This is a genomic window from Gallibacterium genomosp. 3 (assembly GCF_001678475.1).
In the GTDB taxonomy this organism is placed as follows: Bacteria; Pseudomonadota; Gammaproteobacteria; order Enterobacterales; family Pasteurellaceae; genus Gallibacterium; species Gallibacterium faecale.
Window position 1 is genome coordinate 57,672 of sequence record NZ_JTJR01000009.1, and the last position, 53,908, is coordinate 111,579.

The following is a 53,908-nucleotide window of genomic DNA, read 5'->3' on the forward strand; positions in this document are numbered from 1 at the left end:
AACGTTGCGGGTATTACTGAACAAAATATAGATTATCTCTGTGAAAGTATTGTGAAAGTGCTATAACTACTAATATTACATACCTAACGGATTTTGAATCCGGTGGGTACGTTTAAATAAAAGATGTCGGATACAGTGTTATCCGACATTTTTGTTTGTTAACAATCTAAAATCTTCTTACTATCTAAAATTCATCTACCACAAATTCAAACCAATCGATCACATCTTCTTCATGAATACCATCACGAATAAATACGCCAGCTTGTTTCATTGCACTTTGATCACCTATAAGCAATGGATGCCAGTCTGGCAAAGGTTTCCCTTCATACAATAAACGATACGCACAAGTTTTTGGCAACCAAGAAAATTCAGGTAAATTTTTCTTGGTTAATTTGGTACAGTCAGGCATTAATTTAAACCGTTGCGGATAATTACGACACCGCCCTGTTTCTAAATCCAATAAATCACAGGCAATACGGGTAAAATAAAGCCGTTCTCGTTTACCACGCCCTTCAATAAACTTACGATAGCAACATTTACCACAACCATCACATAACGCTTCCCACTCTGCTTCATTCATCTCTTGTAGCGTTTTTTGCTGCCAAAACTTCTCTGTGATATTCATTTTTTCCAATAACTTTTACTCTATAATCTGATATCTATTTCACTGTTTAAGTATAATGAAGTGAAAGCCCTTTTTGCTAAAAATTTAAGCAATCCAAACTTAATTTTCTAAGATTTTTTCTAATTTATTACTTGCTTTTTTAATTTTTATCTAAACCAATAATTTTTTTATCAAATAAATTATTTGCTATTTGACGCAGATATAGGTTTTTGCTATATCTAATTCACTTGGAAGTGATTATAAGGAAAAAGTATGATTGAACAATACTCTGCAATGCGCAACAACATTAATATGCTTGGGCATCTTCTCGGCGAAACAATCAGTGATGCACAAGGCAGTGATATTTTACAACTTATTGAAAATATTCGTGTTTTATCCAAAAGCTCTCGTGCTGGCGATGATCAGGCTCGTCAACAACTATTAAAGACCTTACAAAATATCTCAACTGAAAATATTATCCCTGTCGCACGTGCTTTTAGCCAATTTTTAAATCTAACCAATATTGCAGAACAGTACCAAACTATCTCACGTCATCATACTGATGAAATGATGTCCGAACGTTCAATTTCTGCCCTATTGGCTCGCTTAAAGGCAGATTCCTCTATTTCCAAACAACAAATTATTGATGCAGTACAACAACTATTAATTGAATTAGTGCTTACTGCCCACCCAACGGAAGTAACACGTCGTTCTTTAGTCCATAAATATGTAGAAATTAATAATTGCTTAGAACGTCTAGAAAATGCTGACTTAACTGAAAAAGAACGTCATCAAATTCAACGTCGGTTATTACAATTAATCGCCCAAGCATGGCATACCAATGAAATTCGTACACAACGCCCTACTCCATTTGAAGAAGCAAAATGGGGCTTTGCTGTGATCGAAAATAGTTTATGGTCGGCAGTACCACAATTTTTACGCCAATTAAACGATGATTTAGAAGAACATTGTCAATTCCAACTACCTGTTGATTTAGCACCTGTGCGTTTCTCTTCTTGGATGGGTGGTGACCGTGATGGCAATCCATTTGTCACAGCTAAAGTTACTCAACAGGTATTATATCTAGCACGCTGGAAAGCAGCAGAACTGTTCTTAAATGATATCCAACAACTTTCATCTGAACTCTCTATGATTGAATGTTCTGCTGAATTTAGACAAAAATATGGTGATCACGCTGAACCTTATCGTGTGGTAGTCAAAGACCTCAGAACACGTTTAGCCAATACATTAAATTACTTTGATGATAAATTGGCTGATCGGACACCAATTATTGCGGAAAGTGAAATCATTACTGATGATGAACAATTATGGCAGCCGCTATTTGATTGCTACCAATCACTCTCTGCCTGTGGTATGCGGATTATTGCCAATGGATTATTGCTAGATTGCTTACGCCGCATTCGCTGTTTTGGAGTTACTTTATCACGCTTAGATATCCGCCAAGAAAGCACTCGTCACCAACAAGCCATTGCTGAAATTACCCGTTATATTGGTTTAGATGATTATGCACAATGGAGCGAGGAAGATAAACAAGCTTTCTTAATCCGTGAATTAAGCTCCCGCCGTCCATTAGTGCCTCAAGATTGGAATCCATCAGAGGAAACACGCGAAATTTTAGATACGTGCAAAGTAGTTGCTCAACAACCAGAAGGAATTATTTCTTGTTACATTATTTCAATGGCAAGAACTGCTTCTGATGTTTTAGCGGTACACCTATTACTCAAAGAAGCAGGGATTAAATATGCATTACCTGTTGTGCCGTTATTTGAAACTTTAGATGATTTAGATCATTCTCAATCTGTGATGCAACAACTGTTCGATATTGGCTGGTATCGCGGCATCATTAATAATAAGCAAATGATTATGATCGGTTATTCTGATTCAGCTAAAGATGCCGGTATGCTAGCTGCTTCCTGGGCGCAATATCGTGCACAAGAAGCTTTAGTTAAACTCTGTGAAGAACGTCATATCGAATTAACCTTATTCCATGGTCGTGGCGGTACTATCGGTCGTGGTGGCGCACCTGCACACGCTGCATTGCTCTCACAACCGCCTCGTTCATTAAAAAATGGATTACGGGTTACTGAACAAGGGGAGATGATCCGTTTTAAATTGGGATTACCTGATGTTGCCGTACAAAGTTTAGATCTTTATGCAAGTGCTGTATTAGAAGCAAATTTATTACCACCACCAAATCCAAAGCAAGATTGGCGTGCCATTATGGATGAATTATCGCAAGTTTCTTGTGCTATTTATCGTCAAGTTGTCCGGGGTAATGAAAATTTTGTACCTTATTTCCGTGCCGCCACACCAGAACAAGAACTTTCTCGTTTGCCATTAGGTTCTCGTCCAGCTAAACGCAATCCAAAAGGTGGGGTCGAAAGTTTACGTGCAATTCCTTGGATTTTCGCTTGGATGCAAAACCGTTTAATGTTGCCAGCTTGGTTAGGCGTTGGTGCCTCTTTGCGCACTCTATTTGAAGAAGGTAAACGTAATACTATTGAAGAAATGTGCAAATCTTGGCCTTTCTTCTCTACTCGTATCGGTATGATCGAAATGGTATTTAGTAAAACTGACCTTTGGTTAGCTGAATATTATGATCAGCGTTTAGTGCCGCAAACCTTATGGTCACTCGGTGAATCTTTACGTGAACAATTAAAAGATGATATTCAAACATTATTGTCTTTATCACATGAAGATCAGTTAATGGCTGATTTACCTTGGGTTGCTGAATCGATCAAACTACGGAATATCTATACTGATCCATTAAACCTACTACAAGTAGAACTATTACACCGTTTACGTAGTGGTGAAACAGATCCAGCTTTAGAGCAAGCCTTGATGATTACTATTACTGGAATTGCTGCTGGTATGCGTAATACAGGTTAATTTATCCCTTTACCCTACACCACTATTTTCAGGGTGTAGGGTAAATAATCAGCGAATCTTCTCTCTTTATTGCAAAATTCTACATAATCCTAATTAAATCCAGTAAAATAGCGTCTCCATTTTTTGCGTTATCAACATTATGGCATTATCACATACAATCTTATCGATTCTTGCTCATCAAGCTGCCACAGGGTATGACATTAGTAAAAAGTTTTCACAAACCTATGGGCTAATCTGGCAAGCGACACATCAGCAAGTCTATCGAGAACTCAATCAGCTGGAAAAACAGGGATTAATCTCTTTTTCACTACAATTCCAGCAAGGTAAACCTGATCGAAAACAGTATCAACTCACCGATCAAGGAGAACAACAGCTAAAAAAATGGTTATTAGAAAGTACCTTAACTCATGGTATTTTGCGTGATGAGTTTATCTCTCGTATCTTAGCCGCTTTAAAATGTCATCCCAAAATGGCGTTTACCGCTGTTAAGAAACGTGAGCAAGATCACCGACAAACTATCCATAAAATGCAACAATTAATGGCGCAATTAGATCATCTTGATAACAAAACCTATTATGATGAATTGATGATTTTATTATTAAAACGCAGTATTCGACACGAACAAGTCAGTCTGCAATGGTTAGAAGAGGATCTTCTGCCAATGTTACAACAAATGATTCAAGAATAATTTTTAAAAGGGAGAGCCTAAATGACAGCAACAGCAAAACTTGATCCTGATACGGCAATTGACATTGCTTATGATATTTTTCTAGAAATGGCGCCAGAAAATCTCGATCCTGCTGATATCTTATTATTTAACTTACAATTTGAAGATCGTGGTGCCGTCGAAATGGTTGAAACCAGCGATGACTGGGAAAATGAGATTGGTACTTTAATTGATCCTGATGCATTTGCTGAAGTGTGGATTGGTCTAATTAATGATAAAGATGAAATGGATGATGTCTTTGCTAAAGTCCTTATTTCTCATCAGGAAGAAGATCGCCAATATCATATTGTTTGGAAGGAGTAAAAAGCTCAATTATTTTTAACTGAGCTTTTTGATTGTATTAAGTCTTATTTCTTGACCTTATGCACGATATCAAAAAAGACTTTCTTGTTGTCTTTTTCTGGGTAAATACGATATGTATATTCATCAGATGTTACAGTTACATTTTCTACAACACGCACAAATAATACATCACCTTTGTCATTTTTAGCTGTTAAGGAGCGTGTCTTACCATCATCACTAAAAGACCAATCTCCATGTAATTTAGGTTTACCCTCAAAAGTTGTAATTTTGAAAGTTCCATCTGCATAATATTCAGCTAAACCAAAAAAATTTGCTACTTTTGTATCTTTAGCATCAATTTGCATTTTATTTTGGTCTAAAGCTTCTGTTGTTTCCCAAACTTTACCAACCATTAGCTGTTCATAGTTATTTAATCCGTTACCCATACTCTTTGCTGTGGCAGTAAAAGGAACGAACGTACTTACGACCAATAACATAAAGAAAATAAATTTATTTTGCATTTTTACCTCATAATGTTTACTAAAATTATTTGATATCAATTGAGAGCATCTAAAATGATGCAATAAAAATATAAAGCAAATTATTTTATTATGGAAACAATATATTAATCAACAATTACTATTTAATTAATAGATAAAATCTTTGTAATAAAATTTACTAAACTATTTATATGGATTAGATAACAAAAAAAAGAACACTACATTACTTTAATAGTGTTCTAATCAAGGGAGGTTTATTGAGCCATTTTCTTTGCAGTATGAAGAAAACCTGTTGCTGATGTATAAATTTCAGCTTTTCCTTGTGCAGCAAGGATTAAGTCAACGATTTCACGGAAAGCACCTTTTCCGCCTTGAGCTTGCGTAACATAATCGACTTTCGCTTTAATATATGTTTGTGCTTCAGCAACTGTTGCAGTCACCCCACAAACTGCAAATGCAGGTAAATCTACACTATCATCACCGATATATAACACTTCTTCTGGCGTTACGCCTGCTTGTTCAATTAAAGATAAACAAGCGCTCTCTTTTTCTAATTTACCAAGTAAAAATAGTGAAATACCTAAATCTTCAATCCGTTTACGTAACACTAATGAATCTCGGCCGGAAAGCACAGCTACTTGTACGCCACTCTCTAATAACATTCTTGTTCCTAAGCCATCACGTGCATTAAAGACTTTGAAAGCTTCACCATTTTCACCATAGTACAATGAACCATCAGTCAGCACACCATCAACATCGGTAATAACTAATTTAATCTTCGCTAATTTATCCTGCATATTCTGTTTTCCTCTTAATATTTAACTTGAAAATTCATATAGGCCAACCACTTGTTCCTGATCATCAACCACAACCAATGAATGAATTTTAAGTTGTCGCATATAATCTTCCGCTTGCCCCAGATAGCTATTCTGATTAATCGTTTTTGGATGCGTCGTCATAAAATCACAAGCTTGTTTCTGTAATACAGCTTCGCCATAACGGCTCATCGCACGACGAATATCTCCATCGGTAATAATGCCTTGTAATTTTCCTTGTTCCATAATGATAGCAACACCCATTCTTCCTTCATTCATTACAGTTAAACAATCAAGGAAAGGCGTGTTAGCAGCAGCAAGAGGCAATTTTGTTTGCATCTTATCCCGCACTTTACATAATAAGCGGCGTCCCAAACTACCGCCTGGATGAAATTTAGCAAAATCTTCTGCTTGGAAATTACGTGCTTTAATTAAAGATACCGCTAACGCATCACCTAAAGCCATCGTAACTAATACTGATGTGGTTGGGGCTAAATTATTAGGGCAAACCTCCCGCTCAACACTAATATCCATCACATAATCTGCGTGTTTAGCTAAGGTTGAATTAAGATTCCCTGTCATTGCAATAATTTTATTACCAAAATTTTTGAGACTTGGAATCAATTTATTCACATCATCTGTTTCACCACTATACGAAATCAATAATACGATATCGATTGGTTTTAACATTCCTAAGTCGCCATGAAAGGCTTCTGTTGGATGTAAAAAGAAACTTGGTGTTCCTGTTGAAGAAAAGGTCGCTACCATCTTTTTACCAACTAAACCAGATTTACCAATCCCACCAATCACTAAGCGACCTTCACAATATAAAATCAATTCAACAATTTCCGCAAAATTTGCTGGTAATTGCTGTTGTAAACGCCCTAATGCTTGTTGTTCTACGGCCAACGTTTCTTTTGCAATTTGTAGATAATCCATACGATATCCTTTACTCTGATTTTTCAAACAGGCTGTATTCTAATCATTAACGCTTAGAATTGCTAATTAAAAAGTTTCTACTATATTCTCGCGTAAAAATCCGTTATACTGCGCGCCGAGTTAGCCAGACAATCGCTGGTTTATTGAAGCCCTCAACCGTGTAAACGACCTAGGGGACAAGTAAACGAGAGGAAAGTCCGAGCTACACAGGGCAGAGTGCCGGATAACGTCCGGGAGGTGTAAGCCTACGACCAGTGCAACAGAGAGCAAACCGCCGATGGCTCATTGAGATCAGGTAAGGGTGAAAGGGTGCGGTAAGAGCGCACCGCATGACTGGTAACAGTTCATGGCACGGTAAACTCCACTCGTAGCAAGACCAAATAGGAATCCAATGTGTGGCCCGCACAGGATTCGGGTAGGTTGCTTGAGCATTTGTGTAAATAAATGCCTAGATGAATGATTGTCCACGACAGAACTCGGCTTATCGGCTAACTCGTTTTATTTCACTTCAATCTTATTTTCTTATCAATCTTGAATAAAATTCATACTTATCGCTGCTAAAACCAACAAATAAACGCTGAAATTTATATCTACATCACAAAAAAAACGGTCTATACCAAGATCTTTCGCTATTTTGCTTTATCATACTTACCCGCTTTCATTTTAAGGAGTAATTTATGACAGCACATAAACGGATTAAAGCAATTCAAACTGAATTGGCACAATGGGAAAATCAAAATTTAGCAAATGCGCTCTATCAACTCTTAGCACAACAGCATTTCGCTGGAAAGCTATCTGCTCAACAAGTAAATTCATTATGTAAAACCTTTCATTTCAGTGTAAATGAACTCGCACTCCAACTTCTCCCTGTTGCAGCTTGTTATGCAACTACTCCTGTTTCTGGATTTAATGTTGGTGCGATTGCCCATGGTTTAAGTGGTGCATTCTACTTTGGCGCAAACCAAGAGTTTTGCGATGTTGCTATGCAACAAACCATTCATGCTGAGCAAAGCGCCATTTCCCATGCTTGGATGATGAATGAAACGGCAATTAGTGCTGTTACAGTCAATTACACTCCTTGCGGGCACTGTCGTCAGTTTATGAATGAATTAAATAGTGCAGAACAACTCTATATTCATTTACCTCACGCACAAAATAACCGCTTGCATCAATACTTACCTGATGCTTTTGGTCCTAAAGATCTCGAAATTCGGGAATGTTTATTTGATCCACATAATAATAAATTACAAATTGATACAAATGATGCTCTAGCGCAACAAGCTTTACTTGCGGCAAATCGCTCACACGCCCCTTATAGCCAGGCTTATTGTGGTGTAGCTGTTTTATTAGAAGATGACAGTGTATTCGCTGGTCGTTATGTAGAAAATGCTGCATTTAATCCAAGTTTACCCGCATTACAAGTAGCGTTAAATGTTATCCGCTTATCAGGTTATCAAGATCAGGATGTGCTTAAAATAGCCATGGTAGAAGCTCCAACCAAAATGCAACAAAAAACAATGGCAGAACAATTACTGCAAGCACTTAATCCAAAAATTGAATTGCAGTATTATGTCGCTAAAACTAGCCATTAACTTTAATATTTTTAGATATTTTTGCGGTAATTAACATTTAGGTTTCGCCCTCAAGGGCGACCTCCTATTTTCTTCCCGCCCCTCCCTCACAATATTTCGAAACGAAACTTAAAAGTTTTCCTCTAGCATATTGTAAATAATTACAACTGAAATAAGCTTTTTTAGTAATTTTCCCTAGATTCACACTTTTTCCAAAATAAATTTTGTGACCTAAATCTCATTTTTTTATTTTATCCTCAAAAATTTTTATAAACTTTATCAAAAAATGTTATCTTTTACAGGTGATTTCTCACTCTACAACAAGGTTCATTATGAAAACTCTAGGTCAATTTATTGTTGAAAAACAAGCCGAATATCCTAATGCTAAAGGTGAGCTTAGTGGTATTCTTTCTTCTATCCGTTTAGTTGCAAAAATCATCCATCGTGACATTAACAAAGCTGGTTTAAACAACGATATTATCGGAAATTCTGGGATTGAAAATGTGCAAGGTGAAGCACAAATGAAGTTAGATGCGTTTGCACATGAAAAAATGAAAGCTGCATTAATTTCTCGTGATGAAGTTGCTGGTTTCGGTTCGGAAGAAGAGGAAAACTTTATTGCATTTAATACCGAACGTGGTCGTAACGCCAAATATATTATTCTTACAGATCCATTAGATGGTTCATCTAATATTGATGTCAATGTAGCCGTAGGTACAATTTTCTCTATCTATCGTCGTATTTCTCCTGTTGGTCAGCCTGTTACTATGGAAGACTTTTTACAACCAGGTAATCGTCAAGTTGCTGCGGGTTATATTGTTTATGGATCTTCTACTATGCTCGTTTATACGACTGGTAATGGGGTAAATGGTTTTACTTATGATCCATCCTTAGGGGTATTCATTCTTTCACATGAAAATATCAAAATCCCTCAAGATGGTTCTTGCTACTCTATTAATGAAGGTCACTATCTAAAATTCCCAATGGGTGTCAAAAAATACATTAAATATTGCCAAGAAGAAGATGATGCTACTAAACGCCCATATACTTCTCGCTATATTGGTTCATTAGTTTCTGACTTCCATCGTAATATGCTTAAAGGTGGGATCTATATTTATCCAACAACAACCCGTTATCCTAATGGTAAATTACGTTTGTTATACGAAGGTAACCCAATGGCGTTCCTTGCTGAACAAGCTGGTGGTTTAGCAACCGATGGTTATAGACGTATTTTAGATATTCAACCAACAGAGCTACACCAACGTACTCCGCTCTTTATCGGTTCAAAAAATATGGTGGAAAAAGCCCACGAATTTATGACTGAATTTAAAGAGTAATCCTTGATAAAAATATCGCCCTGCTAAGCAGGGCGATTTACTATTTAAATAATATTTAATACAAACTTTCCTCACCTTCAGGCCGCGTTTTAAAGCGACGGTGTAGCCACATATATAGCGAAGGATCTTTTCGAATTTCCGTCTCAATCGCTTGATTAACACGTGCTGCTATTTGTTCCTCATTTTCACAATCTTGTAGATCGATTGGTGCAGAAATGGATACGGTATAACCAGAATGATCGTGATGACGTAACGGTGCAAATGGAATAACTAAACTCTCTGGACTTGCTTTAGTCAAAAATGCAGTGCCTGTTGTTGTTGCTGCTTTTTCTACGGCAAAAAATGGTACAAACACAGCACTCTTACGTCCATAATCATGATCTGGAGCATACCAGATAGTTTCTCCTCGTTTTAAAGCTCGAATCATACCTCGTAAATTATGGCGATCTAGCATATCCTTATTAGAACGTAATCGTCCCTTAGTCTGAATCCAATCAAATAATGGGTTATCATTAGGACGATAAACACCAACACCTTGATGATGAATCCCTATAATTCTTGCCCCTAATTCCAAAGTTAAAAAATGAATACCAATTAGAATAATCCCTTTTTTGGGTGCAGTTGTCAGATATTCCAGCCCTTCCACTTTCGACCATTTTTTAATCCGACGATCCGACCAAAACCACGCCATTCCTGTTTCAATAATTGCCATACCGATAGCATCAATATTTTTTTGTAGTAAGTTTTCTTTCTCAGCTTCCGTATATTCAGGAAAACAAAGTTCAATATTACGGCGAGCAATCGCTAAACGGCGCTGGCCAAATTTAAATTTGACAAATAAGCGTCCCAGACCATGACCAATTTTGACTAGCCAACGATAAGGCAACAAGAGTAGCGCACGAAAAATGAGTAAACCTAACCAAAGTAACCAATATTTTGGCAATAAAAAGGAGAGCTTAAACGTTGGTAATTGTTTATTTTTCATTGATTACAACAGATAAATAATGAACAAAATGGCATTATTTTAGCGGAAAGCCAGAGAAATAGCATTAATCTTGGGGTGAGTATGGTAAAATCTGGCGCAAAATTTTCATTGGAGAAGCAAGATGATCGAATATTCAACTCAATTTACTCAAGCTAAAGTTTTAGTTTTAGGGGATGTTATGCTGGATCGTTACTGGTTTGGTGCCACTAATCGTATTTCCCCTGAAGCTCCAGTACCTGTCGTGAAAGTACAACAAAATGAAGAACGCGCTGGCGGTGCCGCTAACGTTGCAATGAATATTGCCAGCTTAAATGTGCCGATTAAATTATTAGGTATGATTGGGCAAGATGAAACTGGGCAAGCATTACAAAATCTATTAGCAAAAGATAAAATTGAGTGTGATTTTGTTGCCTTATCTTCTCATCCTACTATTACTAAATTACGTATTTTGTCACGTCATCAACAATTATTACGTTTAGATTTTGAAGAAAATTTTCATCATGTTGACTCTACTGAGTTGCTACAAAAACTTACACAGCATATTTCTCAATATGGGGCATTAGTCCTGTCTGATTATGGTAAAGGTACCTTGGCTGAAGTACAAAAAATGATCCAAATTGCGCGTCAAGCTACTGTTCCAGTCTTAATTGATCCGAAAGGTACTGATTTCGAACGTTACCGTGGTGCGACCTTACTCACACCAAATATGTCGGAGTTTGAAGCCGTAGTTGGTGTATGCCACAGTGAAGAAGAGATTGTGAATAAAGGACTAGCCTTAATTAAACAGCTTGATCTCAATGCGTTATTAGTTACTCGTTCTGAAAAAGGAATGACATTAATTCGTCCTAATCAGCCAGCATTCCATTTACCAACACAAGCACAAGAAGTCTTTGATGTAACCGGGGCTGGTGATACTGTGATTAGCGTATTAGCCACTGCCATTGCTGATGGACGAAGCCTTGAAGAAGCTTGTTACCTCTCAAATGTTGCAGCAGGTATTGTTGTCGGTAAGTTAGGTACTTCTACTGTATCAGAAGTAGAATTAGAGAATGCAATTCATCGTCGTACAGAACATGGTTTCGGTATTATGACCGAACAAGAATTAAAACAGGCTGTTGCTAAGGCAAAAGCACGTGGTGAAAAAATTGTGATGACTAATGGTTGCTTTGATATTTTACATCCTGGTCATGTTTCTTATTTAGCTAATGCAAGAAAACTTGGCGATCGGTTAATTGTTGCAGTGAATTCTGATGCTTCCGTTAAGCGATTAAAAGGCGATCAGCGTCCAATTAATGATTTAGCAACGAGAATGTCTGTATTAGCAGGTTTAGCCTCCGTTGACTGGTTGGTTGCATTTGAAGAAGAAACACCGCAACGCTTAATTGGCGAAATTTTACCTGATCTACTGGTCAAAGGTGGTGATTATAAACCTGAAGAAATTGCAGGCAGTAAGGAAGTTTGGGCAAATGGTGGTGATGTCAAAGTGCTTAACTTTGAAAATGGCTACTCTACCAGTAATATGATCAAAAAAATCCAATCTTTAAAATAACTTATTGAGGTGTTATGAAGTTTATTTCATTTAATATTAATGGGTTACGAGCAAGACCACATCAACTTCATCAATTAATCGAACAATATCAACCTGATGTACTTGGTTTACAAGAGATTAAGGTCGCGGACGAAGCTTTTCCGCATGAAATCGTTGCTGATCTGGGTTACCACGTTTTCTATCACGGACAAAAAAGTCATTATGGTGTGGCACTACTGACCAAACAAGAGCCTATTGCTATACGTAAAGGCTTCCCTACTGATGAGGCTGATGCCCAACGCCGCATTATTATGGCTGATTTAGCGACTCCTTTTGGACAATTAACTGTGATCAACGGTTATTTCCCACAAGGTGAAAATCGTGATCATGAGATAAAGTTTCCAGCTAAACAGAAGTTTTATCAAGATTTACACCATTATTTATTAAATGAACACAATCCAGACAATCCGATTGTGATTATGGGAGATATGAATATTAGTCCAACTGATTTAGATATTGGTATTGGCGAAGAAAATCGTAAACGTTGGCTACGAACTGGGAAATGTTCCTTTTTACCAGAAGAACGTGAGTGGTTAGAAAAGCTATATCAATATGGTCTAGTAGATACATTCCGTGCTTTACATCCAACTGTAAATGATCAATTTTCGTGGTTTGATTATCGTTCTAAAGGATTTGATGATAATCGTGGTTTACGTATCGATTTGATCTTAGCAAACAAGACATTAGCTGAACGTTGTACTGCTGCAGGAATTGCTTTAGATATCCGTGCAATGGAAAAACCATCTGACCATGCACCAATTTGGTCTGTATTTGAGTAATAGCAAAATGCATAGCTGAAAGGCTATGCATTTCAATTTGATGACAAAGTCTATTTAATGTTATGTTTTTCAGATATTTTATCTCTATACACCTATCTTTCCCTAAACACCTAACTACCAAATCTTTTTTGCCATTGTTTTGGGCTAATCTGATGCTTATTTTTAAAATGTTGCCTAAATGCTGTCGCTGAATGAAAACCAACTTTCTCTGCAATCGTTTCTATACTCAACGTTGTACTTTCTAATAATTCTCTGCCACGTTGTAAACGTGCTTCAATTAACCATTGATTAAAAGCCATTCCAGTTGTTTTTCGAAAATGTCGAGTAAAAGTACTACGACTCATCATTAACCGAGTTGCCAAGCTATCCAAAGTATAAGTATCAGCTAAATTTTCATAAATCGAGGATAAAAGTTGATTAATATTTTCGCTGATAGTTTTTCTTGCAACTGGTTGTTCAATAAATTGTGCTTGCCCGCCTTCTCTATGCGGTGGAATGACTAACAATCTTGCTAATTTATTAGCAATTTTTACACCATAATATTGGCGAACAATCGCTAAACAGCAATCTAATCCCGCTGCCGTACCAGCAGAAGTCATTACTCTATCTTGTTCAACATAAATCGAATTAATGTCTAAATCAACTTGAGGAAAACGCTGTTTAAAATCCTCCGTAGCCAACCAATGCGTTGTTGCCTTTTTGCCATTTAATATCCCTGCATATGCCAAAGGATAAGCACCATAACAAAGTCCTACTACCATTGAGCCACGTTGATGTGCTTGTCGTAATGCATTTTGCAATGCTATTGATGGGGCTTGATCAAGGCTATGCCAACCAAATACCACAATAATATCCGATTGTTCTAATAAACTGAGATCTCCGTCCGCTTTAATCGTTAAGATTTGAGAAATATCCATCACCTGATTAGCTTCTGCGACCATTTTTACTTGAAATAGCATTTCACCATCTATTGGCGTTGAAAATACCAGATGCGGAATTGAAAAATGAAAAGGACTTAGTTCTGGATAAAGGATTAGTGCAACTGTTGGAACCATACCATCACCATGAAAATAAATTGACCCAATTTTTTCTATTTTTGAATAGTAAGTCAATATTTTTGTTTTCTCCTCCCTAAGATAATAAGTATGTCACCGAGCAATGGTGATTATTCTATTAACAATCAAAAAGGAAGATACATAATGAAATACCGTTTATTTGGTTTATTTTTTACTGCTATTTTGTCTATTTCTACGGCTTTTGCACAAATTGATTATCAGCACATACGTAATGCTACAGCAAAAATTCAATTTGCTGGCACTACATTTCTTGTGGATCCCTATTTAGCACCAAAAGCAAGCTATCCTGGTTTTGAAGGCACATTACATAGTGAAAAACGCAATCCATTAATTGATATGTCACTGTCTATTCCTGAAATTCTGAAAGGTGTGGATGCCGTTATTGTTACCCATACCCATGCAGATCATTGGGATGAAGCAGCACAAAAACAAATTCCAAAAAATCTCCCAATTTTTGTACAAAATGTAGGAGATGCAACCATTATTCGTTCACAAGGATTTAAAGATGTTCGTGTAATTGGTAAAAATACAAAATTTAATCAAGTATCGTTAAGTAAAGTTGCTGGTCAACATGGTACAGACACTATGTATTCTGTTCCACAACTTGCCGAACTTGCTGGCGAAGCTATGGGTGTAGTATTCCAAGCTACAGGAGAAAAAACACTTTATCTTATGGGAGATACAATTTGGACTTATCAAATCGACCATGCTCTCACTACATATAAACCAGAAGTTATTGTGATGAATACTGGCTATGCTCAACTCAATGGATTTGATGGTAGCATAATTATGGGAACACAAGACGTAGCCAAAGCCTATAAAGTTATGCCAAAAGCAAAATTTATTACTGTACATATGGATGCGGTTAATCATTGTGCCATTACCAGCAACGATATGCGCAATTTCATTAGCAAACATCATTTAACTGATCGTGTTGCAGTGCCTAAAGAAGGTGAAACTTTGCACTATTAATTTATAAAAATAAGGGAAGGTTACCCTTCCCTTTATTTAGACTTTTATAACTGTTGATACAATTTCAATGCATAAGCATCAGACATTCCCGCAATATAATCACAAATTACCCGCTTTTGTTGCTGCGGTTCCGCTTGTTGCCAACGTTTTACCGTATTAGGCGGTAATAAACGAGTTGGATCAGTCAGGAAAATTTGGAACATCTCAGTTAAGATTCGTTGCCCTTGGAACTCAATACGTTGTGTTTTTACTGCTTTAATCACATATCGACTAACGAACTGCTTAAAAATATTCAATACTGCAACCGTTTCTTCTGGCAATTCAGCGTTATAACGTAATAAAGGTTCACTAAATGCTGGATTTTCACACCAACGAATATGTGTAATAAAATAGTTCACTAACGAGCCAATTGCATTTTTACGTAAATAATGTTGATCAGAAAAGAGTGACTCCGTTAAAGCGATAATATGTTCACTAATCCATTCTGCATCACAAGCGATTAATTTTTCTAAGGTTTCTTGCCACTGATCACGATGTACTAAACCTACTACAATCGTATCTTCAAAATCATGTACCGCATAAGCAATATCATCCGCCAATTCCATAATACTGCAATCTAATGATTTATATCGGCTTTTCAGTGTATCTTGCGCTTCTTGGCGTTCGGGTAAAGCTGTAAATAATGTTCGATCCGCTTCACTGAATGGTGCTAACACCCAATTAAATACAGCAATATCATCACGAAAAATCCCTTTTCCTGGTCGCCAATTTTCCATTTTGACATAACGAGGATCAACACTGCGTGGCAAATCTAGCAATTCATATTGTGGTGATGCCATATCTAAAATGACAGGATATTTCATGATCCCAAGTAATGTCCGGCGGGTTAAATTCATTCCCCAATGCTGGGTATAAGGTTCTAATTTGGTTAAAATCCGAAATGAATGCCCATTACCTTCAAACCCACCACTATCACTCATCATATAGTTTAAAGCCACTTCACCACCATGCCCAAAGGGTGGATGCCCAATATCATGAGCTAAACATAAACTTTCAATTAAGCTGCCTTTTGGTAGAAGTGGTGATAATGCTTTTTTTAAAGTCAGTAACTCTTGTTTTGTTTGCTGCTGTAAATGAAAAAATGCGGAATCTAAACGGAGTTGCGCCGTTAAACTGCTCCCGATTTGAGCGACTTCTAATGAATGCGTTAAGCGAGTACGGTAAAAATCATTTTCGCCAATAGAGTGAATCTGCTTTTTAGCTTGTAAACAGCGAAATGCTGCAGAGTGTAATATTCGACCTCGATCACGTTGATAAGGAGAACGATGATCATGTTCACGAGCAGGATCCGCCTGCTGACGTTCTGTCCAATATTTCGCAATTTCAAACACTGCTGCCTCCTTAGCTAATTAATTGGATATTCACCAATCTCTACCGGGAAATTATAGAGTTTATTCCGTCTTAATACCTGTACCGTCACGATAGTACCAGGCTTCATTTCTGCTACCATATTCACCATTTGACTTGGTGACGCTACGACAACATCACCAAATTTCACAATCACATCGCCAATCTGAATACCAGCTCGCGCAGCTGGCCCATTTTGACTTAGGTTAGTAACGAGCACCCCTTTTTGTGAATTATCTTCAATTGGTCCACTCGCAAAAATGCGGCTTTCTACCCCAAAGAAACCACGAATAACTCGTCCATCTTTAATAATTTTATTCATCACCTCATCCGCTAATTTAATCGGAATAGCAAAACCTAACCCTTCTGCCACAACTTCATTATCTGCGCGTCCGATACTTAAAGTATTAATGCCAATTAGCTCACCAAGAGAATTAATTAATGCCCCACCTGAATTTCCTTGATTAATCGAAGCATCTGTTTGAATAAAATTTTGCTGCTTAAATTCGCTGATGGTATTTCGTCCAGTAGCACTAATAATGCCCTGTGATACACTTTGTCCTAAGTTATAAGGGTTACCAATTGCTAATGCGACATCTCCCACATTGACCACACGCTCTGGATTTTGTGGAATAGTTGGTAAATTATTCGCATTAATTTTCAATACTGCTAAATCCGTCACCCAATCGCTACCAATGATATTCGCTTGATAAATATTGCCATTTTGCAACGCAACAATAATTTGGTCAGCATTTTGAATAACGTGTTTGTTAGTAACGATATAACCATCGCTACGCATAATCACACCTGAACCCAGATTATTCACATCAAAATTATTACTATTTGACTCTTGCAAAGAACGCGTATAAACATTGACTACTGCAGGCGCAGCAATTCTTACTGCTTCACTATAAGAGGCGACTTGTGGTTTAAAAAACTGCGCTAGAATATTATTTTGACTTGTGCCTGATAACACTAACACAATCAGCATTGCAGCTGCTAAGCCAATAATAATTGATTGTAATAATTTTTTAATCATTTCAATGCCTTAGTAAAAAGATTGACAGTTTAGACAATATAAATATTGTCCTTTTGGATCAGTAAATTGGGTTAAGACACCTAACTGCTCTCGTAATTGACGCAACTGTGGAATATTATTTAAACCAAATACTTGCGATAAAATTTGAGTCGTGAAATGCGATTGTTTACCTGATAACAATGATAAAAGACCTGAATTATCTTGATCAGTTAACCAAATATAACCAACATCTTTTTCACTGAGTTTTTTATCTTTCGCTAGGATTTTCTCTGTTGCTACTGCCATTGCGCGATTAAAGTCACCTAACTCATCAACCAATTTATGTTTTAGGGCATCTTCGCCTAACCAAACACGCCCTTGGGCAATTTTATCTACTGCGCTTTTATCTAGCTTCCGTCCTTTAGCCACTAAACTGAGGAATTGATCATATCCATGTTCAATAGAAAGTTGGATAACATCAGCATACTCTTTACTTAATTCAGTTAGCATTGACATTTTAGCCAATGGTGAGGTTTCAACCCCGTCACTATTAATCCCTAAATTTTGTAAGCTTTTTTCTAAGGTAACAAATGCAGCAAAAATCCCAATAGATCCAGTGATTGTATTGTTATCCGCCACAATATAATCTGCGGTACTAGAAATCCAATAGCCACCTGATGCAGCCATACCCCCCATAGAAACAATCACAGGTTTCCCTAAGTTTTGTAAATGCTCTATTTCTTCACGAATAATTTCAGAAGCGGCTGCACTTCCTCCTGGACTATTAACTCTTAATACAACTGCTTTAACAGTATTATCCTCTGCAGCTTCACGCAATAAGCGAGCTATTGTATCGCCACCCACCCCTTCTTCTTCACTTTCGCCGTCAATAATTGCCCCATCTACTCGGACAATCGCAATATTATTTTGGGTAGCTAACTCTGTTTCATAATCTGGTAATACTGCTAAATAATCTGAAAAGTTAATATGTTGATATTCATTATCTGCATCGACACCAAACAGTTGTTTTAATTGGTCTTCAACTGCATAACGGCTCATCGCTGCACTAACAAATTTTGTATTGATGGCATACGCAGTTAAATCTCCTTTTAATGCCTTTAATTGTTGTAGATAGTTTTCAGGTGTTGGGAAAGCTTTTTCAATCTCAAGATGGCGATTGGTACTAATCGTTGTCTGAATATTATGCCACATAGTATTCATCCATTGGCTGGCATTTTGGCGTGCTTCTTCTGACATATCATCACGTAATAAAGGCTCAACCGCTGATTTATAAGTCCCTACACGGAATACATGTGGGTTAGCATCAAGCTTATCTAATAATGATTTATAGTAGAAATGTTGCCCTGATAAGCCAGTAAGTTCTACTTGCCCTTGTGAATGTAAATAAATCTTATCGGCATAGCTGGCTAAAATATATTGGTTTTGTGAATAATTATCAGAAATTGCGATAACAGGTTTACCACTTTTCTTAAATTCTTGTAGTGCGTGCCCTACAAAATTTAGCGAAGGTAAATCCCCACCTTCAAACCCATTTAAATCTAAAACAATCCCTTTGATTCGTTCATCATCTGTTGCTTGTGTAATCGCATACACTAAATCAAAGGTTGAAATTTTTTCTGGCATGGTCTGTTGTTGCAGATTATTAAGTAATGTTTTCAGTTCACTATTTTCTTCTCGATTATCTGCTAAAAAACCATTTAATTTTAGTTGTAATGCACCTTGTGGGATAGGTTGACTATTTTTTTCATGAACAATTAGACTAATTCCTGCAAATATTAAAACTACCAATAAAACAAATATAATATTCATTAATACTCGACGGCAAAAATTCAGCATTTGCCAAATAAAACGTACTATCGCTAACACTTTGTCATACCTTCCTATTTTTTATTTCCAGCCTGTTAAAATACCATAAAATGCCTACCATTAAACGAACTTTTTCACGCTCATCCTACTGTTGCTGTGCTACAATGACGCTCTTATTTGATACAGGAGAATAACTATGGACGCACTTGATTTATTATTAAACCGCCATTCAGATAAAAATTTGATTGCACCAGCCCCAAATGCAGAAGAATTAGAAATACTTTTTAAAGCAGCAAAACACGTTCCTGATCACGGCAAATTAACCCCTTATCGTTTTGTCGTCATTGAACATGAAGGCTTACAAAAATTAGGTGATTTGCTAAAAGACGCAGTCAATGAATTTAATTTAGGTGAAGATCGTTTAGCTAAAGCAGAGGGCTTTCCAAAACGTGCTCCAATGTTTATTGCGGTAATCGCAGAAATTAATAAAGAAATCAAAAAAGTTCCTGCTTGGGAGCAAATGTTAAGCGCCGGATGTGCAACGTATGCATTACAACTTGCAGCAAATGCTCTTGGCTATGCAAATGTTTGGGTAACAGGTCCTTGGATTGATGGTTCAGCATTACGTCAAGCTTTTGGCTGCCGTGAACACGATAAAATTGTTGCGCTAGTAATGATCGGTACAGCCCAAGATAATAGTGTACGTCCAAATAAAGAATATAATAAAAATAAAGAAAATTTTGTCAGTTATTTATAATTTTATTATGTATTCCGCTGTGAAAAAAAATCACCTACTGATGACGTAGGTGATTTTTTTCTAGCTATTATTTTTAATCATGCTTCCGTAAATCATATGCTTGTTGCAATAATTGTCGGCTTTCTTGCATAAACTGTTCAGAATAATCACCAAACCATTGATGTACTTGCTGGAATGCTGCAATAAAGCCTTGTTTATCGCCATTTTCAAAGAATGTTAATGCCTGTTGATAACTCTCCTGCAATGTCTTGATCACATCTAAGTTTTCTGGCTTATCCATAATAATATCAGCATACAACTCTGGATCTTGAGCAAACAAACGCCCAATCATTGCTAGCTCTAAGCGATAAATTGGTGAAGATAGTGCTAATAGACTCTTTAGTTGCACAGGTTGTTGAGAAAGATGTAAACCATTCGCAAATGTTGAAAAGTGACGTAGGGCCTGAATATAGGTCATACTGTGATCATGTTCTTGTGGCGTCACTTGATACAGTCTTGCTCCCCAAATATAGAACTGATCAAGTAGCCATTGATAACGTTCCGGATAACGCCCTTCACACACTGCTATCACTTGCTTTGCCATACTCACAATATCTGGCCCAAACATTGGGTGTAAACCTACTACTGCACCTTGATGCACTGCTAACATTTTCGCAACTGGCATTGATTTTACAGAAGTTAAATCTGCTAACAGCATAGTTGGCGTTAGGTAAGGGCGCAATCTTTCAATAACAGCCTCTGTTGCAGTAATAGGCACAGAAACTAATACTACATCAGCATTTGCAAAAATGTGTTCAGCTTGATCCCAATCATCACGATCCAGAATAGTGATTGAATAGCCTGAATTTGCTAAATAGCGAGCAAAAAGACCACCTAACTTCCCTTTCCCACCAACGACAACAATCTTTTTAATCTCTGGATTTACAGTTTTAAAGCCATATTTATTTTCGCTGTGATAAGACTCTCGCATTACACGACGTAATACATCTTCAATTAAATCTGGAGAGATCCCCATTTTTTCTGCTTCTTCGCGACGAGCAGCCAACATACTCACTTCTCGCTCTGGCACATAAATAGGTAAACCATGTTGATGTTTAACTTTACCAACTTCAGCGACTAACTTTAAACGTTTTGCTAATAAAGCTAATAATGCTTGATCTGTTTCATCGATTTGTGCGCGTAACTCTTGCAATACTTCCACGTGATCTCTCCAAAATGATTTATCGATCTAATTGAGATAAAGTAGCGTGTATTTTACGTAATAATGTTTCTGTTGTCTGCCAGTCAATGCACGCATCGGTGATTGAAACACCATATTGCATAGTTTCTTTTGGTTGTTCTGCACTTTGGTTACCCGCATTGAGGTTACTTTCTAGCATAATACCGGTAATAGAACGATTACCAGCAACAATTTGTTGTAGGATATCTTCTGCCACAATCGGCTGGCGACGATAATCTTTATTAGAATTACCATGACTACAATCAACCATAATTGACTGTTCTAGCCCTGCTTTTTCTAATTCAATCTCACTTTGTTTAATAAATTCAGCTTGATAATTTGGTGTTTTCCCACCACGTAAAATAATATGTCCATCTGGGTTTCCACCAGTATGCAATAAATTTACCTGTCCTTGTTGATTAATTCCGATAAAGCTATGTTCTTGGGAAGCTGCTTTTAACGCATTAATTGCTGTTGCTAAACTACCGTCTGTACCATTTTTAAATCCAACTGCCATTGATAATCCTGAAGCGAGTTCACGGTGAGTTTGTGATTCAGTTGTTCTTGCCCCAATTGCGGACCAACTGAATAAATCTGCTAAATATTGTGGTGTAATTGGATCTAAAGCTTCTGTGGCTAATGGCAGCCCCATTTCACCTAAATCTAACAATAACTTTCTTGCCAAATGTAAACCTTTCTCTACATCAAAAGTCCCATCGAGATTTGGATCATTAATTAATCCTTTCCAACCAACAGTGGTTCTTGGTTTTTCAAAATAAACTCGCATCACAATATATAGTTGATCTTTTACTTCATCAGATAACGCTTTTAATTTTTTCGCATACTCTAGTGCAGCGGGGATATCGTGAATTGAGCAAGGACCACAAACCACTAATAAGCGATTATCTTGACGGTGAACGATCTCTGCAATTTCTTGACGATAACGTTCAATATTTTGTCTTAGTGGATTTTCTAGTGGTAATTTTGCTTTTAATTCATCGGGAGTGATTAACACTTTTTCATCAACAATGTGCACATTGTGAATACTGTCTTTTCTCATTTTAAAACACCTTGTAAATATTTATATACACCAAATGTAACGATAAAATTACACTTTTTTATTCTGAGAAACAAGACAAAAGTTGAGAACTTTTTCCTCTTTTAGCGCTATCGCTCATTTTTTTATCAATCAAGCAATATCAATGGAAAAACACTTGCACTGCTAGGGCTAATCTTATAATATTGCACGCCGTTGTGCTTAGTGTTACATGCTAAGCTGAAATTTTAATTAAATGTGTGATTAACAATGTATCAAATTCTTTTAATTATTTATCCACTTATTGCGATTGCATTAATCGGCTTTATCCTTGTACAACAAGGTAAAGGTGCGGATATGGGTGCCTCATTTGGTGCTGGTGCATCAGGTACCGTATTTGGTGCAAGTGGTGCAGGTAACTTTTTAACTCGTACTACAACTATCTTAGCCATTTTATTTTTCGCAATTAGTTTATTATTAGGTAATTTAACAGCACATTCAGCAAAACCAGTTGGAACTTTTGATGATCTTTCTGGTGTTGCTCAAGAAGTACAAAAACAAGATGCTGCTAAACCAGCAACTGAATTACCAGTAAAACAAGAACAAAATCAAGATATTCCAAAATAAGAATTTCGCTCTGGTGGTGGAATTGGTAGACACGCTATCTTGAGGGGGTAGTGTCTGTAGGACGTGCGAGTTCAAGTCTCGCCCAGAGCACCAAAATACTTTCCAAAGCCTTTCGTAATTACTCGAAAGGCTTTTTCTTTTTTACCTGTATCAACATACAGATTCCATATTTTATCCCGATGTTCTAGACTAGACATGAATATATAAATCATTTTTTAATTCAATACATTCTTTTACTAGTTAAACTAAATTCTATTTCCTCACTGACCTAGATCAAACAAATTCCACTTCCTGCTATAATTACCTCTTTCCCATTATTGTGCTTTTGATTGGAATTTTCTTTAATAACGCAAAAAGCTTTTTAGTTATTTATTATCACTATGAAAACAGTTCAAACAACTTTACTCACTACTTCTCTTTTGGTTTTAAGTACATTTTCCTTTGCAGATACCTCTAATACAGCTGACCATGATCTTACCCAAGCACAACAGCAATTAACTGCTCTTGAGATAAATAAAATCTTCACTGATAAACATTGTATTGATTGTCATACTGCAACAGTTGAAACTAATAATCTAGATCCTGAAACAGTACGCAATATCAAAATTGGTCAAAAAAGTTTCCTAACTAATCAAATTACTGACAACTTACAACAACCAGAACAGATCACAATCGCTGATATCGCAAAATTGCAATATTTTTTAACTCATTATCAACAAGCTACCGATATTCATGCCAAGTTACCTTATCAATTAAATCAACAAGAACAAACAACATTGAATCAATGGCTAACTCAACAACATCAGCAAAAACTTCCTAACACAGATTCACAGACCTTTATTCAACCTATCCTTGCTATGCTTCCAGTGGATTTTAGAAAAGTGATGATTGGCGGTATGTTATTTACTGATGGACGTTTATCATTTGATAATTCTATTACCTGTTTTAGTTGTCATTTGCTAGATAATGGCGGTGTTGATGGATTACCAACTTCCACTGGCATTCATGGGCAAAAAGGCGTTATTAACGCCCCTACTGTTTATAACGCCGTGTTTAATACTTCCCAATTTTGGGATGGTCGTGCCGCAAACTTGGCTGCACAAGCCGCTGAACCACCACTAAACCCAGTGGAAATGGGATATCACGATTGGCAAGAAATTGAGCAAAAATTTGCCCAAGATCGTCAATTTCTCGATCTCTTTTTACAAGTTTATCCAGAACTCACTAAGGCTAATATGACAGATGCTATTGCTGAATTTGAAAAACGATTAATTACGCCAAATAGTCCATTTGATCGTTATTTAAAAGGTGATACGTCCGCATTAAATGATCAACAACAGCGTGGTTACCAATTATTTAAAGAAAACCGCTGTGATACTTGTCATAGTGGTATCAATATGGGTGGAAATTCTTTTGAAGTAATGGGGATTTATGCTGATTATATTAAAGATCGGGGAACACCAGAAACAACTGCTGACCTTGGGCGCTATAACCAAACAAAACAAGAAATAGATAAATATCGTTTTAAAGTTCCAACATTACGGAATATCGCATTAACAGCACCTTATTTTCATGATGCAAGAACTGATAACCTTCATGAAGCTGTAAAAATTGTACTTAAATACCAATTAGGTAAAACTTTACCTGATGATCAAATTGAGGATTTAGTCGCTTTCTTGCAAACCTTAACTGGGGAAGTACGTGGTAAGCCATTAACTAAAAAACAAAATCAATAATAAAAATAAGGGCAATCATAATGATTGCCCGCTTCTTTTTTATTGCTGTGTAATTCGCATTTCTAACGATTCACCCTGTTTCAAGGTTTCATCAACACGTGCAGTTTCTACACAAAGCATTGTTTTGTAGCCTGTTGCAGTCATTGCACTGGTTGTTGTAGTCCAAGGATTCCAAACCACAACATTACTTGCATTATGATGTTCCACTTCAATAAAGCGTTTATGTGCTTTATCTTCAATATGATTAATCCGATTTTCGCCAGAATAAACATAATCGGTCTGTTTACCAATCGTTAATGGGGATGGAACTTCTACGACTTGATTAGCGACTTTATCCATGCATTGTTTTGGTAAACCAAAAATTGTTGTTTGTTCAATATCACCAATATTGAAATAGGTATGCAATGCAACTTGTGCTTCACTATTATTTAGCTGAGTAAATTTAACTCGACAATCTTCTGCAAAAGCCATTCTTACGCGTGCAATTGCAATATTATTTTCTGAATATAACCCAAAAATTAGTTTCACTTCATGCTCACTTACTTGCCAATCACTTAATACCCATTGGCTAATTCGAGCAAAGCCGTGTGCTGGTTGTTTTACGGCACCAAACCATGGATAACAAAGCGGCACACCACCACGAATAGCAACACCCGCTTTAAATGGTTCAGCTTCGCTAAGCCATAATAAATCTTGTGTAGCTGATTTTGGCTGCCAACTTAATAATTGTGCACCTTGTAAAGAGATAATTGCTCGACCAGTTTCATGTTCTACCACGATCATAGAAATTTCGTTATAACGTTGCAGGGAAATATTAGGATGAATTTGCTCAACAAACTCCATTTTATTAAAAAGTGAAAATGTCATTATTTAACCTCAAATATTTATCATAAAAATATCGGGCTTAGGATAGATCGATTAGTCAATGAAAAAAAGTTATAATCTCAAAATTGCCTCTTTTATTGAGATAGTTAAAACTTTTCTAAAAAATAGCTTGTAAAATGTCGAAAAAACAACAACTACAAAAAATCTTCTCATCTGATGGTTTATTAAGCCAATCCATACAGCAATTCCAACCTAGAGTGGAGCAAATTGAAATGGCAAATGCTGTTTTGGATACTATTGAAGATCAGTCACAATTAATTGTTGAAGCAGGAACAGGAACTGGAAAAACGTTCGCCTATCTCATTCCAACATTATTGAGTAAGCAAAAAGCGATTATTTCTACTGGCTCAAAAAATTTACAAGACCAACTATTTCAACGTGACCTTCCTACAATTAGCAAAGCAATGGGATTTAGTGGCAAAATTGCACTACTAAAAGGGCGAGCAAATTATCTCTGTTTAGATCGTCTAGACAGAATTTATCATCGTGGAATGGTTGGTGATAATAGCTTGTTAAAAGATTTCAAAGCAATTCAGAAATGGCGCAATCACACGAAAAATGGTGATCTTAGTGAATGTACTGCATTATCAGAAGATAGTCCCTTAATTCCTCAAATTGTTAGTACCACAGAAAGCTGCTTAGGATCTGATTGCCCTTTTTATGAAGAGTGCTTTGTATTAAAAGCACGTAAAAAAGCATTAGATGCGGATCTAGTAGTGATTAATCATCACCTTTTCTTTGCTGATATGGCAATTAAAGAAAATGGCTTTGGAGAATTGATCCCTCAAGCTAAGGTGATTATTTTTGATGAGGCACATCAATTACCGACAATTGCCTGTCAATATTTTGGACAAACGCTTAGTTCTCGCCAACTATTTGATTTATGTCGAGATCTGAATTTAGTTTATCGTACTGAGCTTAAAGATATGGCACAGTTAGGCAAAGCCACCGATGTAGTACAAAAAGTGATTCAAGACTTTCGGTTAGCTTTTGGTGTTGAAAATCAACGCGGCGATCTCCGCCAATTATTCTCTCAAGAAAAAATCCGCAAAGAATTTCAATTCTTACAAGATAAGCTGACCATTTTATTAGACATAGCAAAAGTGGGCGAAAAACGTTCTGATAATTTAGATAAATTGATTGAGCGTATCGAAGAGTTATTACTATTAATCGCACGTTTACAGCAAGTAGAACAAGTCGGTTACTGCTATTGGTATGAAACATTTGGTAAACAATTTAGCTTACATATTACGCCATTAACGATTGCAGATAAATTTCAACAACAAGTAGAAAAACAGCATGCTGCTTGGATTTTTACTTCTGCTACCTTAGATTCTGGTGATAATTTTACACATTATGCAGCCAATTTAGGTATTACCAATGCTAAAAAGAAAATTTTGCACAGCCCTTTTAATTACCCAGAACAGGCTTTATTGTGTATCCCCCGTTACTTACCAGCAAGTAATCAGCATCATACTTTAGAACAACTAGCAACCATGCTGTTACCGGTGATTGAAGCAAATCAGGGTAATTGTTTTGTACTTTGTACCTCTAATTTTATGATGAAAGGATTTGCTGAATATTTTCGCCAATATAGCAACTTAAATATTTTGTTACAAGGTGAAACCAGTAAAACTCAGTTATTACAGCAATTCGTTAGTAATAAACATAGCGTATTAGTTGCAACTCAAAGTTTTTGGGAAGGTGTAGATGTGCGAGGTAATGCTTTATCATTAGTTATTATTGATAAGCTACCTTTTGCTTCCCCTGACGAACCATTATTAAAAGCACGTCTAGAAGATTGCCGTTTACAGGGCGGTGATCCTTTTAATGATATTCAAATTCCAGAAACCATTATTACCTTAAAACAAGGTGTAGGTCGTTTAATTCGTGATGTTCACGATCGAGGTGTTATTGTTATTTGTGATGCTCGGATGGTAATGCGTCCTTATGGACAACTTTTTTTGAAAAGTTTGCCTCCAGCACAACGTACCCGCGATCTGAATAAAGTAATTCACTTCCTACAACAAATTAGGAACCAACAATGATGAAACCAACTTTATTAGCATTAGATACTTCAACTGAGGCTTGCTCTGTGGCTCTTTTATACCGTGGTGAATTAACCTATTTAGAAGAGATTGCACAACGTACCCATACACAACGCATCTTACCTATGGTTGATCAACTATTACAACAATCTGGTTTACAACTATCTCAACTGGATGGGCTAGTTCTAGGACGTGGTCCAGGTAGTTTTACTGGCGTTAGAGTAGGTGTTTCTGTGGCTCAAGGCTTAGCTTTAGGTGCAGAATTACCAATCTACCCAATTTCTACATTAACGGCTATGGCACAAGCTGCTTATGAAACAGAACAGGCTACACAGGTATTAAGTGCCATTGATGCCAGAATGAATGAGGTCTATTTTAGCCAATTATGTTATCAACCAGAGAACATCGAAGGAAACACCTATCCGGCTTGGCATTCAATACAAGAAGAACAAGTTATTGCCCCAGAATTACTTTGTCAGCAACTCACTAATACTAGCGCAGAACATTATAAAGTAGGCACGGGTTGGGCTGCTTATTCTGCATTAAATACAATTCCAGGAACACGCTCACAAATTACTCTTCCTACCGCACGCTATATGTTACCGCTTGCCCTTGCTGCTTATAAAAAACAAAATTATGTTACCGCAACGGAAATTGAACCTATCTATTTACGTAATGAAGTGACTTGGAAAAAATTACCTGGCAGAGAGTAAGAGGAATTTTTTGATCTTTGTTTTATTTTTTGAATTAAAAAGGGCTGTTCTTACAGCCCTTCTCTTCTTTAGGATAAATTTATTTCTTCTCTAAACTTAATAAATCACTCGCTGCTACGGAAGATTTATCCTCAATTTTCATTGTGTCTTTTAAGCATTGCTGACGAATTTGTTGAGCCGCTGCCATATCATTTGCTTTTTCTGCTAAATATGCAGCCACAGTATAATCTTGAATATCAATACAAGATTTATCTTCTGCCGCTAATACTTTACTAAAAGCTTGGCGGGCTTTCTCAAACTGATTAGCACGTAACGCTAAATAGCCTGTTGCTCTTGCAACAGCACAAGCAATATTAGCGGATAAATCACCTTTAGTACTGGTTTTATCTAGCCATTTAACGACTTTCTCACTATTTCCTACCTGTAAACGTGCAATTTGATTTAAGAATGCCAACATATCGTTATTTTCGATCCGTTTCACTGAATCAAGCACCAAACTATACGCAGAATCATGATCATCACTATCAATTAGACGGCGAATCATACCAACAATCGCATAACTATTTTGGCGACGGGTACGAGATTGTTCAGGCCACCAATGTAGCAATCCTTCAACCCCTTCTTCATTCATTTTTTCATCTAATAGCCTATCTAATACTTGATGATATAACTGATTAAATTCATCACCTGTATAGAGTCCACTTTTTTCTATCTGTGGCAATAAATTATCTAATGCTGAATAAGCATGAGAACGGAGATAAATTGTTACCGCTAAACGTAATACTTCTACATTTTGTGGCGCTAATACTAATAGACTATCGACTGCTGTACGTGCAGTTGGTAATTTGTTTTGGCGTAATAAAATGCGAGTACGGGCCAGTTCTACAATTAAATTATCAGGTCCAGCTAATTCAGTTGCCTCAATAAGGTATTTATTGGCACTAAATTCATCACCACGTTGTTGGGCAGCTTCTGCTGCTTTCACAAAATTAAGGATTGGCTCTGATGAATGTTTCGCATTCTTACCAATTAATTTCTCTGCTTTTGCATAATTTCCTTCATCCATCTTCACAAAACCTTGCAAAATTTGTTGTTGTGCTTTGCGTCTTTTGCGTACAGAGAACCAATTATAAGTACCACTGCTAAGACGGAAGAAACGAGTAATTATCCATTCAACACCATAGATAACGGCTAACGCAATCACAAAGAAAACTACTAACATTGTGATGCTCATTTCAATACTATAAGAATCTGTAAGAATTCGAACATAACCTTGCTTACCTGAGATATATGGCCCTGCAATAAAACCAACCAGCAAGATTAACATCAAGAATAATACTCTAAACATATATTTTTCTCCTACTATTCTGTTTTCGCTGGTGTGTCATTCTTTGGGGCCTCAGTAGCAGCTGGCTGACTCTCCTCAGTTTGGCTGGCTGGTTGTTCAGGCGTAGCTTTTGGCTGTTCAGTTGCTTGAGATTGTGCCTCTGCATTTTCTTTTGCTTTAGCTTCCTCTGCTTTATTTTCCTCTAGAATGGTAGAATTCGCCTTCATCTCCACTTTTTCAATTTTGTGTGGTTGCTTATGCAAAATTTCATCCAAAGTCGTCAAACTTTCAAAGGTACTTGGTGCATCAACATAGATTGACTGTTCTGAAAGATCATCAAGCTGTTGTAAGAAACGTTGCACCAATACACTGTCTGTATTGAAATAGCTTCTTACCCAAGAAGTTACAGCTTCTAGCGATCCTTTATACAATTCATTTTGTTGACGAGGCACTGCTAATAAAGCAATTTGCAAGCGTAATCGAATATTTTCACGTAAATAAACATCTTGATTCGGTGCTAATAATGCCTTTTCAACAGGATCTCTTGGTTGAATACGAATAAAGTGATTTAAGAAAGAATTAGCTGATTTTTCGATATTAGTCCGCCAATCGCTGATTGAATCAGAAAGCTCACCATCATCGCTACCTGTCGCATTATCACTAGAAAGATCTAATACTTCTAAATCATCTACTGCATTAGCCAGTTGCGATAATTTTTGCATAATTGCATTTTGATCAACGTCATTTACATCCGCTAAACGTTTAAGATCTTGAGCAATCGCAGTACGTACACTAATTGCTCTTGGATCAGAAACATCATTTAACACAACATCTGCTTCTTTAAGTAAGGAAATTGCCGTACTTAAATCATTATCAATTAATAACTTACGTTGTGCATTACTTAATAAAAAATCTGCTTCTGACATCAACCATTCATTTGGTTGGCTTTCTGCTTTATCCGCAGCGGCTTTATTTAATTGTGATTGTAAAGCAATGATTTGTTGTTCAGTAATACCTCGATTTTGCTCTAATGCACTTAACGCATTTTTCGCTGCTTCTAACTCGCTTGCTGTACTAACAAGAGCATTTTTCACTGCATCAAAATCAGCTTTACTTACCGTTTCTGCTGGTGTTGCTTGAGTTGCCACTTGTTGGCTTTCCTCTAGAGAGGTAATTTTTTGTTGTAATTGGCTAAGTTGTTGTTGGCCTAAATAATAACCTGCACCGCCCACACCTAACGCAACTAATAAAGCAAGTAAGGCAATACCTTTACCGCTTGAAGATTTCTTTGTTTGTGGTTCTGGTTGAGAAGAAACTTTATTCTCTTTTGAAGTCGTATTCTGTTTCGCAGAATCTGTTTTTTTGGGCTCTGCTGTCATCACTGTCTTTTCTTCTTTCATTGATTGTTTTTCTGTTTTTTTATCTTCTGAATGAATAACAGCGTCAGTTTTTGGAGTGGTTACTGCTTCAACTTTGTTTTCTTCACCTCTATTAGGAGTAACCTCTTCATTTATCTCTGTATTTTTTTGAATATCAGTTTCATCATGTTGTTTTTTCATTGCTACTCCTATTGTTTATTTATCTCGTGAATGGGGATAAAAAGATAATATTGTTTTTAATAAACTATTATTATCAGCCTTTTCAGTGAGAATCACTTTATCTTCTTGCCAACCAGCTTCTTTGGCTAATTGAGCAATACGATCACTAATCACCACCAACTTACAATTAACTAACCAATTATGTTCACTTTTAGGAATAAAATCCAGTAAATACCGTAAAATTTCACCACTAGTCACCACAATAGTATCAATCCCTGCTCGAGAAAACATCATCAATTCTGTTTCTGTTAACTCTTGCCTTTCTCGATGATAACAAGCCACCATTTCTACATTTGCACCTTGCACTGTAAGTTGTTCAGGCAATAACTCCCGCCCTTGTTGTCCACGTAAGATAAGTACATTTTTATCTTGGCATTGCTGCATTAAGGGTAATGCTAATAGCCCTTCGCTATTCTCTTGCAAAAATGGATAACTCACAGCTTGCTGACTAACCTCAGTTAAACGCATAGCTGTTTTACATCCTACTGCCAAATAGTACAAATCTGCTCGCCAAGTAAATCCCGTATTTTGTAATACTTGTGCTGCATAATTTACGGCATATTGTGACACACAAATGACATAATCACCTGGATTTAACTTCTGTAATTTCTGAGGCAGTTGATTTAATTGCTCCCCAGTCACAATTTTAATAAAAGGAGCATGAATAGCTGCAATTCCTTCACGAATTAACATGGCCGTCAAATGTTGACCTGACTCTTCCGGACGTGTGACTAGAATTCCCATGAAATTATTCTAATACCTGTGCTAATAGTTTTTCTGCACCTTGTGCTAAAAGCGATTCAGCCACCTGAATGCCTAACTGCTCTGCTTGTGTACGTGGTGCAGTTCCTTCTGCTCTTAACACTTCGCTGCCATCGACTGCACCAACTAAAGCACGCAAGTGAAGCTGTTCTCCCACTAATACAGCATAGCCCGCAATTGGTACTTGGCATCCCCCCTGTAAACGATTATTCATTGCACGTTCTGCAATCACACGATCCCACGTATCTTGGTGTAATAATGGACGCAATAAGCCATTAACCCAATCATCATCCGCTCTACATTCGACACCTACTGCGCCTTGTCCCACTGCGGGTAAAGAACTTTCTGGTGCAATAAAACTGCGAATACGTTGTTGTTCACCTAAACGAATTAACCCTGCGGATGCCAAGATAATTGCATCATATTCTCCCTCATCTAATTTTCTAAGACGAGTTCCTACATTGCCTCGCAATGTTTTTAACTCAAGATCAGGACGTAAGGCATTTAGCTGACATTGGCGACGTAAACTTGATGTTCCTACGACTGCGTGTAGAGGTAACTCTTCTAATGAAGCATATTGATTAGAAACAAATGCATCTCGAGGATCTTCCCGTTCACAAATAACGCTTAAATGTAACCCTTCTGGAAATTGCATTGGAACATCTTTCATTGAATGGACTGCAATATCCGCTCGATTTTCTAATAACGCAAGTTCTAATTCTTTAACAAAAAGCCCTTTACCACCAATTTTGGCCAATGGCGTATCTAATAACACATCTCCTTTAGTCACCATTGTGACTAATTCAACGTTTAATTCAGGGTATAAATTTTCTAATTGCTGTTTGATAAAATTAGCTTGCCATAAGGCTAAAGGACTTTGCCGAGTTGCAATACGGATAACATCTTTTTGCATAATTCACTCTTTTGTGGTTAACTTATTATTCATTGTTTGAATCAAGCTATATCCTATCATTGTTACTAAGTCTTGTCAGGTCAGTACTTAGAAAAATAATCTTCATTGAGCTTAATCAAAAACTTCTCATCTGACTAGGCTTGAGTATTTACCAAGCGAAATAGAAGTGTTAAAGTTTTCCGCCGTCGATGGACGGTAATATATTTATCCATATAGATAGAGATTTTACGTAACTAATGAACAATCTAGAAGTTGCCAGAAAAAAGGTTGAACAATTAGATAATATTCGTTTAGAACGTGCCTTAGCAGGTGCACCAAATGAATTTCAATATGTTCTGAATTTAGTTTGTGTCTTATTGCACCACAATATTCCGGAATTACCGGGGTATGTTGAGGGGGCACCTTTTGGCATTGTTAATTTTCAATATAATCGCTATCAAAAAAATTATCTTTCTTCTACATTATCCAATACCACGCTTTTTTCATTAGAACATCAACCTAATCCAACCACCAGTCTATGTGGTATTTATGCAATGGGAAGTTTAGGGTCTATTACCCAAACTTCACGTTCTGACTTGGATTTATGGGTATGTGCTTCCAGGGCATTAACACAACCACAATTAGATAAATTACAACAAAAATTTGCCTTAATTTGTCAATGGGCACATAACGTTGGGGTTGAACTCAATCTGTTTCTTGTCGATCAAGACCGTTTTCGTTGTGGGCAGGCTGTTGACTCTTTAACTAGTGATAACTGCGGTTCAAGCCAATATATGCTGTTGCTAGACGAATTTTATCGTTCTGCAATTCGTCTTGCAGGTCGCCCATTGTTATGGCTGCATCTCGCTGTTGAAGATGAATCTCAATATGATGAAACCGTTAAACAATTAGTCAATGAAGGCAAATTAAATCCTAATGAATGGGTGGATTTTGGTGGCTTAGGTGGATTATCTGCAAATGAGTATTTTGGAGCAACGCTATGGAATCTCTATAAAGGAATTGATTCACCTTACAAAGCGGTTATCAAGATTTTACTCTTAGAATGTTATTCATGGGAATTCCCAAACACTCGTTTAATTTCTCACCAATTTAAATTAGATTTATTGCAAGATCGCAAAGTCAAACATCATTTTGATCCTTATATGGCAATGTTAGATAAGGTAACTGACTATCTGATTAAGATTAAAGATTACGATCGTTTGGATAACGTGCGCCGTTGTTTTTATATTAAAGCCAGTGAAGATATTGATAATGCTGAATTAACCGGGAATTGGCGTCTAACTTTATTGATGAAACTTGCGCATCAATGGAAGTGGGATAGTAAAACAATTCAAGAGTTAAATGAAAAAAAACATTGGAAAATTAAACAAATCCGTCGCAGTTATAATAGTTTAGTTGCACTATTAATGTGCAGTTATCGTCAATTAATGGATTTTGCCCGCAAATATAATATTTCTGGCGGTGGTATTATTCCTGAAGATATTAGTATTTTGACTCGTAAACTTTATGCTGCTTTTGAAGAATTACCAGGAAAAGTCACATTATTCAATCCAACTATTGCGACCAATATTGCTGAAAAAGAGCTTACTTTTGTGGAAGCTACAGGTAATTCTGTGATGGCAAAAGGTTGGTACTTATTGAATCAAGAACCAAAAATTTCTTCCTTGTCGAAAAATCGCCATGTTGAATATAATCCAAATTTAAATAAGCTGGTCTGTTGGGCATATTTCAATGGGATTCTGACTGCGGATACAAACCTGCACATTATCAGCGATAGTGTTTCCTTAGAAACATTACAACAATTTGTTGAGGATCTACGTAATACTTTCCCAACCGAAGTTTCACCTGCAACCAATAATGATCTCTATCAGCCTTGTGAAATTCGTAATTTAGCGATTATAGTAAATTTAGTTCAAGATCCAACGAAAGATGAATCATTAATTGATCACCATTTCCGCTTACAACCAAAGCATTTATTTAACAATTTAACCGCAAAACAAACTAAATTAATTGGCAGTATTGATTTTACCTACCGTAATTTATGGAATGAAATTCGGACATTACATTTTGAAGGACCAAGCGCTATTTTCCGTGCCTTAAAAGTCCTTTCTAATAAAATTTACCGTAGCTCTGTGCCATTGCAATCAGTAAACGTTTTTTGTTACAGCCAACGTTACCGCAATATTATTCGCCGGTTTACTAGTGAATTGATTGATCGCTGTATCAATATTCAAACCAGTAATCTTATTAATAGTAATCAGCTGAATACACTCTATGTTGCAAGTGAAGTATGGAATAACTTCTTCCATCGTGACAAATTAAAAATTACGGAAGAACTGTTATCCGAAACAGGATTAACCAAAATTTCTACTAATGATGAATTAAAATATCCACAAGCTATCGAATATTATTCAAATGAAGGGTTCTTGCAATTCTTCTTTGAAGATAATGCCGATAAAACATTCAATATTTATATTCTTGATGAAAGCAATCAGCTAGAAGCTTATTACCACTGCGAAGGCGTAAAAAGTCAAAAGATTGAAGAAATTAATCGAATTTATCGTGCAGCAACTAATGGCGAAAACAGTACACCATTCCAAGTTTCGAAGAATAATTTTAATTATCCTCAATTTTACCAAATCCACCATACGCAAGGAAAAACGACGGTTACACCTTATCACTCTGAACTGAGTATTAATAGTTAATTCTCTGTACAGTTGTGATACCCTTATTTTTTAATCTATATCAAATTTTTTCTTAGTTATAAGAAAATTTCTTCACCAAAAGAACACGTTTTTTCCTTTTGGTGTGATAGTATGTGCAAGATTTTTTTTCAATATTCCTCAAATGGGGCATTTATAATGAACAAAACAACTATTTTAGTGATTGATGATCATCCTCTTATCCGCAGAGGTATTACTCAACTTTTAGAGCTTGACGAAACATTTGAAGTATTAGCTGAAGCAAGCAATGGTACTGAAGGTTTGGCTTTAGCGAAAAAATTATCGCCAGATATGATTATTTTAGATTTAAATATGAAAGGGATGTCTGGTCTAGATGTATTAAAAGCACTTCGTCTAGATGATATTGATGCTAAAATTGCTGTATTAACCGTTTCAGACTCTCGTTCTGACATTTTTGCTTTAATTGAAGCGGGTGCAGATGGTTATTTATTAAAAGATACAGAACCAGATACTTTATTAGCACAATTAAAGAGAATTGCTGAAGGTCAAGTTGTATTAAGCAATGCGGTAAAACAACGTTTATTAGAACAACACGCTAGCAATGATCCGTTGCAATTATTGACTGATCGTGAAATGGATGTATTAAAACTTATTGCTACTGGCCTATCTAATAAACAAATTGCAACCCAACTATTTATCTCTGAAGAAACTGTCAAAGTGCATATTCGTAACTTACTACGTAAATTAAATGTCCATTCTCGTGTTGCCGCGACAGTGCTTTATTTAGAAAATCGTGGTTCAGATTAAACAAATCACTTAGCTAACTGATGAAGATCTCTTGCTGTAAAAATAAACAAAATAAAGAAGATCTTCATTAAGCAAACATTATTTATTGCTATAATGGCGTACCACAATATTATGCGTTCAATATATGATCGGTAAAAATAGATGAAGTTTTTCTCTTTTTGTTTAAGTTTATTACTATTACTTTATACGCCGTTTTCTTCTGCTGATTGGAACCAAGTTGGTAAAGCAGAATATAACTGGGGACCTTTCCATATTTATACTGTATCTCTTTTTACCGAGAACGGTGCTTATAGTAGTGAACAACGTCCACTTATGTTACGCATTAAATTTGCTAAACCTGTTGAAGGTAAGAATTTTGCGGTTTCTATGGTAAAAGAAATGGCATTAGATCAAATGAAACCAGAAGAAGTTGATCAACTTAGAAAACGCTTAATTAAAAACTTTCCTGATTTTAAACCTGATGATGTATTGAATTATATCGCTCTCGAAAAAGATGGTTATTTTGTGTTGAACGATACAATTTTATCTGAACATTTTGATAAAACCTTCAACCATCAATTTATCTCGATTTGGCTCGATTCAGAAAGCAGTTTTAAACAATTACAACCTCGTTTATTAGGTGAAGATAAAGAAAAACAAACTGAAATGGCTAAAACTGATGTAGCTAAAAAAGCAGATCCAACAGCACCAACTGCAATTAGCACTGTAGCAGCTGAAGTAGCTCAGGAAGCAAAAGCCGATACTCAACAAGACAATCAAGATCAGGTAAAACCACAATCTGCTCATATTACACTTGGTGAGAAAATGCCTGCACAAATGGTTTTTGTCGAAAAAAATACTAAACAATCAGAGCCTCAAGCAGCGCTCACTGCACAAACAGAAAAGCAAGCAACTAATACGCAAAAAATGACAAATATTGACAAGTCATCAGAAGAAAATAAAGAAGTGTCGCCATCAGAAAACGCTAGTAGCGGAAAAACAGAACAATCCGTTACCCCTGTAGAAAATAAAGCGGTACCACCAATGCAACAACAAACAAATAAGCCAACTGAAGCAGAAACTACGCCAAACGATAAATCTGCTTCTAATAGGAAAGATAGCCAAGAGAGTGCTTCCCAAGAAGCTAACAAAGCAGCACAATCAACAGCTAAACAAGATACAGCAACAGAAGATGATAAAGCACAGCAGCAAAAAGAGGATAAATCTGAAGAGCCTAAGGTTGATCCTGAACAACCTATTGAGCCACCAGTTGAAGTGGATCCTATTATGCCTTATCAAAAACACTATTGTTGTTAATTATGTATCAATTACAAATTAAGCGAATCTACCAACCCATCGAAGCTAGCGATGGGTTTCGCATTTTAGTTGATCGTTTATGGCCTCGTGGTATCAAAAAAGAAGACGCTCATATCAATTTGTGGGAAAAAAGGATTACACCAACCCCCGCATTACGCAAATGGTTCAACCACCAACCCGAGAAATTTGCACAATTCGCACTCCAATATCAGCAGGAATTAACTCAAAATCCGCAATCTCAAGATTTTCTAGCAATATGCCAGCAACAACTAGAACAACAAAACGTTACTTTGCTATATGCTGCAAAAGATCCTGAATGTAATCATGCACTTATCTTATCTCACTGGATTCTATCGCAACTTTATCATACTTGATCTAGCTAATTTTCTTGGTAATACCTCACACTAACTCATTTTGATGTATCACAAAAAGTTCCCATTAATCCCTCTTTTATTGATTTTTATCAAAAAACATATCACTCAAAAGGGGTATCTTGAATCAGTCATATGACAGAACAAAAAACCTATATATTCAAGGAGGGTTCTATGAAAAAATTAGCACTAGCAATTGCAACTTCTACTGCGCTACTCGCTGCATCATCAGCAGCAATGGCTCACCAAGCTGGCGACATTTTTGTTCGTGGTGGTCCAATTTTAGTGGTACCAAATACTGATACTCATAATTATAATGGTGGTACATTTGATTTTGATGTTAATAGTAATGCACAATTAGGTTTAACTAGTACCTATATGATTACTGATAATATCGGGGTAGAATTATTAGCGGCAACACCATTTAGTCATGAAATAAAATTAGGTGGAAACACTATTGCAAAAACTAAACATCTACCACCAAGTCTTTATGTTCAATACTATTTCTTAAATGCAGATTCACCAGCACGTCCTTATGTCGGTGCAGGTCTTAACTACACTACATTTTTTAATGAAAAATCAAAATTTGCTCCTGTAACTGATCTTAAATTAAAAGATTCTTGGGGTCCTGCAGTAAATGCTGGTATTGATATTAAAATCACTGATAAATTATTCTTTAATACTTCTGTTTGGTGGGCAAAAATCAAAACTAAAGCAACCTTTAAACTTAATGGTAATCCTCAAGAAACCCGTGTAACACTAGACCCAGCTGTCTTCTTTATTGGTTTAGGTTATAAATTCTAAGTAATCACATTTTTCTCTTGAAGTTTAAGCCATAGCCATTGCTATGGCTTTATTGTTTTTGATCCCCTTCCCTTTTTAAGTTGCTTCTCAATAAAATCCAAGTATAGTTAGCCCTATTTTTGCTTTTCCCTGTTTAAGGAGTACAAATATGGGACAAATTCTTTTCGTTAGCGGTATTGATACCGAAGTAGGAAAAACCATTGCGACTGGCGTTTATGCTAAAAAACTGATGGATCAAGGATTTTCTGTTATCACACAAAAAATGATTCAAACGGGTTGTGAAAAATACTCTGATGATATTTTAATGCACCGCAAAATTCAGCAAATTGCATTGACAGAAGAAGACCTCTCTGGTATCACTTGCCCTTACCTCTTTCGCTACCCTTGCTCACCACATCTCGCTGCAGCAATGGAGAATCAGCAAATTGATCCTGATTATATTACTGAAAAAACACAATTATTAGCAACTCGCTACGATTATGTATTACTTGAAGGTGCTGGTGGATTAGCTGTTCCCTATCATCAGCAAGAAACAACGCTTGATTTTATAGCCAAATATCAATACCCATTAATTCTGGTTACCTCAGGTAAATTGGGAAGTATCAATCACACCCTACTAAGTTTAATGGCTTGTCAAAGCAGAAATATTACTGTACATAACGTTATTTATAACCAATTCCCAGAAAAAGATGCATTAATTGAACAAGATACACAACAGTATTTACAACATTATTTGCAACAATATTTCCCAAAAACAGAATTTATTTTATTAGAAAAATTGAATTTTTAAAATTTCATTTGACATTCTAATAATTAGCGGGTATTTCTATACACGTTTTGTAGCATAATGCTACGGCAGGAGAGGCGCGAAACTCAGGTCGTTATTTTTAGGTCTGGAGCCAGTGAGAAATAATCAGGGGAGTTTCGCCGAGATAAACAATTTTCCAGAAAATTGTTTATCGGCTATTAGGGCTGAATCCCTAAGGCTGTCATCGGTAAACGATGGAGAGCTTCTGAACATCATCACAATGTCGTATCTCTTCCAGTTTTCCTACACTTCTGCAACATTTTTTTATTCACAATATCATTATTAAGGAAATTTTTATGGCTCATTTATCTGTTGCAAAATTTGGAGGAACTAGCGTAGCTAATTACGCTGCAATGCAATCTTGTGCAAAAATCGTAATGGCAGATCCAAATACGCGTGTTGTTATCTTATCTGCTTCTGCTGGTGTAACCAATTTATTAGTTGCCCTTGCGAATGGTTGCGAAAAAGCAGAAAGGGAATCACTCCTTGATCAAGTAAGAAAAATTCAATACAACATTTTAGACGAATTAAAAAATGCAAGCGTATTACGTGAAGAGATAGATCGCTTATTAGATAATATCGAATCTTTATCTGACGCTGCATCATTAGCCACTTCACCTGCATTGATTGATGAAATTATTAGCCACGGTGAAATGATGTCAACATTAATCTTTACTGAAGTATTACGTGAATTGGGTGCAAGTGCAACTTGGGTAGATGTGAGAACACTTGTTGCAACTAACGAGCATTATGGTAAAGCCGCACCAAATGATGAATTAACTCAACAAAATTGCGATCGCGTATTAAAACCATTAATCGACCGTGGTGATCTTGTCATTACCCAAGGTTTTATTGGCAGTGCGCCAAATGGAAAAACAACCACATTAGGTCGCGGAGGTAGCGATTACTCAGCTGCATTAATTGCTGAAGTGTTAAATGCAGATGATGTACTCATCTGGACTGATGTTGCTGGTATTTATACTACCGACCCTCGTATTGCACCTGCCGCCAAAAAAATTGATACCATGAGTTTTGCTGAAGCTGCAGAAATGGCAACTTTTGGAGCAAAAGTATTACACCCAGCAACCTTACTCCCTGCGGTACGTAGCAATATTCCAGTCTATGTTGGTTCAAGTAAAACACCAGAACAAGGTGGAACTTGGGTAACTCGTGATCCACAACCTCGTCCGCTATTCCGTGCAATTGCTTTACGCCGCGATCAAATATTACTTACCCTTTCTAGCTTAAGTATGTTACATGCTCAAGGATTCCTAGCGAATGTCTTTAATATCTTGGCTAAATATAAAATTTCTGTTGATACCATTACCACTTCAGAAGTTAGCGTAGCACTCACTTTAGATAAGACAGGTTCTGCCTCTTCTGGTGCAGAATTACTCTCTAATGAGTTATTAGCTGAATTAAGTGAAACTGCTTCTGTGAAAGTCGATACAGGTCTTGCATTAGTAGCCCTTATTGGTAACGATTTACACATTGCTGCGGGTGTAGCAAAACGTTTATTTGACACAATCGAAGAATACAACGTACGTATGATTAGCTATGGTGCAAGCACCAATAATATTTGCTTATTAGTGAAGAGCGAGCACGCTGATGAAGTTGTACGTAAACTTCATCAAGAACTCTTTGAATAAGTTAATAAATTGTCCTCTATTTTATCTTCTGCCCTTGTCTTCACAAGGGCATTTTTTTCTCCAAAAAAATGTCTAAAAATTGACCTCACTTGATAAATTTTGTGATTGATCTCTCAATAATGAAATAAAACTTCATTTATCTTAAAAAAATGATATATAGTAATCATCAGTAAAAAGTACTTGCTTTATACTGTCATGTATATGACTTGCTACTTTTCCCAACAATCTAACTCTTTATAGGAGAAACGCAATGAAATTTAAAAAATTACTACTTGCTACACTTTGTATGGGTATTTCTGCAGCTGCATTTTCTGCAGAGTATGATTTGAAAATGGGGTTAGTTGCAGGCCCTACTTCAAATGAATATAAAGCAGCAGAGTTCTTCGCAAAAGAAGTAAAAGCAAACTCTAACGGTAAAATTGAGATTTCACTTTACCCAAGTGCACAACTTGGTGATGACCGTTCAATGATCAAACAACTTGGTGATGGTGCATTAGACTTCACATTCGGTGAATCTGCTCGTTTCCAATTATTCTATCCATCAGCAGAAGTGTTTGCATTACCTTATATGATTCCAAATTTCAAAGTCGCAAAAGAAGCATTATTTGATACTAAATTTGGTCAATCATTAATTCAAAAAGTAAATAAAGAGTTAGGAATTACGATTTTAGCCGATGCTTATAACGGAACTCGTCAAACCACTTCAAACCGTGCAATTAATAGCATTAAAGATATGAAAGGATTAAAACTTCGTGTGCCAAATGCAGCAACTAACCTTGCTTATGCAAAATATTCAGGTGCATCTCCAACACCTATGGCATTCTCTGAAGTATATCTTGCATTACAAACTAACTCAGTAGATGGTCAAGAAAATCCATTATCAACTATCCAAGCACAAAAATTTGAAGAAGTACAAAAATACTTAGCATTAACCAACCATATTCTTAATGACCAATTATACTTAGTAAGTAATGCGACACTTGAAGAATTGCCACCGGATCTACAAAAAGTTGTTAAAGATGCCGCAATGAAAGCTGCTGATTACCATACCAAACTCTTTGAAGATGGTGAGAAAAATCTTATCTCTTACTTTGAACAAAAAGGTATGACCGTGACTAAACCAGATCTTGCTCCGTTCAAAGCTGCGATGAAACCATACTATGATGAATACATCAAGAAAAATGGTAAAGAAGGTGAAGAAGCAATTAATGAAATTAATGCTTTAACTAAATAATTCTTCCCTGCCTTAGCGTTCTCTGAACGCTAAGGCTTTTTTTAACCTTAGTAAGATGTTATGAGGTTACCATGAAATATTTTAATAAACTTGAAGAGTGGCTAGGCGGTGCGCTGTTTTTAGTCATTTTTATTATTTTGATTGCACAAATTGCAGCAAGACAAATTTTTGATTCCCCTCTGATTTGGAGTGAAGAGTTAGCGCGTTTATTATTCGTCTATGTTGGTATGCTGGGGATTTCTATCGGGATTCGTACACAACAACACGTATTTATTGACTTCGTAACTAATATGATGTCAGAAAAAATCAAAAAAGTGATAGTTTCTCTGGCACAAATCCTTATTTTTATCTCTATTATTTTATTTATCCATTTTGGGATCAAACTTTATAACGGTGCATCATTTGAAATTGTTTCGTTAGGTATTTCTGAAAAATGGCTATATGCTTCATTACCATTACTCTCTTTTCTAATGTTAATTCGCTTTTTACAAGCCCAAACAGAAAACTATAAAAATAACCTAAGCTATATTCCTTCTACTATCTTCTTAATTGCAGCCGCAATATTAATCGGCTTAATTCTTGTTGCACCAGATGTATTCAAAGTATTACGTATCACCAACTATGTAAAATTTGGCAGTGAATCTGTTTATATTGTATTAAGTGTTTGGCTTATTATTATGTTTATTGGTACACCAGTGGGTTGGTCACTTTTCATTGCAACAATTCTTTACTTTGCAATGACCCGCTGGAATGTTGTCAATTCGGCTTCTGCCAAATTAGTTGATAGTTTAAATAGCTTCTCTCTACTGAGTGTTCCATTCTTTATCCTTACCGGGATCTTAATGAATACTGGTGGTATCACTACTAAAATTTTTGAATTTGCTAAAGCATTGCTCGGTCACTATCGTGGCGGTATGGGACACGTAAATATTGGCGCAAGTCTAATCTTTTCTGGTATGTCTGGCTCTGCATTGGCAGATGCAGGCGGTTTAGGGCAATTAGAAATCAAAGCAATGCGTGATGCGGGTTATGATGATGATATATGTGGTGGCATTACCGCAGCTTCTTGTATTATCGGGCCATTAGTACCCCCAAGTATTGCAATGATTATTTATGGTGTTATTTCTAATCAATCTATTGCTAAGCTCTTTGTTGCTGGGTTTGTGCCAGGTGTTTTGGTTACAATTGCGTTGATGGTTATGAATTACTTTATTTCTAAAAAACGTAACTATCCTCGTACACCAAAAGCGTCAATGAAAGTTTTATGTCGTGAATTTAAAGGTGCTATTTGGGCATTATTAACCCCAATATTGATTATTGTGGGTATTTTTTCTGGTTTATTCACACCAACTGAAGCCGCTGTAATTGCCGCACTCTACTCTATTGTGGTAGGGAAATTTGTTTATAAAGAACTTACCCTTGAAAGCTTATTTAAGAGCTGTGTAGAAGCGGTCGCGATTACTGGGGTAACTGTGTTAATGGTGATGACTGTTACTTTCTTCGGCGATATGATCGCTCGTGAACAAGTTGCGATGAAAATTGCTGAAGTGTTTATTACTGTCGCAGATTCACAATTAATGGTATTAGTGATGATCAATTTACTTCTCCTCTTCTTAGGAATGTTTATTGACGCACTAGCACTACAATTCCTTGTGTTACCGATGTTAATTCCAATCGCTGTTCACTTTAACATTGATTTAATCTTCTTCGGTGTAATGACAACTTTAAATATGATGATCGGTATCTTAACTCCACCAATGGGTATGGCACTATTTGTGGTTGCTCGTGTTGGTAATATGTCAGTCAGTACTGTAACAAAAGGGGTATTGCCATTCCTGATCCCAATTTTTGCAACCTTGGTACTTATTACTATCTTCCCACAAATTATTACCTTTATTCCTAACTTATTATTACCGGGTTAATCAATAAACAGACAAAATGCGAAAACCTATCTCATCTGAGATAGGTTTTCTTTTTAACTTATCTTTATCCTCTCAACTTTATTAGCTCTTACTTCTTCTCATTCCCCAAATACATACTGGAATAAAACTGAGTAATACAATAGATCCAAGGATAACGCTCGCCCACGAATAATGCCGCCATAAGAAAATCAAGTAAAATCCGACCATACTTGAACCAAAATAATAGAAAGATAAGTAAAGTGCAGAGGCTAACGCTCGAGCGTGTTGTGCCTGTTTACCTACCCAACCACTAGCCAAGGCGTGTGTAGTAAAAAAGCCAATACTACAAATTAACAACGCCATAATAATGAGTGGTAATGAAGACACCATTAAACAAAGAACACCGATCAATAATACGCACCAGCCTAAAAACATTCCTCGTAATGCAGAATAACGTTGAGTAAGTTTTCCGGTTAAGCTCGCAGCAAATGTCCCACTGAGATAACATAGAAAGAGTAATGAAACTTGTGTTGTTGAAAAATCATAAGGCGCATTGATCAATCGTAAACTTACTACTGAATAGAGGTTGATAAATACACCAAATCCTAAGCCTCCTATAAAATAGGTACGCCACAATTTAGGGTTACGGATATGCCCACATAGATTCTTACGTAAATTATCAAATTGTAGTGTTTGTAATTGGAAATGTTGCTCTTTGGGTAAGCAGTAAATAATTAAAAATACGCCAATAACAGCTAAAAAACCACAGAATAGCATTGGCATATTCAATCCAAAATGATCGGCTAGAAACCCACCTAACAATCGCCCTGAAATTCCGCCTAATGAGTTTGCTGCAATATAAGAACCCACAACCGAAGCAATAGAGCGAGGCTCAAACTCTTCACTAATATAAGCAACTGCCACAGCTGGCAACCCACCTAAAGCAACGCCCTGCGCCACCCGAAAAAAGATCCAAGCACTAACTGAATCAACAAAATAAAGAATAATCCCAATTATTGCTGTAATGCCTAGACTAATCATCATCATCAGCCGTCGGCCGAAACGATCTGCAAATAATGCCCAAGGAATCAGACTTAAACTCAATCCTAATGAAGCCCCCGCAAAAATCCAATTCGCGATAGTGATAGAAACTTGATATTTTTTAGCAAAATCCGCCAAGATTGGTTGTGCTGAATAGAGGTTACAGAAAACAAGAAAAGATGAAAAGGCTAAAGCAAAACTCGCTAAATAAAACTCTCGGGAACGCAGTGTGATCATTATTGTTTATGAACTTTAAGATAAGGATAACCCTATCTTATTCCCTTAACAACTCTTTTACAAATATTTTATACCGTGCGCCGTTGCAAAACCTCAACATTATCACCAACACGTACAACGCCACTATTTAGTGGGATCAAATTGATACCAAATAATGGCGCACCTTCTGCATTTTTATGAATTTTCTTTAATGTCCGAAAAGGCTCACATTTTGGTTCTAATTCTCCTGTTGATAAATTTCTTGTTGTCAAAATGCAACGTTCACATAGCTTACTATGCAAAAACTCTACCTCACCAATTTTAATCGTATGCCATGTTTCTTCAGCAAAAGCCTCTTCGCCACTAACGATTAAATTGCCACGGAATTGATTAATACTAATTGGAACTGGGCAAGCTTGTTGCACCGCAGCAAATGAAGCTTCGCTGACTAACAATAACGGATACCCATCTGCAAATGACACACTATGTTCTGGAAAGCGCTTGATAAAACGTTGATCACGCTTTCCTAACCAACGTAATACTACCTTTGTCTGTAATTTCTCACTAAACCACTGATTGATCTCGACTGGTGCAATATAAGATGGAAAGTGAGTTCCCCACACTTCACATTCCTGCTGTTGTGAGAAATCTTGATAACGTACCAAAATTTGACTGCCATCTTGATGGCGTACAATTAACCCTTGTGCAACAGGATAGGCAGAGAATTTATATAACTCGCCATGCTTACGTGCAGTAATAAACGTTCCACCCTCGTCTGTAAGCATAAATTCCCGATCAAAACTCAAGCCATGCGGTTGAACATAACTCTGTTCTGTAAAACAAGGTTGTGTTGATTTAATCGGATAAAAAGCAATTTTATTCAATGTATTCATATCATTCGCCTTAGTTATCTCATTTCCATTTTATAGTGAACTAATGTAACTCATCCAGTTTGCAATGAGAATATTTTTATCAAAAATTCTTCATACCCACCATTCTATTAAATAATCTCTAACAAAATTAGTAATTTTAAAAATTTTTTATAAAAAAATTAAGAAAACCTTTGACAACATTTAATTTGAAGATTTATTATTTGAACACAGTTTAATTTTAAGGTTATTTTTGTAGATATTAACTACTTTTAAGATAATTTTATTAGAAAAAATATTTATTTTTAAGCTTAAATATATAGATTTTCTAATTTACAGACAAAAAGAGTGTATTATTTATAAAAAAGCAAATAATTCAATAACATAACACATTTATTGGAGGTATCTATGAAACTCATTAGCGCAATAATTCAACCTTTCCGTCTGGATGAAGTTCGTGAGGCTTTAACTGATATCGGGATTTACGGAATTACTGTTATCGAAGTGAAAGGTTTTGGTCGCCAAAAAGGTCATACTGAAATTTATCGAGGTAGTGAATATTCAGTTGATTTTTTACCAAAAATTCAAATCGATATTGCTGTGAGTGATGAAAATGTCGATAACGTGGTAGAAACCATTATTGAAGCATCACAAACAGGACGTGTAGGTGATGGAAAGATCTTTGTTTTACCACTCGAGCAAGTGATTCGAATCCGTACTCGTGAAACAGGCGAAGATGCACTTTAATTTATTTTAATAAGACAAACACAACAAACTTAGGGGAATTAAAAATGAAACGATACCATTGGTTAATGGCTCTGCTGCCAGTTACAGCACACGCCGATCTTGCGGATTGGGTACAACCAACTTCTGTGATTAGTGCAGGCGATACTGCATGGGTTATGTTAGCAGCAATCTTAGTCTTATTTATGACAATTCCAGGATTAGCACTTTTCTATGCTGGTATGGTTCGTAAGAAAAATATACTTGCAACGATGGTACAAAGTTTTGCCGTATGTTGTTTAGTTGCTGTAATTTGGCTAGTTTGTGGATACAGCTTAGCCTTTACTCCAAACAATGCTTACATTGGTGGTTTAGATCGTCTGTTCTTAAATGGGTTAAATGTTTTTACTGAACAAGGCAAATTAACTGTTTATCCAGGCGCAGGCTCTATTCCAGAATCAGCATTTGTGGTATTCCAAATGGCATTCGCAATTATCGCTGGTGCTATTATTACTGGTGCTTTTGCAGAAAGAATTAAATTTAGTGCAGTATTAGTGTTTGTTGGGGTATGGACATTATTGGTTTACGTACCGACTGCCCACTGGGTATGGAGTATCGGTGGTTGGTTAGCTGAAGATGGCGTTTTAGACTATGCAGGCGGTACCGTTATTCATATCAATGCTGGTATTGCAGGACTTTGTGCCGCACTCTTTATTGGTAAACGTATTGGTTATGGCAAAGATGCAATGCCTCCATACAACCTAGCATTAACTTTAATCGGTTGTGCAATGCTTTGGATTGGTTGGTTCGGTTTTAACGCTGGTTCTGCTCTTGCGGCTGACAGCCGTGCCGGAATGGCGTTAGCAACAACCCAAATCGCAGCAGCCGTAGCAGCATTAACATGGATGTTATGTGAAGTTCTTAGCAAACATAAACCATCAGCATTAGGTTTAGCTTCTGGTGCAGTTGCAGGTTTAGTGGGAATTACCCCAGCCGCAGGTTTTGTTTCCGCACAAAGTGCTGTATGGATTGGTTTAATCACTAGCGCAGTATGTTTTATCGCAGTGACCAAAATTAAATATAAACTAGGCTATGATGATTCTCTTGATGCCTTTGGTATCCATGGTATTGGCGGTATCGTTGGTGCAGTATTAACAGGTGTATTTGTATCAACTGATATTACCGGTGGTGACGCGAGTGTACTCGCTCAAATCGAAAGTGTTGTGATCACCTTAATTTACAGCAGTGTTGTTTCTTGCTTGATTCTTTGGGTAATGAGTTTATTCATGGATATCCGAGTATCTGCTGATGAAGAACGCCAAGGTTTAGACTTAATCTCTCATGGCGAACGTTTAGAATAGTTTTTAATAAGCATAGTAGTTGTTATATTGACAATGTTTCTGCACCGTAAAGGTTGAATTTCAACTGATGAAGGTGCAGTTTTTTATTTTTTCAGTTTACTCGCCTCCAACACACTGCCCTTTTCCTTATATTCATACCCTTATTTTTTAGTATCAAATAACTAATTGATTTATAAGTAATTATATTTACCTTATAAAAAAGGGTTTATCTTTAGATTTGTAGTATAATCCCTTGTGGTTCTTGAAGTTATCTTAACTTCTGTTCTAGTTTACTGCCGCATAGGCAGCTTAGAAAATATCCGCAATTTTATTTGCGATTGGTTCAATGTTTACTGCCGCATAGGCAGCTTAGAAATACACTCCACGCCATCATCTGCAACCAAGCACGTTTACTGCCGCATAGGCAGCTTAGAAAATTGTATTTAAACTTTGTATTAAAGCAACTACGTTTACTGCCGCATAGGCAGCTTAGAAATGCTACTGCTTGTGCATTACTAAAAAAAGCGTGTTTACTGCCGCATAGGCAGCTTAGAAAGAAGCCGTCGATAAAAAGGGCGAACAAGTGAAGTTTACTGCCGCATAGGCAGCTTAGAAAGGTGTCAAATAACACAACACATAATAACTACTAGTTTACTGCCGCATAGGCAGGAAAAATAAGCAAAAAATTACCCTATAACGTAAAACATTATAGAGTAATCATAACTAGATAAATCAACTCAACTAAAATTAGTTCCAAACTGATTTCATTACTGTTTTATAAGATTCGTTAAGGTGATTAATTAACACTTCAAACATAGCGTAAACTAAATCACCATTAATTTTATCCCCTTCTGTTAATAAGCAAGTATCTAAAACAATTGCATTATCATTATCTAGATAATATTTGAATGATTTATACTGTTTATTCAAATCATTTAATAATGCTTGCACTTTTTGTACTGCTTCTTCTGATTCTACTTTTGGTGCAACTAATACACGAATCATTGCATAAATAGAATCATCTAAAATAACGATGGTAGGTAATTGATTGCCGCCAATATCAAGATGAGAACGAAATACTACTGTATTTAACGCATCATCAGCAATTTCTTCAACAACAAAAGCATCTACTTTCGCATTATCTAAATAGCTTTTAAAACTTTCAGCTTTCTTATTCACTTGATTTTCTCCTATGAGTAATAGAGGAGGTAAGATTCATTCCTACCACCATGGGTTTAACAATTTTCATTTTACAACGACTATATCGTTTTCTTCTGCTGATTTTGTACTTTCTATCTTACCATCAGATTATGAATAACAATATAAATCATTGTATTACATAATGATAAACTTTAAAGTTGTGAGTGATTATGCCAAAGAAATATTGTATTTGCATAGATTTACTAATTCACATTTCATCCATCGACACATACAGATTCACCTAGCACTAGGTAATCTAATTTTAATATCATTATACAAAGTTATTATTTTGATTCCTACCAGTTCTATTCCAAAAAAGTTTTACTAAATAGTGCTCTTTTGTAAATAAAAAACTATTTTTAACCACATATATACCTCTAAAGAAATGGTTTTTATAAAAATTTTAAAGCTACCTCCTCTTTTTCCATTTAAATGATATTAATTCTCATTTATACTTCGATAATTTTTTAGCAACCTAAGGAGAAACTTTAATGAAATTATCCCTTTCCACATTAGCTCTGTGCATCTCAACTATTCTTGCAAATCAGGCAATCGCAAAAACAATCACTAATGAATCAACAACCTTAGATGATATTGTCGTCACTGCATCTGGTTCAACGCACAGTTATCAAGATGCACCTGCTAGTATTAGTGTGATCAATAGTAAAACATTAGAAAAGCAACCTGTTGCTAATCTGATTGATGCCGTGAAATATGTACCTGGTGTAAATATCTCTGGTAGTGATATCAATAAAGAAGATATTTCTATTCGTGGGTTACCGGGGGATTACACCCTTATTCTTGTCAATGGTCGTCGTCAAAATACCCGAGAAGCGCGTCCAAATGGTAATGGTGGTTTTGAGGCTAGTTTAATGCCTCCAGTTAGTGCCATTCAACGCATTGAAGTAATTCGCGGCCCAATGTCATCATTATATGGATCAGATGCTATGGGTGGCGTTATCAATATTATTACAAAAGAAAATTATGACAAATGGGAAAGCAGCCTTTCTTTAGGTGGTATTGCTCGCCAAGGTGATAATGGTGAGGAAGGATTAGGCAGCTTCTTTATTTCCGGTCCATTAATTGCTAATAAATTAGCTTTGCAACTTTATGGTAATACTCAATTACGTCAACAAGATCAAATTGTAGGCGGTTCTAACAAGTTAAAAAATGGCGCATTAACCAGTAAATTGATCTTTACACCAAATGATAAACATAAATTTGAATTTGAAGCAGGTCGTAATCGTCAAGAAAAAACAGCTACGCCTGGTGAATCACTCGCTGCAACGACTAATCGTGGTGGCTCAATTACGAAAAACGTAGAATCTATTACTAAATTTTCACGCAATCATTGGTCAGTAAGTCATTATGGTGATTGGGGCAAACTTACCTCTGAAATTAGCCTATATCAAGAAATTGCTAAACGTGAGATCTGGTCCGGTAAAACTAAAAATTATGATTCTCGTCGCCCAGAAATTACCAATACTGTGTTCGACGCAAAATTTATGTTACCACTTGATTCCCATTTCTTTATCTTTGGTGGTCAATATCAACACGCTCAATTAGAAGATGATTCAGTTACTAAAGTCATCAATAAAAAAGCCAAATTACAGCAACTTACAGAAAGTGTGACACAAAAAGCACTCTTTTTAGAAGACGAAATCAGTTTAACTAAAGACCTGTTGCTTACTTTAGGCGCTAGAATGGATCATCACGAAAAATATGGTACACATTGGAATCCTCGTGCCTATCTCGTTTACCATCTAAATAATGAATGGACGTTGAAAGGTGGCATTGCAAAAGCCTTTAAAGCACCAAGTATCCGCGAAATTAGTCCGAATTATATTGCGTCAACCCAAAGTGGTGCTGGAGTAATTTATGGTAACCCTGATCTCAAACCTGAAACTAGTGTCAATCAAGAAATTGGTATTGAATACAGTGGAGCAAACGGACTTAAAACTTCACTAACCTTATTCAATACAGACTTTAAAAACAAACTTATTAGCTATCAATTAAAGGGGCAAACAGATCCTGTTACTGGTGGAAACCTCTTTACTTATGAGAATGTGGGTCAAGCCAACATAAAAGGTATTGAATTTTCCTCTTTTATCCCATTCAATTCAGCTTGGAATCTAGAACTTAACTACACCTATCAACACTCAAAACGTAAAGAAGATAAATTACCTAATGCTCAATTTTCTTATGATGGCTATCCTTTAGTGAATACCCCAAAACATTCAGCTAATGCTAAATTAAATTGGCAAATTGATGATCAATGGGATTCTTATCTTCGTTATAACTATGTAGGTAAACGTATTTGGGCAAATCAACGCACCGGATATAGTAAAGGTCCAGCTCGTTATGCTGATGCTTATAGTACCGTTGATGTTGGCATCAATTATCAATTCAGCAAAGATGTTTTATTTAGCTTTGCGGTATTAAATGTAGGTAATACCCGTGGTGAAGCTATTAATGCTGACAATGGTGGTAACTGGTCTGTGGTTGATGGTCGCCGTTATTGGGCAAATATGACGGTATCCTTCTAATGACATTACTGATTAAAACCTTGCTTTACTGCCAATCTGGGGTAAAGCAATTTATCTGCAATCATCGCCAATCTTTATGGATTGGCGTTTTATCTATTTTTTGTTTACCTTGTTTCGCAAAAACTATGCCTATTCAAACCATAAATCATTTAACTCATTATTTTACTTTTTCTCAGCAAGATTTTACTTATCAACAAAAGCAATATCGTTTATTTATTGCTGTACCAAAACTCAAATACAATCATCGCTTACTGTTATTACTAGATGGCAATGCACATTTTCCAATCGCATTGTCAAAAATAGATACGTCCAAATCATTACCTTTAATTGTAGGCATTGGCTATATTACCGACAGGGAATATGCTGTTGCTGAACGAACTCGTGATTATACTTTCCCTGCTAAAGGAGATGAATTTGCTAAAGGTGGGCAGGCTGGTGAATTTCTACAATTTATTGCTACTCAAGTGATTCCATTTATTGAACAACACTATCAGATCACCCAGAAACTCTTTTTTGGACATTCATTTGGTGGTCTGTTTGGTTTATATACCCTTTTCAACAAACCAGCACTTTTTGATGACTATGTACTAGCAAGTCCTTCTTTATGGTGGGGAAATGGAGCGATTTTGCAATATTGGTCCGAAACAACCGACAAGCCTCACTCTATTACCTTAACCATTAGTGAATATGAACAAAATCCTACTGCCGATCCAAATATTGATCCTGCTAGGCTTGCTCGAATCCAACAACGTCGCCAACACTTAAAAATTGAAACGTTATATCACCAATTTTTATCTAAACATTGGCCAACACAATTTACTGTTATTCCGAAAACAAACCATGGTAGCTCTATTCCTTTTGCATTAGAAATTGCGGTTAAAAAAGCACAATAAAAAAACAGGTATAGTAGAAAAATTATTGCTGATCTGTCAAAAACTATGCCAAGTGGACAAAATTGTTGCTAATGTTTATTTTCTTTAAACATTAGCAACTCTTTTTATTTAAAAAATCTTGTATAAACAATATCTTACGCCTTTTCGTTAAGCCATTATGATTATTTAATTTTCTCTTAAGTTCACTAAATAATCCTTCTAAACGATTTGTCGTCTTTTCTATATTTAATTCAGAATGAGTCTCATAGGTAAAAATAAAATCCATATAACGCTTTAAACTGGCATAAGCGCCGCTTACATTACGATGTTTATAAGGAAAATAATCTTTTTCATTGGCTTTATCACGCCTCTCTTTTAAAAACGTTTGATGTTTTATAAACCAATAATGTCATCGTCGATAAAATTCATTTTTTGAGCTTTGCGTGAGTGTTTTTATAATGAGTTTTAATTCTTTACCGGCTTGTGATTGATGCTTTTTCCTTAATTTTCTCATCACAATGGCTATCATATGAAATTGACACATCTGTATTAGGGTATTAAATAAAACCCTCATCAATCCTCTTTTACC

46 protein-coding genes, 1 tRNA gene, 1 other RNA gene, 1 pseudogene, 1 CRISPR repeat array and 1 riboswitch (1 of these 51 running past the window's edge) are annotated in these 53,908 nt (G+C 36.3%); of the genes and pseudogenes, 29 read left to right on the forward strand and 20 right to left on the reverse strand.

All coding sequences use genetic code 11. The annotated features are described in order from the left end of the window. Positions 1-66: the final stretch of an amino acid aminotransferase gene (locus tag QV06_RS02240; protein ID WP_065236754.1), read on the forward strand. The gene continues 1,125 nt to the left of window position 1, outside the view; only the last 66 of its 1,191 coding nucleotides appear in the window; its start codon lies off the left edge, out of view; its stop codon occupies positions 64-66. Between the two features lie 118 nt (positions 67-184). On the opposite strand, the gene QV06_RS02245 is transcribed toward QV06_RS02240, so the two are convergent. Further along, on the reverse strand, positions 185-625 hold the full coding sequence (locus QV06_RS02245; RefSeq protein ID WP_065235052.1) for a YcgN family cysteine cluster protein: 441 nt from the start codon (positions 623-625) through the stop codon (positions 185-187). A 252-nt stretch (positions 626-877) separates the two neighbouring features. Here QV06_RS02245 and ppc point away from each other — a divergent pair, with 252 nt between their 5' ends. The 3 genes from ppc to QV06_RS02260 all read left to right on the forward strand — a co-directional run bounded on the left by ppc (position 878) and on the right by QV06_RS02260 (position 4,544). Continuing rightward, positions 878-3,514, forward strand: a complete 2,637-nt coding sequence (ppc, locus tag QV06_RS02250) for a phosphoenolpyruvate carboxylase (protein WP_065236755.1) — start codon at positions 878-880, stop codon at positions 3,512-3,514. A 139-nt stretch (positions 3,515-3,653) separates the two neighbouring features. Beyond that, positions 3,654-4,202, forward strand: a complete 549-nt coding sequence (locus QV06_RS02255; protein WP_065235054.1) for a PadR family transcriptional regulator — start codon at positions 3,654-3,656, stop codon at positions 4,200-4,202. A 21-nt stretch (positions 4,203-4,223) separates the two neighbouring features. Beyond that, on the forward strand, positions 4,224-4,544 hold the full coding sequence (locus QV06_RS02260; RefSeq protein WP_065236756.1) for an HI1450 family dsDNA-mimic protein: 321 nt from the start codon (positions 4,224-4,226) through the stop codon (positions 4,542-4,544). Positions 4,545-4,588: 44 nt separating this feature from the next. Here QV06_RS02260 and QV06_RS02265 read toward each other — a convergent pair whose 3' ends face one another. The 3 genes from QV06_RS02265 to QV06_RS02275 form a co-directional block, all read right to left on the reverse strand. Continuing rightward, entirely contained in the window at positions 4,589-5,044 is a 456-nt protein-coding gene (locus tag QV06_RS02265) for a DUF4822 domain-containing protein (protein ID WP_065236757.1), read from the reverse strand. A gap of 233 nt (positions 5,045-5,277) precedes the next feature. Next, positions 5,278-5,820, reverse strand: coding sequence for a KdsC family phosphatase (locus tag QV06_RS02270; RefSeq protein WP_065236758.1), 543 nt, complete (start codon positions 5,818-5,820; stop codon positions 5,278-5,280). Positions 5,821-5,841: 21 nt separating this feature from the next. After that, positions 5,842-6,777 carry a KpsF/GutQ family sugar-phosphate isomerase gene (locus QV06_RS02275; protein ID WP_065236759.1) on the reverse strand — a complete coding sequence of 312 codons (936 nt, stop codon included), beginning with the start codon at positions 6,775-6,777 and terminating at the stop codon, positions 5,842-5,844. 116 nt (positions 6,778-6,893) lie between these two features. On the opposite strand from QV06_RS02275, the gene rnpB reads away from it, so the two are divergent. From rnpB to fbp, 3 genes are all read left to right on the forward strand, one after another. Continuing rightward, an RNA gene (gene rnpB / locus QV06_RS02280) (RNase P RNA component class A) lies at positions 6,894-7,277 on the forward strand. Positions 7,278-7,454: 177 nt separating this feature from the next. Further along, on the forward strand, positions 7,455-8,369 hold the full coding sequence (gene cdd, locus QV06_RS02285) for a cytidine deaminase (RefSeq protein WP_065236760.1): 915 nt from the start codon (positions 7,455-7,457) through the stop codon (positions 8,367-8,369). Positions 8,370-8,680: 311 nt separating this feature from the next. Continuing rightward, positions 8,681-9,685: a class 1 fructose-bisphosphatase gene (gene fbp, locus QV06_RS02290; RefSeq protein WP_065236761.1), complete on the forward strand. Its 1,005-nt coding sequence runs from the start codon at positions 8,681-8,683 to the stop codon at positions 9,683-9,685. Positions 9,686-9,740: 55 nt separating this feature from the next. Here the strand turns inward: fbp and lpxL are convergent, their stop codons facing one another. Continuing rightward, positions 9,741-10,670, reverse strand: coding sequence for an LpxL/LpxP family Kdo(2)-lipid IV(A) lauroyl/palmitoleoyl acyltransferase (gene lpxL, locus QV06_RS02295; RefSeq protein ID WP_065236762.1), 930 nt, complete (start codon positions 10,668-10,670; stop codon positions 9,741-9,743). Between the two features lie 121 nt (positions 10,671-10,791). On the opposite strand from lpxL, the gene hldE reads away from it, so the two are divergent. Further along, positions 10,792-12,219: a bifunctional D-glycero-beta-D-manno-heptose-7-phosphate kinase/D-glycero-beta-D-manno-heptose 1-phosphate adenylyltransferase HldE gene (gene hldE, locus QV06_RS02300; protein ID WP_065236763.1), complete on the forward strand. Its 1,428-nt coding sequence runs from the start codon at positions 10,792-10,794 to the stop codon at positions 12,217-12,219. Positions 12,220-12,233: 14 nt separating this feature from the next. Further along, positions 12,234-13,037: an exodeoxyribonuclease III gene (gene xthA, locus QV06_RS02305; RefSeq protein ID WP_065236764.1), complete on the forward strand. Its 804-nt coding sequence runs from the start codon at positions 12,234-12,236 to the stop codon at positions 13,035-13,037. 110 nt (positions 13,038-13,147) lie between these two features. Here the strand turns inward: xthA and QV06_RS02310 are convergent, their stop codons facing one another. After that, positions 13,148-14,092, reverse strand: a complete 945-nt coding sequence (locus tag QV06_RS02310; RefSeq protein WP_065236796.1) for a GlxA family transcriptional regulator — start codon at positions 14,090-14,092, stop codon at positions 13,148-13,150. Positions 14,093-14,236: 144 nt separating this feature from the next. Here QV06_RS02310 and QV06_RS02315 point away from each other — a divergent pair, with 144 nt between their 5' ends. Then, complete coding sequence (locus QV06_RS02315) at positions 14,237-15,085, forward strand: MBL fold metallo-hydrolase (RefSeq protein ID WP_065236765.1); 849 nt, start codon at positions 14,237-14,239, stop codon at positions 15,083-15,085. A 44-nt stretch (positions 15,086-15,129) separates the two neighbouring features. Here QV06_RS02315 and QV06_RS02320 read toward each other — a convergent pair whose 3' ends face one another. Genes QV06_RS02320 through sppA form a run of 3 tightly spaced genes read right to left on the reverse strand, consistent with a single transcriptional unit; the run spans position 15,130 to position 19,367 of the window. Continuing rightward, positions 15,130-16,476 (reverse strand): anti-phage deoxyguanosine triphosphatase, encoded by a 1,347-nt coding sequence (locus tag QV06_RS02320; protein WP_065236766.1) that lies wholly within the window; start codon positions 16,474-16,476, stop codon positions 15,130-15,132. Positions 16,477-16,490: 14 nt separating this feature from the next. Further along, entirely contained in the window at positions 16,491-17,531 is a 1,041-nt protein-coding gene (gene degS / locus QV06_RS02325) for an outer membrane-stress sensor serine endopeptidase DegS (protein ID WP_065236767.1), read from the reverse strand. A 9-nt stretch (positions 17,532-17,540) separates the two neighbouring features. Beyond that, a complete protein-coding gene (gene sppA, locus QV06_RS02330) occupies positions 17,541-19,367 on the reverse strand; it encodes a signal peptide peptidase SppA (protein WP_065236797.1) in 1,827 nt (608 codons plus the stop codon). Between the two features lie 166 nt (positions 19,368-19,533). Between sppA and QV06_RS02335 the strand changes: the two genes are divergently transcribed. After that, on the forward strand, positions 19,534-20,094 hold the full coding sequence (locus tag QV06_RS02335; protein ID WP_065236768.1) for a nitroreductase family protein: 561 nt from the start codon (positions 19,534-19,536) through the stop codon (positions 20,092-20,094). 73 nt (positions 20,095-20,167) lie between these two features. Here the strand turns inward: QV06_RS02335 and tyrA are convergent, their stop codons facing one another. Then, positions 20,168-21,295 carry a bifunctional chorismate mutase/prephenate dehydrogenase gene (gene tyrA / locus QV06_RS02340; RefSeq protein WP_065236769.1) on the reverse strand — a complete coding sequence of 376 codons (1,128 nt, stop codon included), beginning with the start codon at positions 21,293-21,295 and terminating at the stop codon, positions 20,168-20,170. 19 nt (positions 21,296-21,314) lie between these two features. Continuing rightward, entirely contained in the window at positions 21,315-22,373 is a 1,059-nt protein-coding gene (locus QV06_RS02345) for a 3-deoxy-7-phosphoheptulonate synthase (RefSeq protein WP_065235068.1), read from the reverse strand. A gap of 246 nt (positions 22,374-22,619) precedes the next feature. Between QV06_RS02345 and secG the strand changes: the two genes are divergently transcribed. The 3 genes from secG to QV06_RS02360 all read left to right on the forward strand — a co-directional run bounded on the left by secG (position 22,620) and on the right by QV06_RS02360 (position 24,712). Beyond that, positions 22,620-22,976, forward strand: coding sequence for a preprotein translocase subunit SecG (gene secG, locus QV06_RS02350; protein WP_065236770.1), 357 nt, complete (start codon positions 22,620-22,622; stop codon positions 22,974-22,976). Between the two features lie 7 nt (positions 22,977-22,983). Continuing rightward, positions 22,984-23,069 (forward strand) — tRNA-Leu (locus tag QV06_RS02355). Positions 23,070-23,356: 287 nt separating this feature from the next. Beyond that, the gene (locus QV06_RS02360) at positions 23,357-24,712 is read left to right on the forward strand and encodes a cytochrome-c peroxidase (RefSeq protein WP_065236771.1); all 1,356 of its coding nucleotides are present in this window, start codon (positions 23,357-23,359) and stop codon (positions 24,710-24,712) included. Positions 24,713-24,751: 39 nt separating this feature from the next. Here QV06_RS02360 and QV06_RS02365 read toward each other — a convergent pair whose 3' ends face one another. Continuing rightward, the gene (locus QV06_RS02365; RefSeq protein WP_065236772.1) at positions 24,752-25,579 is read right to left on the reverse strand and encodes a D-hexose-6-phosphate mutarotase; all 828 of its coding nucleotides are present in this window, start codon (positions 25,577-25,579) and stop codon (positions 24,752-24,754) included. 134 nt (positions 25,580-25,713) lie between these two features. Here QV06_RS02365 and QV06_RS02370 point away from each other — a divergent pair, with 134 nt between their 5' ends. Continuing rightward, positions 25,714-27,645, forward strand: a complete 1,932-nt coding sequence (locus QV06_RS02370; protein ID WP_065236773.1) for an ATP-dependent DNA helicase — start codon at positions 25,714-25,716, stop codon at positions 27,643-27,645. Continuing rightward, the gene (tsaB, locus tag QV06_RS02375) at positions 27,642-28,358 is read left to right on the forward strand and encodes a tRNA (adenosine(37)-N6)-threonylcarbamoyltransferase complex dimerization subunit type 1 TsaB (protein WP_065236774.1); all 717 of its coding nucleotides are present in this window, start codon (positions 27,642-27,644) and stop codon (positions 28,356-28,358) included. The genes QV06_RS02370 and tsaB overlap by 4 nt, the downstream gene beginning before the upstream one ends. Before the next feature lie 79 nt (positions 28,359-28,437). On the opposite strand, the gene QV06_RS02380 is transcribed toward tsaB, so the two are convergent. The 4 genes from QV06_RS02380 to hemC are packed head-to-tail and all read right to left on the reverse strand — an operon-like array spanning position 28,438 to position 32,958. Beyond that, complete coding sequence (locus QV06_RS02380) at positions 28,438-29,706, reverse strand: heme biosynthesis protein HemY (protein WP_065236775.1); 1,269 nt, start codon at positions 29,704-29,706, stop codon at positions 28,438-28,440. Positions 29,707-29,720: 14 nt separating this feature from the next. Next, a complete protein-coding gene (locus QV06_RS02385; RefSeq protein ID WP_065236776.1) occupies positions 29,721-31,244 on the reverse strand; it encodes a uroporphyrinogen-III C-methyltransferase in 1,524 nt (507 codons plus the stop codon). A 15-nt stretch (positions 31,245-31,259) separates the two neighbouring features. Beyond that, positions 31,260-32,027, reverse strand: coding sequence for a uroporphyrinogen-III synthase (locus tag QV06_RS02390; RefSeq protein WP_065236777.1), 768 nt, complete (start codon positions 32,025-32,027; stop codon positions 31,260-31,262). 4 nt (positions 32,028-32,031) lie between these two features. Next, a complete protein-coding gene (hemC, locus tag QV06_RS02395; RefSeq protein ID WP_065236778.1) occupies positions 32,032-32,958 on the reverse strand; it encodes a hydroxymethylbilane synthase in 927 nt (308 codons plus the stop codon). Between the two features lie 236 nt (positions 32,959-33,194). On the opposite strand from hemC, the gene QV06_RS02400 reads away from it, so the two are divergent. The 9 genes from QV06_RS02400 (at position 33,195) to QV06_RS02440 (ending at position 44,533) form a co-directional block, all read left to right on the forward strand. Next, the gene (locus QV06_RS02400; protein ID WP_065236779.1) at positions 33,195-35,663 is read left to right on the forward strand and encodes a class I adenylate cyclase; all 2,469 of its coding nucleotides are present in this window, start codon (positions 33,195-33,197) and stop codon (positions 35,661-35,663) included. A gap of 153 nt (positions 35,664-35,816) precedes the next feature. After that, on the forward strand, positions 35,817-36,449 hold the full coding sequence (locus QV06_RS02405; protein WP_209435870.1) for a response regulator: 633 nt from the start codon (positions 35,817-35,819) through the stop codon (positions 36,447-36,449). A gap of 141 nt (positions 36,450-36,590) precedes the next feature. After that, entirely contained in the window at positions 36,591-37,745 is a 1,155-nt protein-coding gene (locus QV06_RS02410) for a hypothetical protein (protein ID WP_065236781.1), read from the forward strand. 2 nt (positions 37,746-37,747) lie between these two features. After that, positions 37,748-38,119 (forward strand): DUF488 domain-containing protein, encoded by a 372-nt coding sequence (locus tag QV06_RS02415; protein WP_065236782.1) that lies wholly within the window; start codon positions 37,748-37,750, stop codon positions 38,117-38,119. A 171-nt stretch (positions 38,120-38,290) separates the two neighbouring features. Continuing rightward, entirely contained in the window at positions 38,291-38,920 is a 630-nt protein-coding gene (locus QV06_RS02420) for an OmpW family outer membrane protein (protein WP_065236783.1), read from the forward strand. Between the two features lie 148 nt (positions 38,921-39,068). Continuing rightward, positions 39,069-39,710, forward strand: coding sequence for a dethiobiotin synthase (bioD, locus tag QV06_RS02425; protein WP_065236784.1), 642 nt, complete (start codon positions 39,069-39,071; stop codon positions 39,708-39,710). A gap of 61 nt (positions 39,711-39,771) precedes the next feature. Beyond that, positions 39,772-39,941, forward strand: a riboswitch (Lysine riboswitch). A gap of 83 nt (positions 39,942-40,024) precedes the next feature. Continuing rightward, the gene (gene lysC / locus QV06_RS02430; protein WP_065236785.1) at positions 40,025-41,377 is read left to right on the forward strand and encodes a lysine-sensitive aspartokinase 3; all 1,353 of its coding nucleotides are present in this window, start codon (positions 40,025-40,027) and stop codon (positions 41,375-41,377) included. Positions 41,378-41,627: 250 nt separating this feature from the next. Then, on the forward strand, positions 41,628-42,611 hold the full coding sequence (locus QV06_RS02435; protein WP_065236786.1) for a sialic acid TRAP transporter substrate-binding protein SiaP: 984 nt from the start codon (positions 41,628-41,630) through the stop codon (positions 42,609-42,611). A gap of 71 nt (positions 42,612-42,682) precedes the next feature. Continuing rightward, complete coding sequence (locus QV06_RS02440) at positions 42,683-44,533, forward strand: TRAP transporter large permease subunit (protein ID WP_065236787.1); 1,851 nt, start codon at positions 42,683-42,685, stop codon at positions 44,531-44,533. An 81-nt stretch (positions 44,534-44,614) separates the two neighbouring features. On the opposite strand, the gene QV06_RS02445 is transcribed toward QV06_RS02440, so the two are convergent. Both QV06_RS02445 and QV06_RS02450 read right to left on the reverse strand, forming a co-directional pair. Next, the gene (locus QV06_RS02445) at positions 44,615-45,790 is read right to left on the reverse strand and encodes an MFS transporter (protein ID WP_065236788.1); all 1,176 of its coding nucleotides are present in this window, start codon (positions 45,788-45,790) and stop codon (positions 44,615-44,617) included. Positions 45,791-45,858: 68 nt separating this feature from the next. Continuing rightward, positions 45,859-46,662, reverse strand: a complete 804-nt coding sequence (locus QV06_RS02450) for an MOSC domain-containing protein (RefSeq protein WP_065236789.1) — start codon at positions 46,660-46,662, stop codon at positions 45,859-45,861. A gap of 384 nt (positions 46,663-47,046) precedes the next feature. Here QV06_RS02450 and QV06_RS02455 point away from each other — a divergent pair, with 384 nt between their 5' ends. After that, positions 47,047-47,385: a P-II family nitrogen regulator gene (locus tag QV06_RS02455; RefSeq protein WP_065236790.1), complete on the forward strand. Its 339-nt coding sequence runs from the start codon at positions 47,047-47,049 to the stop codon at positions 47,383-47,385. Between the two features lie 44 nt (positions 47,386-47,429). Continuing rightward, on the forward strand, positions 47,430-48,722 hold the full coding sequence (locus tag QV06_RS02460; RefSeq protein ID WP_065236791.1) for an ammonium transporter: 1,293 nt from the start codon (positions 47,430-47,432) through the stop codon (positions 48,720-48,722). Between the two features lie 267 nt (positions 48,723-48,989). Continuing rightward, positions 48,990-49,378: direct repeats of the CRISPR family, unit length 28 nt; unit sequence GTTTACTGCCGCATAGGCAGCTTAGAAA. A gap of 70 nt (positions 49,379-49,448) precedes the next feature. Here the strand turns inward: QV06_RS02460 and QV06_RS02465 are convergent. Beyond that, on the reverse strand, positions 49,449-49,880 hold the full coding sequence (locus QV06_RS02465; RefSeq protein WP_065236792.1) for a YbjN domain-containing protein: 432 nt from the start codon (positions 49,878-49,880) through the stop codon (positions 49,449-49,451). A gap of 512 nt (positions 49,881-50,392) precedes the next feature. On the opposite strand from QV06_RS02465, the gene QV06_RS02470 reads away from it, so the two are divergent. Together QV06_RS02470 and QV06_RS02475 are read left to right on the forward strand one after the other, a co-directional pair. Next, positions 50,393-52,447, forward strand: coding sequence for a TonB-dependent receptor domain-containing protein (locus tag QV06_RS02470; protein WP_065236793.1), 2,055 nt, complete (start codon positions 50,393-50,395; stop codon positions 52,445-52,447). Beyond that, positions 52,447-53,340, forward strand: a complete 894-nt coding sequence (locus QV06_RS02475) for an alpha/beta hydrolase (protein WP_245174226.1) — start codon at positions 52,447-52,449, stop codon at positions 53,338-53,340. Before QV06_RS02470 ends, QV06_RS02475 begins: the two co-directional genes overlap by 1 nt. A 388-nt stretch (positions 53,341-53,728) precedes the next feature. Here QV06_RS02475 and QV06_RS12140 read toward each other — a convergent pair. Beyond that, positions 53,729-53,908: pseudogene (locus tag QV06_RS12140) on the reverse strand (IS256 family transposase, variant Zn-binding type); the annotation flags it as partial.

Excerpts from the sequence above, each read along its gene's own strand:
- lysC (WP_065236785.1), top strand. The coding sequence starts at position 40,025 with ATGGCTCATTTATCTGTTGCAAAATTTGGAGGAACTAGCGTAGCTAAT.
- bioD (WP_065236784.1), top strand. The coding sequence starts at position 39,069 with ATGGGACAAATTCTTTTCGTTAGCGGTATTGATACCGAAGTAGGAAAA.
- xthA (WP_065236764.1), top strand. The coding sequence starts at position 12,234 with ATGAAGTTTATTTCATTTAATATTAATGGGTTACGAGCAAGACCACAT.
- lpxL (WP_065236762.1), bottom strand. The coding sequence starts at position 10,670 with ATGAAAAATAAACAATTACCAACGTTTAAGCTCTCCTTTTTATTGCCA.
- tsaB (WP_065236774.1), top strand. The coding sequence starts at position 27,642 with ATGATGAAACCAACTTTATTAGCATTAGATACTTCAACTGAGGCTTGC.
- QV06_RS02410 (WP_065236781.1), top strand. The coding sequence starts at position 36,591 with ATGAAGTTTTTCTCTTTTTGTTTAAGTTTATTACTATTACTTTATACG.
- QV06_RS02370 (WP_065236773.1), top strand. The coding sequence starts at position 25,714 with ATGTCGAAAAAACAACAACTACAAAAAATCTTCTCATCTGATGGTTTA.
- QV06_RS02460 (WP_065236791.1), top strand. The coding sequence starts at position 47,430 with ATGAAACGATACCATTGGTTAATGGCTCTGCTGCCAGTTACAGCACAC.
- QV06_RS02420 (WP_065236783.1), top strand. The coding sequence starts at position 38,291 with ATGAAAAAATTAGCACTAGCAATTGCAACTTCTACTGCGCTACTCGCT.
- QV06_RS02390 (WP_065236777.1), bottom strand. The coding sequence starts at position 32,027 with ATGGGAATTCTAGTCACACGTCCGGAAGAGTCAGGTCAACATTTGACG.
- QV06_RS02310 (WP_065236796.1), bottom strand. The coding sequence starts at position 14,092 with ATGGTTCCAACAGTTGCACTAATCCTTTATCCAGAACTAAGTCCTTTT.
- QV06_RS02450 (WP_065236789.1), bottom strand. The coding sequence starts at position 46,662 with ATGAATACATTGAATAAAATTGCTTTTTATCCGATTAAATCAACACAA.
- QV06_RS02275 (WP_065236759.1), bottom strand. The coding sequence starts at position 6,777 with ATGGATTATCTACAAATTGCAAAAGAAACGTTGGCCGTAGAACAACAA.
- cdd (WP_065236760.1), top strand. The coding sequence starts at position 7,455 with ATGACAGCACATAAACGGATTAAAGCAATTCAAACTGAATTGGCACAA.
- QV06_RS02435 (WP_065236786.1), top strand. The coding sequence starts at position 41,628 with ATGAAATTTAAAAAATTACTACTTGCTACACTTTGTATGGGTATTTCT.
- sppA (WP_065236797.1), bottom strand. The coding sequence starts at position 19,367 with ATGCTGAATTTTTGCCGTCGAGTATTAATGAATATTATATTTGTTTTA.
- QV06_RS02335 (WP_065236768.1), top strand. The coding sequence starts at position 19,534 with ATGGACGCACTTGATTTATTATTAAACCGCCATTCAGATAAAAATTTG.
- QV06_RS02385 (WP_065236776.1), bottom strand. The coding sequence starts at position 31,244 with ATGAAAAAACAACATGATGAAACTGATATTCAAAAAAATACAGAGATA.
- QV06_RS02400 (WP_065236779.1), top strand. The coding sequence starts at position 33,195 with ATGAACAATCTAGAAGTTGCCAGAAAAAAGGTTGAACAATTAGATAAT.
- hldE (WP_065236763.1), top strand. The coding sequence starts at position 10,792 with ATGATCGAATATTCAACTCAATTTACTCAAGCTAAAGTTTTAGTTTTA.
- QV06_RS02255 (WP_065235054.1), top strand. The coding sequence starts at position 3,654 with ATGGCATTATCACATACAATCTTATCGATTCTTGCTCATCAAGCTGCC.
- QV06_RS02475 (WP_245174226.1), top strand. The coding sequence starts at position 52,447 with ATGACATTACTGATTAAAACCTTGCTTTACTGCCAATCTGGGGTAAAG.
- QV06_RS02470 (WP_065236793.1), top strand. The coding sequence starts at position 50,393 with ATGAAATTATCCCTTTCCACATTAGCTCTGTGCATCTCAACTATTCTT.
- fbp (WP_065236761.1), top strand. The coding sequence starts at position 8,681 with ATGAAAACTCTAGGTCAATTTATTGTTGAAAAACAAGCCGAATATCCT.
- QV06_RS02245 (WP_065235052.1), bottom strand. The coding sequence starts at position 625 with ATGAATATCACAGAGAAGTTTTGGCAGCAAAAAACGCTACAAGAGATG.
- QV06_RS02440 (WP_065236787.1), top strand. The coding sequence starts at position 42,683 with ATGAAATATTTTAATAAACTTGAAGAGTGGCTAGGCGGTGCGCTGTTT.
- QV06_RS02265 (WP_065236757.1), bottom strand. The coding sequence starts at position 5,044 with ATGCAAAATAAATTTATTTTCTTTATGTTATTGGTCGTAAGTACGTTC.
- QV06_RS02345 (WP_065235068.1), bottom strand. The coding sequence starts at position 22,373 with ATGAGAAAAGACAGTATTCACAATGTGCACATTGTTGATGAAAAAGTG.
- QV06_RS02270 (WP_065236758.1), bottom strand. The coding sequence starts at position 5,820 with ATGCAGGATAAATTAGCGAAGATTAAATTAGTTATTACCGATGTTGAT.
- QV06_RS02445 (WP_065236788.1), bottom strand. The coding sequence starts at position 45,790 with ATGATCACACTGCGTTCCCGAGAGTTTTATTTAGCGAGTTTTGCTTTA.
- hemC (WP_065236778.1), bottom strand. The coding sequence starts at position 32,958 with ATGCAAAAAGATGTTATCCGTATTGCAACTCGGCAAAGTCCTTTAGCC.
- QV06_RS02455 (WP_065236790.1), top strand. The coding sequence starts at position 47,047 with ATGAAACTCATTAGCGCAATAATTCAACCTTTCCGTCTGGATGAAGTT.
- secG (WP_065236770.1), top strand. The coding sequence starts at position 22,620 with ATGTATCAAATTCTTTTAATTATTTATCCACTTATTGCGATTGCATTA.
- QV06_RS02315 (WP_065236765.1), top strand. The coding sequence starts at position 14,237 with ATGAAATACCGTTTATTTGGTTTATTTTTTACTGCTATTTTGTCTATT.
- degS (WP_065236767.1), bottom strand. The coding sequence starts at position 17,531 with ATGATTAAAAAATTATTACAATCAATTATTATTGGCTTAGCAGCTGCA.
- ppc (WP_065236755.1), top strand. The coding sequence starts at position 878 with ATGATTGAACAATACTCTGCAATGCGCAACAACATTAATATGCTTGGG.
- QV06_RS02365 (WP_065236772.1), bottom strand. The coding sequence starts at position 25,579 with ATGACATTTTCACTTTTTAATAAAATGGAGTTTGTTGAGCAAATTCAT.
- QV06_RS02260 (WP_065236756.1), top strand. The coding sequence starts at position 4,224 with ATGACAGCAACAGCAAAACTTGATCCTGATACGGCAATTGACATTGCT.
- QV06_RS02415 (WP_065236782.1), top strand. The coding sequence starts at position 37,748 with ATGTATCAATTACAAATTAAGCGAATCTACCAACCCATCGAAGCTAGC.
- QV06_RS02380 (WP_065236775.1), bottom strand. The coding sequence starts at position 29,706 with ATGTTTAGAGTATTATTCTTGATGTTAATCTTGCTGGTTGGTTTTATT.
- QV06_RS02360 (WP_065236771.1), top strand. The coding sequence starts at position 23,357 with ATGAAAACAGTTCAAACAACTTTACTCACTACTTCTCTTTTGGTTTTA.